Origin of the sequence: Peribacillus sp. R9-11 (assembly GCF_031345095.1) — a bacterium.
Lineage (GTDB): Bacteria > Bacillota > Bacilli > Bacillales > DSM-1321 > Peribacillus > Peribacillus butanolivorans.
Genome location: NZ_CP133763.1, coordinates 32,501 through 90,171, shown reverse-complemented (window position 1 = coordinate 90,171; position 57,671 = coordinate 32,501). Strand labels below are relative to the sequence as shown.

The window sequence follows — 57,671 nt, the reverse complement described above, 5'->3', positions numbered from 1 at the left end:
ATTCGGGTCTAGTAACCATTTTGCACCAGCATCACATTTGGTGATCTTCGGAACAGGGCAACCCATATTTATATCAATGATGTCGGCATTTGTATTTTTATCTACAAACTGTGCAGCTTCTACCAATGATTTCTTTTCACCACCAAAGATTTGCAAGCTTAGCGGCTTCTCTCTTTCATCTATATAAAGCATATTCATCGTTCTTGCATTTTGAAGAACGATTCCCTTATCACTGACCATCTCCGCGCAGACTAATCCAGCACCAAATTCTTTGACCGTCAAACGGAATGCTGAGTTACATACTCCAGCCATCGGTGCAAGCACTACTGGATTCTTCATTTCAATATCGCCTATTTTTAACACGGTGTGGCCTCCTATAACATTCTTTCATTTATCCTCAGGCGGTCTAAGCTCCTCAATGGAAACACGGAGCACATCCGCCACTTCTATTAAAAACGACTCTGAAGGATTGCGGTTCCCTCTTTCGACTTCTCCTAGTAAAGAAACAGAAACGCCAATTTCTTTCGCAAACCCTTCTTGGGTAAATCCCTTTAACTTTCGAAAAGCGCGAATACGCCTTCCCCATTTTTCGCCTTCCATAATCGAACTCCTTCTTTATCCGGAATCTGTTCAAGCAGGCCGCTCAAAGGTGTATACATTTGCGGAAGTTTAATATCAGGGTCCACTTCCATTAAAGGCACGAGCACGAATGCTCTTTCTTGCATCCGAGGATGTGGGACTGAAAGAATCTCTGTCTCAATATTTTCATGATTATATAACAAAATGTCAAGGTCTAAAGTACGGGGTCCCCATCTAACTTCCCTTTTTCTTCCTAATCCTTGTTCAATCTGCATACAAGTTCGCAGTAACTCCTCTGGCTTTAAATCCGTTTTCACTTTAAAAACAGCGTTTAAAAAACAATCCTGATCAGCGTATCCGACTGGGTCTGTTTCGTATAAAGACGAGCAGGCAACCAACTCGATGTGTGCGTTTTCAGCCAATAATTGGAAAGCGCTTTGGATGGTGACTAGGCGATCTCCTAGATTCGATCCAATTGAAAGGTACGAAATATTTACCACCGTCAGCGCCCTCTTACAATTTCTACAGCAACCGATTCATAGTGCCCTGCTATAGGTGGATCTGGTTTATAGACTTTCACGGTGCACTTCTCAATTGAAGAAAACTTATTAAGTAATTCTGAGGCAATCTCTTCGGCAACGGCTTCCACTAACTTAAACGGCTTCCCTTCAACAACGCCTTTACAAACTTCATATAACTCTCCATAATTTATTGAGTCCTCTAGTTCATCACTCTTCCCCGCCTTGGCTAAATCGGCCTCTACAATCAAATCCACTTTAAACCGCTGCCCAAGCTTCGTTTCTTCCGGAAACACACCATGATAACCATAAAACTCCATTTTATTCACAAAAATTTTATCCATTGAAACCACCTTTTCCTAAAAGAGCATCCATCATCTTAGCGGCGCGTGCCATTTCCTTAACGTCATGAACACGTACCATTTGACAGCCTTGTTGAATTCCATTACAGATTGTGGCAGCCGTACCTTCCACTCGCTCACTAGGCGGCAAATCGAGAACATGTCCAATCATGGACTTTCTTGATGTCGCAAGAAGCACAGGGTAACCTAATGATACCAGCTTATCAAGATTCCTCATCATTTCCAAATTTAACTTTAAGTCTTTCGCAAACCCTATGCCGGGGTCGAGAATGATATTTTCATCCTGAACTCCCGCTTTCTTTACAATCGTGATGCTTTCAAACAAATCTTGAAGGACATCCCGGACAAAATGACGATAATCCATTTTGTCCCGGTTATGCATTAAAATAATCGGCACCTGATACTTTGCTGCAACACTTGCCATCATGGTATCAGCCTTTGCCCCCCAAATATCATTTAATATATGCGCTCCTGCTTTTACTGCTTCCTCTGCAACCCTAGACTTATATGTATCGATTGAGATTGGAACTTGAATATTACGGGAGATAGCCTCAATGATAGGGGCTACTCTCTCTATCTCTTCCTCATCCGAAATCCGCTCATAATTAGGACGGGTGGACTCTCCGCCAATGTCCAAAACATCAGCTCCGTCCTTAACCATCTGTTCAGCATGCTTCAAAGCAGCATCTACCCGGTTATATTTCCCGCCATCCGAAAAGGAATCTGGCGTAACATTTAAAATCCCCATAATTAAGGTCTTCTTGCTGTAATCCAATTCAAATGAACCACATGTAATCTTTAAAGTATCAGATAATGACATCCCGTTCTCCTTCACCAAAAAAATCTATATATACGAGTTTACCTATTTACATAGGTAAAGTGCAAGCACCTTAGAGAATAGAAAAAATCTGTTAGTCTTTACTACAAAAAAGAAAAGCAAAGCCCCTATAGGAACTTTGCTTCTCGTTTAATGGTTAATCTTACTCAAAGTTATATAACGGTGTACTTAAGTAACGTTCACCATTACTTGGTATGATAGCAAGTACCTTTTTGCCTTTTCCAAGTTTATCAGCTACTTTAATAGCCGCAGCGATGGCACCACCAGAAGAAATTCCACCAAGGATCCCTTCTTCTTTGGCTGCACGACGTGCGTAATCAAACGATTCCTCTGTATCAACTTGTATGATTTCATCGTAAAGATCAGTATTTAAAATACTTGGGATGAAGCCTGCGCCGATTCCTTGAATTTTATGTGGCCCTGGTTTCCCGCCAGATAATACAGGAGAATCTGCAGGCTCAACAGCGTAGATTTTAATGTCAGGGTATTTTTCACGCAGCACTTCTCCCGCACCTGTAATTGTTCCGCCAGTACCGATTCCTGCAATAAATGCATCCAGACCATCGTCACCAAAAGCTTCTACAATTTCAGGACCAGTAGTGTTACGGTGCACTTCAGGATTTGCTTTGTTTTCGAATTGCTGTGGAATAAAGTATCCTTTTTCTTTAGATAGCTCCGTTGCCTTAGCAATTGCGCCTTTCATTCCTTCTGGTCCAGGTGTAAGAACTAACTCTGCTCCATAAGCACGAAGCAAGTTACGACGTTCCAAGCTCATTGTTTCTGGCATAACAAGGATAGATTTATATCCTTTTGCTGCAGCTACCATTGCAAGCCCTATTCCAGTGTTTCCGCTTGTAGGTTCAATGATCGTATCACCTTGTTTAAGGTCTCCGCTTTTTTCTGCCGCTTCAATCATCGCAAGAGCGATTCGGTCTTTTACACTACTGCCCGGGTTAAAATACTCAAGTTTCAAATAAATATCTGCACTGTTTTCATTTTGAAGCTTGTTTAATTTTACAATAGGTGTTTGTCCAATCAAATCTATTACAGAATTAGCTATACGTGCCATGTTCTCCACTCCTTATCATCCCAATACCGAGTATGTTTATTGGTTTTATTAATTTAAAGTTACCAGTTTTAATAGTTCATTGTCAATGATTATCTACTATATTCTAAATTTTCTTTCACAACTATTGACCTATTTCTGTTCTTTCAATCCATAAAACCATTCTACATCTAATTCGTCCCAAAAAATCTTTCCGGAAACCGGTGACTGAATCTGTTCAAGAGCTATTTGGCGGTGAATTTGGTCTTTAACTTCATCATACGTATATTGATTGCCCTCTATTTTTTCATGCAAATAGAGAACAGCCCACCCTTCATCTGTTTCTACAGGACCACTCCACTTATTTACCTTTAATTTCTCTGCAGCTGTAATGTATTCCTTAGAAACTTGCTCGTTATCTTGCGATATATATCCCAAGTCGCCCCCTTGATTGGCAGTAAATTCATCAAGGGACTTTTCCATTGCTAAAACAGCAAACGAAACGCCTTTCTCCAACTCATTAATGATTTGATCTGCTTGCTTTTTTGTAGACGAGGTAATATGAGAAATATGATACGTAGTAGGGATTCGGTATATATCCTTATTGTTATCATAATATTTCTGCATCGCCGTTTCGGAAACCGAAACGTCCTTGGTAAGCAATTTCTCAAGCAGGAGACTCGATTGAATTTCCTGCCTCAATTGATCTGTACTTTTATTAAGAGTCTGACCGGCGGTTCCATACATCGTTTTCATCATTTTAAGTTCCCGATCAACCTCTTCATCCGAAGTTTTCACTTTGTATTTTTCTGCAGCTTGTTTCACTACCTCTTTATCGACCATTTCCTCAAGAACATCTTCCCCGTATCTCTTTTCGAGTTCATTAATCCATGCTTCCCGGGAAATATCTGTAGATCCAATCTTTGCAACCGTTTCTTCCCCAATAACGGATTTTGAGATGATTAATGGTTTTATAACAAAGATAACGATAGTCAATAGGTTCAACAAGGCAAGGCCGGCAATAATTGCCCGAAGCTTTTGTTTAGGCAAAACCCTTTTCCCCCGTCAATTATTTTTTGGTTTCTGCTTCTAATTCCTCAAGGTCTTCTTTCGAGAACTGGTAGGTCTCATTACAAAAATGGCATTGTGCCTCTGCATGTCCCTCTGTCTCAATAATATCCCGAATCTCATTTTGTCCAAGACTAATCAATGCATTGGCAATTCTCTCCCTTGAACATTGACAGGAGAACTCGACATCCATTTTTTCTAAGATTTTCACATTACCCTCACCTAAAATCTCCGTTAGGATTTCCTCTGGAGTCAGGCCATTTTGAATCATTTTAGAGACAGGAGTTATCGTGCTTAGTCGACTCTCGATTTTAGAAATCGTGTCATCGGATGTACCAGGCATTAGTTGAATGATAAATCCACCTGCTGCAAGTATCGAATTATCCGGATTCACCAGAACCCCAACCCCCACTGAAGAAGGCACCTGTTCGGAAGTTACAAAATAATAAGTGAAATCTTCTCCTAATTCTCCCGATACAAGCGGTACTTGTCCTGAAAAGTGATCACGCAGACCAATATCTTTCACAACTGTCAACAATCCATCAGTACCAACCGCTCTACTGACATCTAACTTTCCTTGTTTATTCAGGTCAAAGTGGGTTTGAGGATTTGTCACATATCCCCGCACTTCGCCCTTAGCGTTACTGTCGACAAGAATTGATCCAATTGGACCTCCGCCTTCGATTTTAATCGTCAGCTTTTCTTCACCTTTTAACATGCCGCCCATCATCACGCCTGCCGTCATTGCACGCCCAAGGGCTGCGGAAGCAGTAGGCCATGTATAATGGCGTCGCTGAGCTTCTCCTACGGTATCCGTTGTTGAAACAGCATATGCCCGAACCTGTCCTTCATAGCCTAACGCCTTTATTAGATAATCCTTCATTTGTTGTGCTCCTTCCATGCTGTGATTCCTTCTTTATTTCTTCACTTGCTCACGATTACGTTTATAAATCAGCTGCAATCCTTTTAAGGTCAAAAATGGTTCAACAACGTCAATCACAGTAGACTCATTAGCAATTAAGGTCGCTAGTCCGCCAGTAGCTATTACCATTGGCTCTAGATTACTTTGTGCTTTAATTCGATTTACGATTCCTTCTACCTGCCCGACATACCCATACAAAATGCCTGCCTGCATAGCGGATACTGTATTTTTCCCAATAACCCCATCAGGACGATTAATTTCTATTCTTGGAAGCTTGGCTGCTTTTGAATAAAGTGCTTCTGTAGAAATGTTAATACCCGGGGCAATGGCTCCACCCATGTATTGTTTATCCTCATTTATATAGCAATATGTCGTTGCCGTGCCAAAATCCACGATAATGAGAGGGCTTCCATATTCCTGAATGCCTGCAACAGCATTAACAATTCGGTCTGCTCCCACCTCACGGGGATTTTCGTATTTAATATTCAATCCAGTTTTTATTCCAGGTCCCACTATAAGCGGTTTTATACCAAAGTATTTTTTACACATGCGTTCAAGTGCAAACATAATTGGCGGTACAACTGAAGAAATGATGATGCCATCGAATTGATCAAACGAAAGACCTTCATGTTGTAGCAAAGACTTTATGACCATTCCATACTCATCTTCTGTCTTATTACGGCTCGTCTCAATTCGCCAATGATATTTTAAAATATCTTCATCGTATACGCCCAATACAGTATTCGTATTCCCAACATCCAATACAAAAATCATCGTAATCATCACTCCGGTAAATTATTCTCCCACATCATACCACACTGTTATTTCCCACGCTATTAGTCAAACTTTTCGAGAGGTAAAAAAATCCAATCAGATTTTTCTTAGCCCCACATATTTATTTAAGGGTTAAGAAAAGGGTATTTCCGAGGCGGAAATACCCTTTTGAATTAGTCAACTTAAGACTTTTTATTGTCATCTTCGTTCGGGAAGGAAAGCGGCTGATCTTGAGGTGTTCCTTCTTTGATTGGAGGAGTATTCAATCCTTCCTCCGTTACTTCAAGGTCCTCAGGTCCTCTCTTATCCAATGGATCTAAAAGAGCTTCTTTTTCTTCCTTCTTCGTATTGATGTTTACCTTGACATTCTCATCAGTAGTTAAATTCCCATTTAGAGCGGTATAATCCCGTTCTGGCAATTTACCGTTATGGAATAAACCTTTGATTTGTTCAGCATCAAGTGTTTCTACTTCAAGCAAGGTTTTGGCAACCAAATCAAGTTTTTCACGATTTTCAGTAAGAATTTTCTTACATCTTTCGTATGCTTCTCTAATGATACGTTGAATTTCAAGATCAATTTCATATGCTATTGCATCTGAATAATTTTGATCATTATTGAAATCGCGGCCTAAGAAGACCTGACCTTGTGAATTACCGAATTGAAGAGGTCCAAGCTTACTCATACCATATTCCATAACCATGCTACGGGCTATGCCTGTTGCACGTTGGAAGTCATTATGAGCTCCGGTACTCACTTCACCGAATGTAACTTCTTCGGAAACCCGGCCACCTAAAAGGCCAACAATCTTATCTTTTAGTTCAGGCTCCGTCATGAAGAAACGATCTTCTTTCGGAAGCATTACTGCATATCCACCAGCTTGACCACGAGGGACAATCGTAACTTTATGAACCACTTCGGCATCATCAAGAACCAATCCGATAATAGTATGGCCTGCTTCATGCCATGCTACAATATTCCGTTCTTTTTTAGAAATAACACGGTTTTTCTTAGCAGGTCCGGCAATAACGCGATCCGAGGCTTCATCCAAATCGGACATGTCGATCTTCTTCTTATCTTGACGTGCTGCTACAAGAGCTGCTTCATTTAGTAAGTTTTCAAGATCGGCACCAGAAAATCCAGGTGTACGCTGAGCTATTGCTTTTAAATCAACAGTCTCCGCTAAAGGCTTGTTACGTGCATGGACCTTCAGTACTTCTTCACGGCCTTTAACATCCGGGCGGCCAACCGTAATTTGACGGTCAAAACGTCCAGGGCGCAATAGTGCCGGATCTAATACATCAGCTCGGTTTGTCGCGGCGATAATAATGATACCTTCATTTCCACCGAAACCGTCCATTTCTACAAGTAATTGGTTTAGCGTTTGTTCACGTTCATCGTGTCCGCCACCAAGACCAGCGCCACGTTGACGTCCTACTGCATCAATTTCATCAATAAAGATGATACATGGTGCATTTTTCTTAGCATTTTCAAACAAATCACGAACACGTGATGCACCGACCCCTACAAACATTTCAACAAAATCAGAACCACTGATTGAGAAGAAAGGAGTACCGGCTTCACCAGCTACTGCCCGGGCAAGTAAAGTTTTACCTGTACCAGGAGGTCCCACTAAAAGTACTCCTTTTGGAATACGGGCACCGAGCTCGGCATATTTGCGAGGATCTTTTAAAAATTCAACGACCTCTACAAGTTCCTGCTTTTCTTCGTCCGCTCCAGCAACATCATTGAAGCGTACTTTTTTCTTATCATCATTATACAATTTCGCCTTACTTTTCCCGAAGTTCATGACGCGACCACCGCCGCCACCTTGAGCTTGGTTAAGTAAAAAGAAGAAGAGGATAAAAATGATTACAAATGGAATAATGGAAGTGAAAAATGTCACCCAGCCACTTGTCTTTTCTGGAGGTTCAACAGTGATGATGTCTTTACCTAACTTAGTTACGGCATCATTAATTCGACTCTGCGAATATTCACTGAAAGGCACGTACGTCACAAAGTATTTGTTTTCCTCATAACCTTTGAGCTTCCCTGTGATTTCAAACACACTGCTTTCGGGCTGCATCGTTAGTGATGTAACGTCCCCACTCTCCAAATGCTTATAGAATTCATCTTGGGTCATTTTCTGTGTTGGTTCATTGTTATTATTAAAGATGCTTACAATCCCAATGATGACCAAAAAGATCAGTAAATAAAATATGGTATTACGGAAGATCCGATTCATCCCTTACCTCCTCCCACGGGTAAACAAACTATAGTAAATACTATCATATAAAATTAATGAATTACAATAATTTAACACCGCTGTTTTTATCTGGTCTTCTCTTTCAAACAGGTACTATTAATTCGAGTAAATTTCAGGCTTTAATATGCCAATATACGGGAGATTACGATATTTTTCTGCAAAATCAAGACCGTATCCGACAACAAATGCGTCTGGTACGATAAATCCAAAATAGTCCGGAGTAATATCTGCTTTCCTGCCTGTTGGTTTATCTAATAAGGTAACGATTTTAATTGATTTTGCTTTTCTATAACGGAAAAGTTCAGCAAGGTAGCTCAGGGTCAAACCGCTGTCGATAATGTCTTCAATAATTAAAATATCACGGCCTTCTACTGATGTATCAAGATCTTTAATGATTTTCACTTCACCAGAAGATACAGTGGAGTTGCCGTAGCTTGAAACATCCATGAAGTCCATTTCAAGGTGTGTATCCACACGTTTTAGTAAATCTGACATAAATGGCATGGCGCCTTTTAGCACACCGATAGCCAACGGAAACTTACCTTGGTAATCAGCTTCAAGCTGTGCTCCAAGTTCCCTGATTTTTTTTTGAAGTTCTTCCTCAGTTATTAAAACTTTTTCAATGTCATTTTGCATGGTCATTGTAATTAATTGCCCCCCATGAAGAATTAAGCTTTTTTATATTCTAAGTAGATTAAAGATGTTTCATCAGAAATTATATCCGGTTCAACATTCGATTTTTTCAAGCCAGGAAGCCAAATAACCGTTCCTGCCTGATCGACGATAACCGGCCATACATTTCTTTCTAGCAACGGGATTTTTTCATTAATAAAAATCTCCTTCAACTTTTTACTTCCACCCAATCCCTTAACTGCCATCCGTTCGCCTTCATTCCTAGTTCGGACTGTAAGCGGAAACTGAACCGCGGATTCGGGAAGAATAAAAGAATAGTTTCCTCTAAGAACGGGAATTTCTTCTTTTATATAGTGCGCTTTAATCTTATATCCATTCGGAAGAATAGTCTCACCGGGAATTTGTAATTTAAGGGAATATTTTTGGCTTTCTTGCCGAAAAAATCTAAAGGTACAAGTTTTATATGATTTTTCCGCAATAAGGCCCTCCGGAAGATGCAATTCTGCAGATGGTTGAGGATTTAAAAACAAAGCTAAAAGTTGGTCAATATGTAATGCTGAAAGCGATGAAGGTCTCTCCAAATAAAGATAGTTTAATATTAGTTGAATCGCTCTTCTTTGTAAAGGTTTAGGCATCGCCAGAACCCTATCAATCTGAATTACTGCATAATCTTTTTCCTGTTGAGCCCAAACCTCAGGCATTTTGCTTGAGACAAGGTTTAGAAAAAACTCTTCATCTTCATAAAGTTCTTCACTAAAGCGTTGAAAATGATCGTGAACCTTTCTATTTTCTTTCTTTAAAAATGGAAGAACTTCATGCCTAAAACGGTTTCTTACATAGTCATCTTTTTCGTTGCTCGGGTCATACCTTGGCTCAAGTTTATGAATACCCGCATATTCAATTATTTCGTCTTTGGTAAGTTCAAGAAAGGGCCTTATTAGATAACCGGTATGAAAAGGTCTCTTTAGAGGAATACCCGCTCTGGCCTTACCTGTCGCCCCTCTTGTTAAACGCATGAGCACCGTTTCAATTTGATCATCTCCATGATGCCCTAAAACAAGAGTGGAGGTTTGGTGTTTAGCCATCATTTCTTCATAGAAAGCAAAACGTAACTTTCTTGAAGTTAATTGGGAGCTTTCTCCTGTCTGTTCTATATAGGCTGGTACGTCGATCCTTCTACCTTCAAAAACGATGCCCCACTGTTCACATATTTGTTCGACATACTTATAATCTTCGTAGGATTCCTCGCCACGGAACATATGGTCAACACTCGCTACAGTTAACTCGTAATGAAAAAGAGGTTGAACTTGCTTTAGAAAATGGAGAAGAACCAATGAGTCAGGACCCCCAGAAACACCTACAAGCAACTTCGACTTTTCCTGAATTAATTCGTTTCTATAAATGGTCTTAAGAACTTTTTCCTTTAACATACAATCTTCCTTCTTTTATGGACAGGTATTATTTTATACGATTCAAACATGAAATGGTTTCAAATATTCCATGTTGGTAACGTATTTAACTATATCATAACAACTGTTCATATATGTAAAGAACATAGAGTATCGATATTATGGCAACCAGCAAAAAGGTTTCAAAAAAACCTCCCTTCATTTTTTTAGAATGACTCTGAGACCTTCTTGCTTGTCTCGTTGTAGCTTGTCTCGTTGTAGCTTGCCTTGTCGCAGCTTGACTCGAGGGCTTTTTCTTTAAATGATTTTGATTACTTAGCATAGTAACTAGGTCCTCCCGCATTTGTAATGCTGAATCATACTTCCCGAGTAGTGCTTTATCTAGCATCTTTCTATATGGGTGTAATTCCTTTTTCTGCTTAATCAAGTCGATAAGCTGCCGATACCCCTCCCCTTTCTTGTGAAAACGTGCAGGATAGGCAGAATTGATGATTATCATCGCTACCGCGAACAAATCATATTGTGGATCAGCCTTTCTTGACCCAAGTCCCCAATAACCTCTGTCGAAGAACTCGGTGAACTCTTTAACAGATCTACCAATCAAGGTTGTCCCACCAACATCTACACATCGGACTTTGTAGGCTGGAGAGGTCACTATTAAATTCTCAGGTTTTAAATCACCGAATACCCAGCCATTTGTATGCAAAGCTGACAAACTAGTTAATAACTGAAGCATTAAGACACCAATCCACGATGATCCTTTTTTTTCAATAAAACGCAAAAAATCGTGCCCATGGATATATTCCATAACATAAAAAGGTAGCTGCTTTCCTGTTTCCATAAAGTCGTCCGCTTCCAAAAAGGAAGGTCCAAGGGTAGACCCCTGGACCTTGGAAAAGGATTTTAGGATATTCATCTCTGAAATAATAGACGTCCCATTATCACTGAGCTTAAGCGCATAATGACGATTTTCACTTTCCACCAAATAGACAATCCCGTTAGCGCCACACCCCAATTCCTTGATAATTTTGTACCGGTTTTTATTCCACTTTCCAGTGATTAAGCTGCCAGGAAGGAGTTTACATTGATTCCTCAAAGTATTGTTCATCATCATGTGATAACAATCCCCTCAATGAACGTTTTTTATTAAAATAAGATAAAGCTTCACGAATTGCTGGCCCTGTTGGAGTGAGCCCACCTGTACTAAGCTTAGGGAAAGTTGCCGTCAAAGCTTCAAGGTTCGGGGTCCAATCAAGCAACTTTTCCACATCATTTCTTTTCCCAGGAAATACGAATACGGAAAATCGGCTGTCACCCATTCTTGCATTCATACTTAGGGAAAGATCTAATAAGGATTCTTTTACAGTTGGCAGCTTATGTTTCATACTCGCACTTGTATCGACAAGAATTAGCACTTCAAGCTTGCTAGTTTCCCCAAGCTCATCAACCACCTCCATCACTTCTCCTCGTTTATCCGGAGGGAGATCTTCCATTGTTCTTGAATCACCTAATATTTGTTGAAGTTCACGATTAATAACTCCCTGTATGGTTTGAGTCATTGCCTTTTGGGTAACCATTTGGACGGTTTGTGACAACTGCTGTGCATAGACAATTTGGCTTACACCACCCCCGGAACCAGCAATCTTCTCAATTTCTTTAAGTCCCTTTTCATCTATCACATCATTTTCCATGACACCTATGACATTGATGGTTATGCCTTGCTCCCGTGCTAAAGCAGCCATAGCAGCCGGCTCCTCACCATGATTTGAACAGCCGTCGGTAATAAGCAAAACCTGTCTTAATGTTCCTGCTTTCATGTTTGGCTCTCCCTTCCATTCAATCTATTACCATAATTGACTAAAAGGGGATAATTTATACACCAAAAACACACACTACCAAGTCACATTTCTTATACACTTTGGCAGGGGATCCATGGAGTTAACCAACTATTTCTTTACATAGCTGCCAACATAACACCTCGTTTGTAGACGACCTCCTTATCTTAATTTATGGAAAGATTTCTCGTTACTGAGCCTTTTTCCGTTTTGGTGAAACGGGGATGGATGCCCATTTCGGTGTATTATGTTTAATTTTTGAGGTTACCACTGTCATATCATCATCTATGATCCCTTTTGTTCGAATGACCTCTTCTAATATTAAATCAGATATTTCCTGTGGGTCATCTGTCTCCATTTCCTTGATTTTTCGTTTAAGCCAGAACTCGATATTTTCCACATGAGAGGGACCATCGAATACCCCATCACTCATCATTATTAAAATATCCCCTGCCTTTAGCTCCTCGGATACGACATCAACATCGAAATCCTGGATGATACCCATCGGCAGGTTACTTGATTCAATTTTAATGATTTTATCCCCCCTTTTAATGAAACTTGGTATCGAACATATTTTTAAAAACTTAGCCTTTGCATCCTGAAGGTCAATCATTGCCAGATCAAGAGTTGAAAATATTTCATCGGTCGTGCGAAGGGATAATACGGAGTTTACGGATTTAATGGCTATTTTTTCTTCTATTCCCGATTGTAAAAATTTTTGTAGCAGCTTCAAAGTCTCGGTGCTTTCAAAATGGGCCCTTTCCCCATTACCCATCCCATCACTAATGGCTATTGCAAATTTGCCGCAACCAATTTCCATGGTCGTATAACTATCTCCTGAAACAAGCCCTCCCCCCTTGGCAGCATGAGCCACACCCGTTTCGACCGTGAATTTTTTTGCTGACCTAAATATCACCTCACATTGCCCGTTTGGATAAGTTGCACACTCTTCGGAATGTACAACAATCGTTTCTCCTAAAATGTCTGAAAGCATAGGTGCAATCAACTTCTCACATTCCCCTCTGCCTTGGCAGTATGGGACACTCATCTCTATATCAACACCTCCCTGTTCAAGGCTGTATATTTCCACATAACCGATATGCAGGCCAAAATCCTGAATGGCCTCCATAATGGATTCCTCGTGTAAATGATGATTCTTCCTTTCCCTTTGAATTTCTTTCGCGAAATCATCCATCACTGCAGAAACTCCACGTAGTTGGTCCGCCACTAGCTTCCTGCTTTCTTTCACCTGCCTTTTTAATTTTTGGTTTGCTTCAAAGTAAGTAAGTTCCTGAGAAATTGCCCCAATGACCTGCGGCCCACGACTACAGTATTTCCCCCATTCTTTTGAAGTTTTTTGGGGGAGCTGTCCATTATTTTCACTTAATTGAAGCATAATTTCCTGCATACCGTCATAGGTTGTATTAAAGTTTTTAGCCCAGCATTGTTCCTTTTTAAAGCAGATTTGGCACGTTTTTTCAGTTACATTACTTAAAAAATAATCGAACTCTTTCTCATCTTCCTCCAATCTTCCTCGTTCATCTATTTGGGAAAAGCTATTTGAGAGCGCCTCAAATACATGAGAGAATTGTTCCACTCTTTGGGCGGTAACGTCCCTCACTTTCCGGGCATACTGTTGCTGTTCATCCGAGTTCTCTACGGTCCCGGGTATATGCTTTGCTATTTTATTGATTATGGAAGATGGTGTTAAAATAAATAACACCACAGCTATAAGTGATTCATAGAGGGTAACCATAATATTATTAGTTCCCTCTCCGTATAGACCAATTAGTAACGTAGCAATTAACAGGCCTGCCGCAACCCCTATCTTCCTACCCTCCTTCAACAAACCACCGAGCAGGCCTGAAAAAGCGAGGAGGCTCATTTGATAAAGGCTGGCTATACTCGCTAAGCTGAATATTAATCCGGTAACGACACCTACAGTGGAGCCTATGGCGGCCCCTCCCGCCAGCCCGAATAGGAGGACAAGGTACCGTGAAAATATATGATCGAGTGACAAGTCATATATCATCCACCCAATTGTTCCGGTCATCACCGACGCGAGTAGAATGATAATGCTGACGATCTCTTCTGTCTTTAAAGATTGTGACTTTGTCCGTATTGATAGCAGCGGGATGGACTGTATGAAAATTAAAGTTAAAATCATGGCGAGCCCCGCCTCTACTCCTATCATCATCAGGTCGTACAGCTGAATCGTTCGAAACACAAGATATTGCTCGGCCAGGTTTACCAGGAAGAGTGAAGCAAAGACGTACATCGACATCGTCTTAAATTGCCCTTCTACGGCCGGCTTCTTGATTTTATGAAATAAGAGAAGCAGGAACGCCGATGTAAAGATGACTAAACTATTAGAATAGTGAACGGTGAGCCCCCCAGCGATTAAGCCAAACAGTGCGAGTGGAGCTCGGTCACGTCTCATGAGAAAAACGGCTGCGAAAAACGGAAGCCCAAATGGTGCTAACTGCGAAAGAATTAATGCTCGTCCTAATAAAAAACCGATAATGGCTAAAGAGATACCTTTCTTTATAAAGATATCATCTGTTTTCGTTTGCAGCTGTTGGATCCAATTGATGGCTCCCTCCTTTGCTTCTTTTAACTGAACATCCCCAAGAGGTTCCATCATAGGTCTTTCTACTTTTTCCATTTCAACACCCCATTCATATTAGTGATTTTTATTATATAGAGGGCTTAACCATTTTTTTGTCAGAATTTTAAAAGCGCAAATGAAAAACGTTCGACGAAATTCTCCTTGAACAATCATTTGTATACAGGTTTTTATACCTTTTTTTAAAATACAGAAACAGGCGTTCTTTTTTTTAAAAGGAAAAGCAAAGTTTTTAGGTTATTTTTGTGGAAAATAACACGAATATATCTTTAAAAAATGGAAACCGACAATCTTTCTTTTTTTTGTTGACAATCTTTCCTCACGAATGTAAGATATAACTTGTGCTTCAGTAGCACTTACCATTATGGCGGCGTAGCTCAGCTGGCTAGAGCGTACGGTTCATACCCGTGAGGTCGGGGGTTCGATCCCCTCTGCCGCTATCTTTTAATATTAATTTTGGCCCGTTGGTCAAGCGGTTAAGACACCGCCCTTTCACGGCGGTAACACGGGTTCGAATCCCGTACGGGTCATCACATATAAAAAAAGCGCCTCAGCACACTCAATCGAGAAAGTGTACATGAGGTGCTTTTTTTATTGGTATTGATGGCGAATCTAATAAGAGAAACACCTTTATATATATAAAAGAAGACAAGCCAGCAAGCTTGCCTTTATCTACACTATGAATAATTTCACAGGAAAAGTTGCTAATCTATTATTTTCAGCAGCAGTTTTATCCGCGTCTTCCTCCTCGACCTCCCCGTTTTGTTTCGGTGCTACGTTTAAGGGTTGTTAGGCGGTCTTCGCTATCTTTTAAGAATTTAGCCATTTTTTGCTCAAAGTTTTCCTTGGGTTGGAAACTACTACCTTTTGAGCGGAAGTCTTTGGAACGGCTGTCGTTCCCTCTTCCTTGGCGCGGACGTGGTGTGTATGCAGGTTTTTGCTCGCCTTCAGGACGGTCTATTGCTTTTTTAATGGACAAGCCAATTTTGCCATCTTTCACATTGATGACTTTCACTTCAACTGTATCGCCCACTTTTAAGTGATCGTTAATATCTTTGACATAGTTATCTGCTACTTCACTGATATGGACAAGACCTGTTGAACCTTGAGGGAGCTCTACAAATGCACCAAAATTAGTTATGCCTGTTACTTTACCTTGTAACTTGCTGCCTACTTCGATTGACATAAAAAAAATGTTCCTCCTTAGAAATGTTAAAAATCTCTTCACACTATATTATAACGAAAGTAAAAAAACAGTGTCAATATTAGTCACTATCTTCCTTTGCTTTTGGAAGATTAAAAATGATTTCACCATTGTCCGATAAGAAATAATCTCGTCTTGCTATTTTAGCAATATAGTCATCATCATTGAGTTTTACAATTTCTTCTTTAAGAAGGGTTTCACCTTTTTCCAATTTAGCTAACTTTACTTCTAATTTTTCTTTCTGCTGTACTTTTTCATCTAGTGCAACATTTTGCGTAATGAGGGTGGAAACAGCCAAAATCAAAAAGATAGCGGCGAAAACTGAATACAGTGTTAATCTACGCATAAGACCACGCTTCTTTTTTTCAACAGTTTGTACTTTTTTCTCTTGTAGAGCGACGTAGGGATTTTCTATTTTTGCCACTTTCCTCTTCCGAAGGCTACTCATGTTTTATCACTCCTCATTTCTTTTTAGTTCTCCATCTAATTACCATGCTAACTATAGAATTCTTTATTTTCAATAAAATCCCTTTTCCTTTATTATAAAACTTCCCGACGTTTTTTGTAACAAAAACCGGCAATAAATTCCATATCCTTGTTAGTATCCATTTTAAAGGTTTCCAGAAAACATTTAAAATAAAGAGAATTATTTTCCCTATCCATTTTAAAAGGACTAAAACAAATCTGCCCATACCTATGATGATGGAAATTGCAGTAACTATTACCCATTTTATCGGAAGAAATATCAGCATTTGAACCGATTTAGTTAAAAATCTGACCACCTTTATTACCAGTAAAATCAAAAACTCTAAAAAGCGTTGATAGACTCCTTTAAAAAGTGCTTGATATGCTGAAAAACCGCATAATAAGGCCAAAAATAAATATAGGCGAAACTCTCCTTCATTCACTAAAAACAAAACATAAAAAATAAGGAGACCCTGAATAATCCAGAAAAGAAAATCATGGAGGAAGACAATCCACCTCTTCCTTACTGAACGCTTCAGGAACCGGTTATACGTATCGAGGGCAGCTCCAAAACAACTGCCCATGCCTATCATCGCAAGCAACGTATAAAATTGGATCGTTAAGGTCATTTGAACAGCTTGCCAAAGAAGCCTTTAGCTTTCTCCCCGGATTGCTCATCTAAATATACAAGGTCAAAAATCTTCCCCTTGATTGAAACAATCCCTTTATCTACGTCTAAATTCTTCATTTGCAAGTTCTGACCACGTATAGATAAGAAGCCCATTGACGTTTCAAGCAAAAATTCTTCATTATCAAAGCTTTCCACTTGTTTTACTCCGGTAATATCCAATAAACGGCGGCCTTTCATCGTTACATCATGCTCTTGGATTGTTCCCTTTGTGTAACCAGCATTCGGATCAATATATTGGCTCATTTTTCATCCCTCACAGTACCACTGATTTTGTACAAGTGTATGTCCGTAAGAGGGAAATTAGAACAAAGCCTGTCCTTACTCCTCTGCTAGCTTTTCTTCTTTTACGATTGTATACATATCGGCAGCAGCTTCTTTTTTCGTCGTTTCTTGAATTTTGTCAACGCGTACCGTGACTAGCTTTTGACCAAAACGTACGGTTAATTCATCACCATCTTTTACATTCGAGCTTGCTTTAGCCTGTTGGCCGTTAATTGTAATTCTCCCTTTATCCGCTACTTCTTTAGCAAGAGTGCGGCGCTTAATCAACCTTGATACTTTTAAGAATTTATCTAATCTCATCGACATTCAATTCTCTCCTTTAATTAAAGTCCTTTAGCTTTTGCCTCATCCCAATATGAATCCAGTTCTTCTAATGTATAATCAGCAAACTTCTTGTCTTCCCTTTGAATACGCTCTTCGATATATGTAAAACGCTGGTGAAACTTCTGGTTTGCTTTATAGACAGCTTCTTCTGCTTGTATGTCATAATAGCGCGAAATGTTGACAATCGCAAAAAAGAGGTCTCCCAATTCGGATTTGATCCGGTCGATATCCGGATTCGGGTTCAGTATCTCATCTTCAAGTTCCTGCACTTCTTCTTTAACCTTTTTCCACGCTTCGGAAACCTCATCCCAGTCAAATCCGACCTTCGCAGCCCTTTTTTGATACTCCTCAGCACGAAGTAAGTTTGGCAGCGATTTTTCTATACCATCTAGAATGGATTGTGGAACATTTTTCTCGCTTCCTTTTTCTTCTTCCTTGATTTTCTGCCAGTTCACTAAAACATCTTCTTCACCGGTCACTTCTATATCTCCAAACACATGAGGGTGGCGTCGAACCATTTTTGCTGTAATTCCTTCGATCACATCATCTATTGTGAACATGCCCTCATCCTCTCCGATTTGCGCATGAAGCATCACTTGAAGGAGTACGTCCCCTAGTTCACCAATCATGCCCTCATCGTCCTCGGCATCAATGGAATCAATAAGTTCGTATGCCTCTTCTATTAGATATTTCTTCAAGCTTTGATGAGTTTGTTTCTTATCCCAAGGACATCCGTCAGGTCCCCTCAGTTCCGCGATGATCTGTCGCAACTTAGAAAATTCACGATACTGTAATGCATCTTCTTTAACGGGTGGCACATAGACACTCGTTAAGTTACTTAACTCCATTTGGCGGTCCAGTTCATAAAGTGCACATTTTGTTACTTTTTCCTGGCTACTGCCTGCCGCTGTAACGATATATACCTCGTAGTCATCTGGAAGCTTTTCCATCAAAGTCAACTTCACATTGGAAGCACTGAACGCGTCATACACCTGCCCGATTATCATATGCTGTCTAATATGCAGGTCATCTGGTGAAAGAGCAGTTCCATCTAGAAGCTGAAATCCTTCAATTGGGTCAATTTGAACGGCCTGAAATAACGGGTCAAGAAAACTTTGTCCTCCCTCAAGCTTAATAGCAATGCCTCTAGCTGGACCTTTCTCTAGCAAGAGTTGGACTGTTTTTTCTGCAACCATTGGATGCCCTGGAACCGCGTACAGAACAGAACTATTTACAGCTTCTTGTAATAATGCTTCTGAAATTTCTTCGTATACCTCTTCAAATTGATCGTGTTTTTCATATACCTTGTCAAAAGCAGTGAACTTAATTCCTTCAATTGTTAAATCTCTGATCACCGGATGATCTATCGTCCGGACGAAGCATTCTTTTGTCTTTGTTAATTTTTTATAAATCCCAAATGGAAGCTGGTCTAAATCGCCTGCCCCGAGTCCTATTATAGTAATCTCATTCATGATTTCATTTACTCCTATTCGTTATGATAAATCGTTTAAGCTTTGACCCTACAGGTATAAAGGAGAGTTCTTCCTGACTAAATAAACCTGCCCGAATGACTGCCATAACAAAAACAACTGCACCAATTCCCACACCAATCAATGCCTGAATTGTAGCTAACAGTCGGCTTTCATCTGGCAACACCACCTGAAATACGGTGTTGAATAACAGAACTGATGTACCCATGTAGACCGTACTCTTTAAAATTATAAACAGCTGCTTCTTTTCAATTAAAGGTTTTTTTATATGTACTTTCAATACTATATAAAACAATACAGTCATAATTATAAAGGCAAGTACTGTTGCTGAGGCTGCCCCTGCAATTTTGTAACGGGGCACAAGAACAAGGTTCAACGTCCATTTGCTGCACACCCCTACAATCGTAATGATCACCGGGGCAATCGAATACCCTAAACTTTGAATAACTGCCGCTTTCGCCATAATGAGCGATGTAAATAATATCGATAAGGAGAAAATTGCTAAAGTAATTGTCCCCTTATCGTCAGTAAACAGCATATAATTGACCGGTTTCATTGTTACTACCAACCCGATAGCGGCCGCCATTCCAATAGTCGCACTTACACGCAGTGCTAATTTTATCTTATTAAGCAATTCCTGTTTATTTCTCCTCTGAACGAATCCAGCAATAACTGGTACAAGTGCCAATGCAAAAGAGTTCGCCACGACTGTCCCTAGCTGTAGTAAGGGCTGTCCACGGTCATAAACCCCTTTCCATTCTTTTGCTTCTATTTCTCCCATCCCCGTTTCCCTTAATAGAGAATACAGGTGCAGTGAATCAACGAACTGAAACAAGATTAGAATAAGGCCCGTGATGCAAAAAGCCAAACCTTGGAAGATCAAAGCTTTGGAAATCCTGATGAAAATTGACGGTTTGATTTTCATTTGGGAAAAAAGCTTCCATTCTTCTCTTAAGAAAACGAAAACAAAAAGCAGTACCAGTCCTGTTATGCCACCCGTAATCGAACCAAAGACTGCTCCCTTACCGACATCATAATCAGAGTAATCCCAATACACCAATAGAGTAGACAACACCAGTATTGTTAAAACCCGGATACATTGTTCAGCGACCTGCGAACTTGCTGTAGGAATCATGTCGTTTATTCCTTGGAAGTAGCCCCTTAAAACAGAAGAAAACGGCATTAATAAATAGGAAAAAGCAATGATTCTCAGCAGACCTGATAGTTGAGGATCTTTCATCATCCCGGCAATCCATTCTGCCCCTAGGAACAGTGCAATAAACATGATAATCCCTAACGAACATAAGACGACAAACGAGGTCAATAAAATATCTTTAACCGCAAAACTATTTTTAGAAGACTCCCGTTCTGCAATTAGTTTAGATATGACAACCGGGAAGCCTAGTGTAGAGAGCGTTAAAGCAACCCCATAAAACGGATATACCTGCTGATAGATATAAAACCCGATATCTCCAGCTATGTTTTGATAAGGAATGCGATAGGCCGCACTCAAAATCTTTACGATAATCGCGGCTGCACTTAGGATTAACGCACCCCTGAAAAGTTCTTTTGAAGTTTTGTAAGGCTTTGCAGCCATTTTTTTTCCCCTTTTCACTCATATGTGGTAGTAATTATAGCATAATTGAGTGGTTGTTTTTCATAGGTTATCCATACTGTTAATGATTTTCCAATTTCCACAAAGAGGCTTGGGCCTCCCCGCTTTAAATGTTCCTCTATATTTTTTTGTCTTTATTAAAAGACAAAAAGGACAGCGATTGCTGCCCTTTTTACATCCAAAAATATAATGGCATGTCCTAACCTATTGTTCCATTTGTCTAGCTAGGAAACTTGCTGCTGTTTCAACCGATTTCTGTTCCACTTCACCTAATGTTCCTTCTTTAGAGAAAATCAAGACGGCACCAATCGGGTCACCACTCGCAATGATCGGAGCTGCTGTATATGATTGAATCTCTTCATCATTCGAATCCACGAAGGAAATCTGTCCATTTGGAGATTCCAGAACGGGATTTCTTTCTTCCATAATTTTTTCTACTAGTTCACTAACACTTTTATTTAAGTATTCTTTTTTAGATCCACCTGCCACTGCAATGTAAGTATCCCGGTCACAGATCATAACTGGGTTTCCAAGGCTATCATAAAGTGCTTCTGCATATTCTCTTGCAAAATCGCCTAATTCACTAATAGGAGAGTATTTCTTTAAGATGACTTCTCCATCTCTGTCCACAAAAATCTCTAATGGATCACCTTCACGAATGCGGAGAGTCCTTCGAATTTCTTTCGGGATGACAACTCTTCCTAAATCATCAATTCGGCGAACGATACCAGTTGCTTTCATCTAATGTTGCCTCACTTTCCTCTAATTGATTTGATAAATCCTCTTTTCGTAGCAAAATCAACACCAGCTATTGTACTTAGTATTTTTCTAATGGTAAGTTCTATGCACTTTGAAAAAATTTTTCTTTTTGATACACCTTTTTACCATAACATCTTAAAAACAGACAACTTCAAAAAGACAATCATTTTCTTTAATTTTTTGTTGCTTGAATTTCTTTTTTTACATGTTGTAAGCCTTTAGCCATCTCAAAGAGGATGTCTAACCACTTGCTTTGTTCTACACCTTTAATGTGTAAAACAAGCTTCATTCGATTGCCATCCATACCAAAGCCAACCATACGGCCGTACTTTGATCCTAGCTCAAATACCTTTTGTCCATCTACGCCGCTACTTACTTTTTCCCTGAGAAGAATGCTGATTTCCTGCTTCAATTGCTTAATGCTTTCAATTCCAGCTTTTTCAGCATACACCTTCATTTCAGCAATTAGAAATAAATAGGCGACTTCATCAGGATATTCACCGAATCGATCGAGCATTTCATCTTGTAATTCTTCCACTTCTTCTAGAGAAGTAATGCCTCTGAATCTTTTATACATTTCGATTTTCTGATGTCCATCCGCTATGTAGGCATCAGGGATATACGCATCTACTTCAACGTCAATTTCAAGTGAAGACTTTTCTTCAACTGGTTGATCATTACGTTTCGCCTCTACAGCTTCTTTCAGCATTTGAGAGTACAAATCAAAACCGACTGAATCGATGAAGCCATGTTGTTGAGCACCTAGTATATTCCCAGCTCCCCTGATGGATAAATCACGCATCGCAATTTTGAACCCTGATCCCAATTCTGTAAATTCCTTAATGGATTGGAGACGTTTTTCTGCTACTTCCGTCAAAACTTTATCTTTTCTGTAAGTAAAGAATGCATATGCTACCCGATTGGATCGCCCAACACGACCACGCAGCTGATAAAGTTGGGAAAGTCCCATTCTATCTGCTTCATTCACAATAAGTGTATTGACATTTGGAATATCCACACCGGTCTCTATAATAGTTGTACTTACTAAAACATCGTATTCGCCTTCTAAAAATCCAAACATAACAGCTTCTAGTTCCTGCTCAGACATTTGCCCATGTGCATATGTGACGCGGGCATCTGGCACCAACATGGAAATTTCTTCTGCTTTTCTTGCTATATCTTCTACCCGATTATAGAGAAAATAAACCTGACCATCCCTTGCCAATTCTCGCTCAATTGCTTCTGTTACCAGCGAGCCATTATACTCCATTACATACGTTTGGATTGGGAAACGGTTCTCTGGAGGTGTTTCGATGACAGACAAATCCCGCACGCCAAGCATGGACATATGGAGAGTCCTTGGAATTGGCGTCGCTGTCAAAGTCAATACATCGACATTGGTTTTTAAGCGTTTGATTTTTTCCTTATGCGTTACGCCAAACCGCTGCTCTTCATCAATAATAAGCAAGCCTAAGTCTCGATACACAATATCTTTGGATAAAATTCTGTGCGTACCCACAACGATATCCACCGTTCCAGCTTTTAATCCCTTTATCGTTTCCGTTTGCTGCTTTTTCGTCCGAAAACGACTCATAAGCCCAATCGAAATAGGATAGTCCTGAAAACGCTCTCTCAATGTTTCAAAATGCTGTTGGGCAAGGATAGTGGTTGGAACGAGAAAAGCAACCTGCTTGCCATCCATAATAGCTTTAAAAGCAGCGCGAATAGCTACCTCTGTCTTCCCATAACCAACATCACCACATAATAAACGATCCATTGGCCTTTCACGTTCCATATCTTTTTTAATCTCTACAATAGAACGCAGTTGATCTTCTGTTTCGTTATAGGCGAATGATGTTTCAAATTCCCTCTGCATATCCCCATCAGGTGAAAAGGCATAACCCTTTGCCGCTTCCCTTTCTGCATACAGCTTGATTAAATCATCCGCAATATTCTCAACAGATGATTGAACCTTGCTTTTAACACGTTTCCATTCCGTCCCGCCTAATTTGTAAAGCTTCGGCTCCTTGCCTTCGGAACCGACATATTTTTGGACAAGATCAATTTGGTCAACTGGTACATACAGCTTGTCATCCGCCTGATACCGGATATGTAGATAATCCTTATGAACTCCATTGATGGTTAGCGTTTCAATCCCCAAATATTTCCCGATACCATGGTTAACATGAACGACATGGTCACCGATTTTCAGTTCGGAATAACTCTTTATTCGTTCCGCATTCGATAGTTTCTGCCTGCGAATTGATTTTTTAGATTTCTTATTAAATAATTCCGTTTCCGTAATAATACTAAATTTTTGCATAGGTAATTCAAAGCCACTGTTAAGGCTGCCGCGTAAAATCTGTACTTTCCCCGGAAGAATACTGTTCGCATCAAAAAGCTCTGCCGCTTCAATATCATAATCCTCTAAAACCGAATGCAGCTTTTTCACCCGTTCATCATCCTGGCCTAGTATAACGACTGTATACTTTCCTTTTTTCCAACGTTCCAGTTCAGTTTTAAACACGTTCATCTGTCCGTGGAAATTTTGCATTTGTTTACTGGCAAAATTCAGGATATTCTGAGGATTTGTATGCGGTACATGCCTTAAAAATAATGAAAGATACACAAACGGCCTGTTTGATTTCATAATTAATTCATGCATGGGATGAGCCAATTTAATATCATGGATAATCTGCCCTTGACTTAAAAGGTCGGTATACCATCCTGCCTCTTCCTTTTCCAAAGAATCATTGATTTCCTGGATTCTACTGATTTCATCTAAGAAAACTAAGCCATTTACAGGTAAATAGTCTATTAAACTAGCTGGTTCCTCATAAGCTAAACTTAAGTATTTAAAGATTTGGTCGGGCTTATTCCCCATTTTCAGCTGTTCAAGTTCAGAGCTGATCGTTTGAACCAATTGTTCCTTTGTTTTTTCATCTTTAAGCTTTTTCAAACTTTTACTTAATCCGCTTTCGAGTTTCGATATAATTCTTTCAATGTGCCTTTCTTCTAGCAAGGCCTCACTAACCGGACCGATTGTCACTTTTTGGAGCTTCTCAATTGATCGCTGATCTTCCGTAGAAAAGGTTCTAATGGAATCTATTTCTGTATCAAATAACTCAATTCGCATTGGATTAGGTTCCGTAATCGGATATATATCGATGATACCGCCCCGAATGCTGAATTCTCCTGGAGAGGCAACCATTTCCGCCCGGTTATAGCCCATTGCAATAAATTTATTAAGCGTTGGGTCAAGTTCAATTTCTTCACCTAGTTTAAATGTAAGCTGATGCCTCTTCCAAATATCCTTTGGAGGAAGCACACGGCGAACCCCAGGAATAGGCGCAATGACAATCCCTTTCTTTCCCTCCGTCCAAAAATTCAATGCCTCTACACGTTGGGCTCTTAATTCAGGACTGGCTACACTCAAATCAGCAGCAATTAACTCATTGGCGGGATAAATATATAGTTCATCCTCTGGGATAAAACTGGATAAATCCTCATGGAATTTTTGTGCTTGCAATAAATTATGGGTTACTAATAAAATCGGCCTCTTCGTCTTTTCATATACGGCCGCCAGCAGAAGTGATCTCGAAGAACCTGTTAGACCAGATACTATTTGTTCCTTAAGTCCCTCATCAATGCCGGCTATTAACGAATGAACATCATCTTGTTTGGAGAATAAGTTTTGCAATCCATTCACAATCTGTCCCTCCTCTCTTAACGTGCGAAAACCGTTTCAAGTCCTTGTATTTTTAACCCGGCATATTCAGCCAAGGTCTCTCTTTATTAACTGGTTCATTCTCTATCTTCATATCTTTAAAACAAAACAAACGGAAAAATGCTTTGGATTTTGTCCAAAGCCCTCTCCCGCTAATGAATAATATAATCGCTTTCATATAATTCAGGGTTTCTTTGCAGCGATTCATGACAATCTTCACATATCGCCCTCACATGCATATCTCCCTCAGAATCATAAACGATCATCTCTTGACGCTCTTCATCAGTAAGTTGATTAAAACCTAACTGCTCCGTACTCAGTGCGTGTGCCTCGATAGAACCCAGCTTAGTTCCACAATGTCGGCAACGATAATGGAGAGCCATTTGGTAACCCCCTATTTTGTAATAGTGTTAGTATGTACAAAAGTAAGGGGGATTTATTCAGCGAAAGATTTTATTCTTTACTTATATCTACTCTTAGCTTATTGGTTATATTCGTTCATGACCTGTATAAATGGTTTTTCCAACCAAGCTTCACAAGAAGCGGCGCTTTTTACAATCGTAGCCCCTACATGATTCCATTCTTCTTGGGAGAAACGCCCCAATACATAGTCAGGTACTGGAACATGGCCGATTGGGCGACCGATACCTATTCTAATTCGGTTAAAATCTTGTGTACCCAAGTGAGAAATTGTAGATTTTATTCCATTATGACCGCCTGCACTTCCTTTTTGACGAAGACGGATTCTTCCTGGCGGTAAATCGAGGTCATCATATATAATAACCACATCCGCTATTTCCACCTTAAAGAAATGCATAACAGCCGAAATCGATTCACCTGATAAATTCATGTAGGTTAGCGGCTTAAGTAATAAAACCTTTTCTCCCCGTACCATTCCTACACCATAGATTCCCTTATGCTTGGCTTGATCGAGTGAGATCGACCACTTTTTAGATAACTCATCTATTACTTCAAAACCGACGTTATGCCGTGTTTTTTCATATTGTTTACCTGGGTTCCCTAACCCTACAATAATTTTCATGATTCACACTCCGTCATTACCGATATTTAGGGAGTTACGTGTGGACGAAAATTCTAAGATCAGAATGACCCTAGAAAAATAGTACCTCAATTTCAAGCTTACCTGCAAGCGACCGGAGAACTAATTAGAAATAAACTCTATTTAAAGAAATCAATTCCCAATAGTTTTACCAGATGTAAACGGACGCATACAGAAGTAGAAAAGACGTAACTCATTAAGAGCTACGCCTATTATACCATGACTTACTTGTTTAATCCCGGCATCATGACTCTGGTGAAGCCTTAGTCTCCCTGCCTTCTTCATTTTCAGGAATACCGCCATCTTGCTGTTCACCTGTACTAATTTCCTCTTCCTGACGAGGCGCCAATACGGAGGCAACGACTTCTTCACCATCGTTGTTAATTGTAACTTGCTGATTTGTTTGAATGTCAGATATGTAGATTGTATCGCCGACCTGAAGCTCAGTAACATCAACATTAATGGATTCGGGAATATCATTAGGCTTAGCCGTAACCGTTACTTCATGAAGAGACTGCTGTAGAACACCACCGTCTTTCACCCCTTTACAGACACCGGTAAGGTTGATGCGTACTTGTGCCTGTAATTGAGCAGACATATCTACAATTAAAAAGTCAGCATGATAAATGAAATTCTTTATCGGATCCTTTTGATAATCAGAGAGCATGACTTTAAATTCAGTTCCATTCAAGTCAAGAGAAATAATACCATTTCGTCCTATTTCTTTCATTGTTTTTTGAAGTTCAATATTATTGACTGAGATGGCCGTATTGCCGTTTTGATTACCATATACAATAGCAGGGATTTCTCCGCTTTCTCTCAAGTTCCTTAAATTAGAGTGTTTTAAATCCGTACGTTCTTTTGCAGCTAATAAATTACTCATACATCCTCCGCCTTCCTAAAATATTAATTACAGGTTCACTATAATTAACAGTTCCCTAAATAGCGGTGTATTAAACATGAAAGGAATGACAGAAAGCTCTAATATGAACTTAAACGAATGATAAACAAAGAAAAGTATCGAATGGAATTCTTTTTTCCTCACTCATTCAATTACAGACTTTATGCATGAATCGCCTTTTTTTCTACCTGCTCCTCAACTTGCATGACTCTATTAAGAATTTGGCCAGCCAAGGATGAGTAAAGAATATTGTCCTTTTTCCGTGGTCTCGGTAGATTAATTTCCTTATTCATAACCACTTTGCCCTCTTCAATTAATATGACCCGGTCAGCCAGCGTAACCGCTTCTTCCACATCATGTGTAACGAGTAAGGCAGTAAAGTCTCTTTTTCTCCATAATTCTTCAATTAACCTTTGCATCTCGATTCTTGTCAAAGCGTCCAGCGCCCCTAATGGTTCATCCAATAGAAGAATGTCAGGTTCGTTCACCAATGCCCTAGCTAAGGCAACCCTTTGTCTCTGCCCTCCCGATAGAACCGATGGCCATTCATATGCTCGGTCTGCCAGCCCCACCTGCTCTAGTAGCTCTATAGCTTTTGGCTTCCAATCCCCTTTTAAACCAACACCAACATTTTGAAGAATTTTTTTCCAAGGGAAAAGCCTCCCATCCTGAAACATCGTGCGGGATGATCGATTCAGTCCGTTTAATGACTCGCCATCCACCAGTATCTTCCCTTCCGTTGGTTCATCCAGGCCTGCCGCAAGACGTAGTAAGGTACTTTTCCCGCATCCACTCTTGCCGACAATAGCTACGAATTCCCCTTTTTTAAAAGTAAGGTTTATTCCCTTTAAAACTTCAAAACCTCCAAAATCCTTCCTAATATTCTGCAGCTCCAATGAACTTCCACTTTTCATATAAAAGGCCTCCTCATTGGTATGATGGATGCCATTTCAAGCATCTTTTTTCTATTACCTTGGCAAAAACATCTGATATTTTCCCTAATAAAGCATATAAGAGAATACTGAGTACAACGATATCCATTCTCATGAATTCCCTGGCATTCATAGCCATATACCCAATTCCAGAATTGGCGGATATCGTTTCCGCGACTATTAATGTGACCCACATAATTCCAAGCGAAAAGCGGATGCCCACTAAAATGGATGGAAAAGCTGCAGGGAGAATCACGTTCCAGAATAAAGAAAAACCGCTTAACCCATAAACCTTCGCCGCTTCAATTAAACCTTTATCGACCGACTTCACACCATGAAACGTATTTAAATAGATCGGGAATAGAACTCCTAAGGCCACTAGGAATATTTTCGCTTCTTCCTCAATACCAAACCAAAGGATTACGAGCGGAATCAAGGCTAAATGTGGGATGTTTCGCAACATCTGAAGAGAAGTATCGAATAATGTTTCAGCAATGGTTGAAAGCCCATTTAACATACCAAGTACAAAACCAATAATCCCACCAATCAAAAAGCCGATTAAGGCACGCTGGGCACTGATGCCGATATAGTCTATAAGTTCTCCTGTTTTCAATAAAGCAATGCCTGCTTTAAGAACTTCAGTCGGAGCAGGTAATATCCGCTCCGACAGAATGCCCCACAATGACAGCAACTGCCAAGCTACCAGTAGAAAAACAGGTACAAGCCACGTTATGAAAGGGAACTTATTGAACTTTTTGTTTAACTTTTTCTTCATTTTTATTTTCACTTCCTTTTGTAGGGTAGTGGTTGTTGGCTAATATTTCTCCAAATGGACTCGTAGCTTTTGACACGGGACCTTGCAGCTGTTCAACAGGGAGTATAGGGAATAACAGTTCCGCCACTCGATATGCTTCTTCTAAATGAGGATAGCCAGATAAAACAAAGGATTCTACCCCAATTTCCTCATATTCTTTCATTCGTGCAGCAACGTTCTCTGCGCTTCCGACTAATGCTGTACCGGCGCCACCACGCACAAGACCTACACCTGCCCATAGGTTAGGGCTGATTTCAAGGGAATCCCTACTGCCGTTATGAAGTTGGGACATCCTCTTCTGACCAACTGAATCAAACCGCTCGAAAATCTTTTGTGAATTTTCGATCATTTCATCATCTACATATTTAATGAGTTCATCTGCTGCCTGCCAAGCCTCTTCTTCTGTTTCCCTTACAATGACATGCATACGGATACCAAATCGAACTTCGCGGCCGTACTCTGCTGCCTTTTTACGAACTTTTTCAATTTTTTCAGCCACTTGTGCTGGTGGTTCACCCCAAGTTAAATACACATCAATATGCTTTCCTGAAATATCAATGGCCGGGTCAGATGAACCTCCAAAGTATAGTGGAGGGTAAGGTTTTTGTACCGGAGGCAACAGAATATTCCCACCTTCAACCTTCAAGTGCTCCCCTTCAAAATTCACCTGTTCTTCAGACATTTCCGCTCTCCAAATATCCAAAAATTCATCTGTTAACCTATAACGATCCGTATGGTTCAGAAATACACCATCACCAGCCAATTCGACAGGATCTCCTCCAGTTACTACATTGATTAGAAGGCGACCACCCGACAGCCGGTCAAAGGACGCAGCCATCCGGGCTGCCAAGGTCGGTGACATTAAACCCGGACGAATGGCTACTAAAAATTTCATTCTTTCCGTTGCAGATATTAATGAAGATCCCACTACCCAGGCATCTTCACAAGACCGTCCAGTTGGAAGTAATGCTCCTTCAAACCCAAGATGGTCAACTGCCTGAGCAATTTGCTTCAAATAAGGAAGTGTAATAGGTCTCCCACCCTTAGTTGACCCTAAATAACGACTTTCTCCATGTGATGGAATAAACCAAAATACTTTCATTTTTATTTCCCCCTTAATTTTTTTTAACATCTATTGATGCATCGAAAACATTTACTTCGGTTGGAATTAATTTAAGATTGTAAAATGTATCAGCAATTTTTTGTTGGTCGTTCAGAGCCGTTTTTGAAATTTCCTCTAGTCCATATTCTTTTCTTTTTAATGTTTTATCTAATGCCTCAACACTCATCCCAATCTCTGGAGCTAAGAACTCTGCAACATCCTTTGGGTTTTCTTCAATCCACTTATCTACTTTTTTCAATTCCTCTTTAATAATTTTCAAGACTTCTTTATTCTCTGCGAATGTATCCGTTGCCAAAAAGAATTCTCGATTCGCCACTAATCCTTCTCCATCCTGAATCGTTTTTGTTTCAAGTTCTAGTTCCGCTGCAGATAGAAATGGGTCCCATATTACCCAAGCATCAATCTGATTTCCTTCAAAAGCAGCCCTCGCATCAGCCGGTGGCAAGTAGACGGGCTGAATATCGTCAAGAGTAAGATCCGCCTCCTCTAATGCTTTAACTAATAAATAATGAACATTGGACCCTTTATTCAAGCCTACTTTCTTGCCTTTTAAATCTTCCACACTCTTTATAGGCGAATCCTTTTGCACGACTATGGCTTCTCCTGAGGGGTTTGCTGGCTGATTAGCCACATAGACAAGTGGGGCCTTAGCAGCCTGTGCAAATATCGGTGGTGCCTCTCCTGTGTGCCCAAAATCAAGACTTCCAACATTCAAAGCCTCAAGCAGCTGAGGCCCAGCAGGAAATTCAGTCCACTTAACGGTATAACCCACTTCTTTTAAACGTGTTTCCAGCTCTCCTTTTGATTTTAAAATATTTAATGTCCCGAATTTTTGATAGCCGATTCTGATAGTCTTATCACTTTCTTTTGCGTTAGCACTCTTTGTACTGCTTTTTTCCTGCCCACATGCTCCTAATACCAGCATAATGATGCTAAGAATACTCAGTATCCACACATTGCGTTTTTTTTCCATACTATACACCCCTCATAAAACTGATTTGTATAAAATAAAAAGCTCCTTTTCTTCACCAAAAGTACAATAGGTCAAAAAGATGCCTAATGTGAGATGGTAAGTGAAAAGGAGCCTTCGGTAGCCCGATCGGCCATTTAATTTGTGAGCTTTTTTCTTACTCAGAACCAGAAAGAGAGTTTTTTCTTTAGATTCATAAAATATAAATTGAATATGTATACATATTAATATCAGTATTCGCACCTGTCAACTAAGAATTAATTTATTTTCGGAATAATTCAAATATTTTATATAAAAAAACATGGCGGACACTAGGCCCACCATGTTTTCTTTATTTTTTATCAATCAAATAATGTGCTAACAGATTGTTCTTCATGAACACGAATAATTGCTTCCGCAATCAAAGGAGCTACAGAAAGCCCAACAATTTTATCGATTTTCTTGTCTTCAGATAGAACAATCGAATTTGTTACGACCAGTTCCTTGATAGTTGAATTTTGAATCCGTTCGATAGCAGGGCCCGACAGGACTGGGTGTGTACAACAAGCATAGACTGCTTTCGCACCATTCTCTACAAGTGCATTAGCTGCAAGTGTAATAGTACCTGCTGTATCGATGATGTCATCAATCAGGATTGCCGTTTTACCTTCAATATTACCGATGATGTTCATGACTTCAGCCACATTCGGTCTTGGACGACGCTTATCGATAATAGCAATCGGTGCTTTTAAGCGATCTGCCATTTTACGGGCACGCGTTACTCCACCGTGATCCGGAGAAACGATGACAATGTCACTTAGATCTTTTTCTTTGAAGAAATCAGCTAAAATTGGAACTGCAACAAGGTGATCAATTAGAATATCAAAGAAACCTTGGATTTGTGGCGCGTGTAGATCCAATGTGATGACACGATGGGCACCAGCTGTTTCTAAAAGATTCGCTACAAGTTTAGCTGTAATTGGTTCACGAGCACGTGCTTTACGGTCTTGTCGAGCATAACCGTAATAAGGCATTACTATATTGATTGTTTTAGCTGAAGCACGTTTTAGAGCATCGATCATAATTAAAAGTTCCATTAAATTTTCATTGACTGGTTGGCTTGTTGATTGGATTACGTAAACGTCACAACCACGAATACTTTCTTCAATATTAATCTGAACTTCACCGTCACTGAAACTTGTTACGCTACATTTTCCAAGTTCAACACCGATTGCAGCAGCAATTTCTTGAGCTAAATCAAAGTTTGAATTTAAAGAGAATACTTTTAAATTAGGATCTAAATACTGATTTGACATGATGACCTCCGTGGGTTAATTATTAAATTTTAACTTTTTCACATAATCTTCTTTGTTTACTTGACGAGCACGAGCAACAGATAAAGCTTCCTGCGGTACATCTTGAGTGATGGTTGACCCAGCAGCTACATATGCCCCTTTTCCTATCGTTACAGGTGCAACAAGATTAGAATTACAGCCTATAAAAACATCGTCTTCAATCTTCGTCAAATGTTTATTTGTACCGTCATAATTCACGGTAATAGATCCGCAGCCAATATTAACATTCTCTCCAACCTCTGCATCCCCAATATAACTCAAATGAGAGGCTTTGCTTCCTTTACCAAAAACGGTTTTTTTAATTTCGACAAAATTACCGATTTTAACAGAATCCTGAATATCGGATTGAGGTCGAACATGTGCAAAAGGACCGATTTTAACTAAACTTCCAATACTGCTTTCGTGTACAACCGATTGGTGAATTTCAGTTCCATCACCAATTTCACAATCACTAATCTCCGAATTAGGACCAATCAGGCAATCCTGCCCGATAATACTTTTCCCTTTAATCAATGACCCAGGATAAATAACCGTATCCTGCCCAATTTTCACATCAGCTTCAATAAACGTTGTAAGTGGATCGATAATCGTTACACCATTTCTCATATGTGATTCATTGATACGACTCCGTAGAGTTTGCTCAGCCTGCGATAAAGCCACTCGGTCGTTTACACCCAATGTCTCATCAAAATCACTTGATTGAAAGGCTGTCACCGATTCGCCTTCTTCTTTTAAAATTTCAATAACATCCGGCAAATAATATTCACCTTGGACATTATCATTTGAAACTTTTTTCAGCGCGCTAAATAATGCCTGATTATCGAAACAATATGTACCGGTATTTATTTCCTTAACATATCTTTCTTCATCTGATGCATCCTTATGCTCGACGATCTTTTCAACCAGGCCGTTCTCACTGCGAAGAACTCTTCCATAGCCATCCGGATTATCCGCATATGCTGTCAGAATCGTTGCTTTCGCCTTACTTTGCTCATGCAATGTTATAAGCGCTTCCATCGTCTCTGCTTTGATTAACGGTGTATCTCCGCAAATAACAAGGGTAATTCCACTCTTATCGGATAAAACGTCTCCCGCTTGCATTACAGCATGTGCCGTGCCTAATTGCTGCTCTTGTAATGCATACTTGCAAGAATCACCAAGCTGTTCTTGAACTTTTTCAGCTCCATGGCCGATAACTGTTACAATATCTTCTATCTGAAGTTGATTGACTTGATCGATAACATGTTGTACCATTGGTTTTCCGCAAACAGGGTGTAAAACCTTGTAAAGCTTAGATTTCATCCTAGTACCTTGCCCAGCGGCCAAAATTATTGCATAGCGATTACTCATAACAGGCCTCCATTTTCACCTTTTTATCCACTAAAAATATTATCTCAAATAGTGATTCATTTCAAGGTAACAATTAAAAGTACATATTATTGTCAACAGCTAATTCAAGAAAAAGTTCAATTTTCTACCTACTCGCAAACTTTATTTTTGATGTTTTAGTATTTATTAAATCCTTTACATATTAATTATTTGCCTACAAAAATGAGATTTTTTCATTATCCCCTTAATGGCTAGAAGTACACAAATGATATCTCCTCACCCTTTTTAATACGTTCCACTCCTTATGTTAAAGCATTGCTACAATTGCATTTTGCCCTATGTAAACATCATTTAGAAGCACAACCACTGTTGTAAACTTCCATTCCGAATCCGAGTTACCTAGTCATTTCACATTCAGACTTTCACAGGTTACGTTAACATTTTTACAAAATAGTTAAAATGCCTTTTAACTAAAAATAATAAAAAATTTGTGTGTCCAAAAATGTTTAAAAAATAAAAAGAGGGGGTATTTAAATTTTTGAAGATATTAACATAAATAATACAAAATAAGACAATAGTGGAACAAAAAGCGATTAAAGTTGTTAAGTAAAAAAACTATTCTGTTTTGAAACAATAAAAAAGAGCACTACTTATGAAGTAGGCTCTAGATGCACGAATTTTAAATTTAAAGTTCAAAATTAAGAGTGATTAAGAAGCTCCAGCTCCCGCTTCCTCTAATTCAGTTTCAAGTTCTCCTAATCGATGATATTCTGTCAAGACAGCTTCTTGAATTTTCCCGCGTGTAGAGGAATTGATTGGATGTGCGATATCTCGGAATTCTCCATCTGGAGTTCGTTTACTTGGCATTGCTACAAATAAACCATTGTTTCCGTCGATTACACGAATATCATGAACCACAAATTCATTATCCAGTGTAATTGATGCGATAGCTCTCATACGACCATCCGTATTCACACGGCGTAATCTTACGTCAGTTACTTCCATTTAAGCTCACCATCCCTTTTTGTTGTTGTTAAAACTTAAAGTACATATTCAACAAAAAAACGTGAACTCCTTCTATTATCTGTAAGTTTTTTAGAAAATTCAGCCTAGTTTTCAAAAAAAATAAAAATCCCCCTTATATTTCAGGGAAAATGCCCATGACGAATTCCCCCTAAAAGAAGACAAAATAAAAAACGCCCGTTTATTTAACGAGCGCAACCACTTCTATTTCCACTAGTGCATCTTTAGGAAGACGTGCAACCTCTACACAAGAGCGTGCAGGCTTATGACTTGAAAAATATTCCCCGTATACCTCATTAATTGAACTGAAATCGTTCATACTTTTAATAAATACTGTAGCTTTAATGACTGTTTCTAAAGAGGCGCCTGCTTCTTTCAATACAGCCTGAAGATTTTTAAACACTTGATGTGTTTGTTCTTTAACATCTCCTGTTACCATTTCACCAGAAGCAGTAAGAGGAATTTGACCTGAACTGAAAAATAACTTATCTACGATCACGCCTTGTGAATATGGACCAATTGCAGCTGGTGCTTCATTCGTATGTATCGTTTTCATGAAAAATTCCCCCTAATTCTTTTTCGTAAGATAATTGCCACGACTGACATTTATTTTCTTATCTCTTTCAACTACCTGCGTCAATTTAATTAATGAAACATAGTCCTCTACGAGACATTCTTCTGTATGTTCGGATTCCACTAGCACGGCAATTCCGGCAACGGTAGCCTTAAATTCATCCAGCAAGCTGACCATACCATTAATCGTACCTCCAGCTTTCATGAAATCATCAACAATCAATACATTCGAACCCTCTACCAGACTTCTTTTTGAGAGCACCATTGTCTGAATTCTCTTTGATGAGCCAGAAACATAGTTAATACTCACTGTAGAACCTTCTGTTACTTTATTATTTCTTCTTACTATGACAACAGGAACATTCAAATAATTTGCCACTGCGTATGCTAATGATATCCCTTTGGTTGCCATTGTCATGATGACTGAGACATTTTTTTTAGCATACATGGAAGCGATTATTCTGCCAACCTTATTCACCGTTTGCGGATGTCCTAATATGTCGGTCATATACAGATAGCCGCCCGGAAGTAGCCTTTCAGGACTAGCGATTGTATCGCATAGTTCATCTATAAAGGCATTGGCTTCATCTTCCTTGATGGAAACAATATATTTCACTCCACCCGCGGCACCTGGCACGGTCGTTAAAGACCCTATACCGCGTTGTTCAAAGGTATCTTTAATGATTGTTAAATCCTCACTTATCGAAGATTTGGCAGAACTATACCTTTCAGCAAAGTAGGTCAGCGAAACAAGTTCCCCTGGATGTTCTAATAAATAATTTGTCATATCGACTAGCCTCTCGCTGCGACGAAATTTCATTGAAACACCCCCTTTGTAAATTCCGAATATTATATTGCAACTATACCATTAATGTACGTATCTATTCAAGGTCGTTTCGATCACCTAACAAGCGCACTGCATAGACTTGATCACAAAATCCGCGAAGACCATTATAAATTCTTTGCATGCGGGAATCATGTTCCACCAAACCAAAAACGGTCGGACCGCTTCCGCTCATTAAGACAGAATCTGCTCCAAATGTCTTCATTTGATCTTTAATATTCGCAACCTCGGGATATAACTGCAACGTCACTTGCTCAAGTACATTCCCCAAACCTTGGCAAACATCTTGATAGCTGCTTTCCTTAATGGCTGAAATCATACTAGGGACATCAGGATGTTCCATTTTTGCAATTTGCAGCCTTTTGTAAATATCAGCAGTCGATACACCGATTGTCGGTTTAGCTAAAATAACCCAGCATTTTGGCGGTGCAGGAAGATGCGTGATTTTTTCCCCACGGCCCCTAGCCAACGCCGTACCCCCATACACACAAAATGACACATCAGAGCCAATCTCAGCTCCAATTTCCGCAAGCTCATCCATAGAAAGACCAAGCTTCCACAGTCTATTCAAACCTCTTAATGTAGCAGCGGCATCACTGCTTCCACCTGCAAGTCCTGCTGCTACAGGTATATTTTTCTCTATAGTAATAGAAACACCTTTATTAATTCCAAAACGTTCCTTTAGGATAAATGCAGCTTGATAAGCTAAATTCCGATGATCATCCGGAACAAATCGATTATGGGATAGAATCTGAATGTGATTTCCCTTTATTTCTTTTAGTTCAATTCTATCGGCAAGGTCGACTGTCGTCATGATCATTTCTACCTCATGATACCCATCAGGCCGTTTGAAAAGCACATCCAAAGCCAAATTAATCTTAGCCGGGGCTTTTTCCATAAGCTTCAATATGTCCACCTACTTTAACGTTCTTAAAAGTTCTTGTCCTATTTTATCATATTTGTTTATATTCTAAAGGTTTTTTCATCGTAATTTCAATGTATTGAAGTGGAGATTGAACTATAGAGGGGAATAGTCACCTATAGACACTTGGAAGAAGGGATCGCTCCTACTCCACAAAAAGTGTGAATATGCAGCCGATTTGTATTGATCCATGCATAAAAAAACCAGACTCCATATCTACAATGTAAGCATAAATGAATATGACTATACATTGTAGAAAGAGTCTGGCCTTGTTTATAAGGACAGCATGATTCCATTTAGTGTTTGTCTTACTCTTTATCCACCAATTGACGTTGTGCTTTTTCGACAGCTAGTTTTACCATGTTTCCTGCGTCCCGAGCTCGAATTCCTCCCCAGCCCTCTTTCTGGACAACATCGTAAAATCCAAGTTCTTTTGCCAATTCCTCTTTAAAACCTTCTGACATAATCCCTTTTTTTCTACTCAAGCGAAACAACCCCTTTCACATGCTGTCACATGCCTAGTGTTTGCATCATACGCTATTTCATAACACCCTTTTTCATCCTAAACTAGTTAGTATTAGATATTTAACACAAAACAAAAAGCAGCAAACATAATTGTTCGCTGCCTCCTCTAAGTTACATCTCTTGTTGTTTGTTTAAAAATGTTAGTTCCACGGTTTCCGTTAAAACATCCGCATAGCTGTAAGATACTCTTTCAAACGCATTTTCATCTTGGTCGAGCTCAATTACAAAAACAGCCGGATAAGTTTCCGCCAAAGTTCCAAAACGTTCTACAGTCTTTCTTCTTCCACCGTTTGCTTTTAAAAGCAATCTTTTACCTAGGTTTGAATCAAGTGCAGTTTTAATATCAGCTAGAGTTTTTGGCATTTTCGGTCCACCTCACTAAGTTTAGTATATCACAAATTGTAAATATACGCAAACAAAATAATAAATTATATCAGCACTTAAAAATGTAGTCAATATATTTTTACCTGAAATTCGGCAAAATCGCGAACATTTTTATTATATCCTGGTAAATGAGAAAATATGTAAACGAACTATTCATTATAAAATATGCCGAATTTTCGTAAATAAATCCACTTCTAGGCTCTTTTCATCTAGAAAAAGCAGATTATTTGTTATGATATCCGAATTCTAACATGATAAAAGCGAGCTGCATTCTTTCAAAATGCAGCTCGTTTATTCTTCCTGAAATGGCTTAAAGGGAAGCCCTGTCCGCAGCACCCCTTTTGTTTCAACTCCACCTAAACCTTTCTCTCCCGTTAACGTATTCCGAAGAACATCCCATACATGGATATGTTCTATAAAAGGCGTAAAGCTTACCTTCCCGACAATATATACTGGATCAAGAGCATGTATATTAACACGTGAAGGTGAGCTTGCGAAATTGGCCCCAGCTTGGATAAGGGATTCAAAATGGGATTGACAAGCTCCTGCAAATATAATCAATTGATCCAAATGAGATACCTTCTTCCTCGCCTCTCGTACGGTCTGTACAAAGTCCCTTGAGTGACGATAGGCATTGATATCGCTCATTGGTCCTTTTGATTTAGAATAGGCATCATGACCAGTGACAACAAGGATATCCGGCCTGTAATGGTCCAATAACCCCCCTATTCGCTGGGCCATTTCCTTTTCGTTGCAATAGACACCGTTAACTGGAATACCGAATTTCTGATATAAATCCAGGCATTTCCTAAGGTAGGAAGCATCACCGTCCACATGAAGCACCCTACCTGGTATCTGAAAATATTCGCCACTATAGCGGTACCCATTACTGGATAGATAGCCGCTTTTTTGTTGCTGCAGCTCTAAGTCCTGTGTTAATAAGCGGTAAGATTGTTCCTGAAGTACCTCATTGGACCTTTGTCGGACATTTCTCTCATTATCATTTATTATCATTAAGTCTTGAAAAGGTGCATCTGCAATCAATCGGATATCTTCCCCATAAAGAATCGCTTCACGTCTTCCATCAATATCACGGATATCGATTACTCGAAACAACACGTCGCATTTATAAGAAACCCGACCAACAATATCGTTTATTTGAATATTCATGGCCTCACCCCATGAGAAGACTTATTTTCAGCCCGCCCTAGATTATTTTCATTCTTAAGTTATGCGAACCATTCTTGAAAGGTGAAAGTAAAGGAGACTACATATATCTATTGGAAGAAGAAGTCTATTCCCCTAAGGCTATGCTTAGATAAAAAAAAGCCGGAAGCTGGGAGTAGACCCGTTCCGACTAAAACTTTTCTAACATTTACCTTATTTGAAATTCGGTAATAACGCATCACTCAAGCGGCCAAATTCCTTAATGCTTAGTGTTTCACCACGTCTTGTTGGATCCACGTCTGAGGCTTCGAGAGCGTCAAGGATAAGTTCTTTTTTCGATTTCCCATCTGGTAGTTGACTTGTTAAGTTATTTAAAATCGTTTTCCGACGTTGCGCGAAACTAGCACGGGTAACAATAAATAAGAAATCCTCATCTTGTACTTCAACAATCGGCTTAACCCGCTTAGTCAGACGTATTACCGCTGAATCGACATTAGGTTGCGGCATGAAAACCGTTTTCGGCACAATCATCACTGTTTCTGCTTCGGTATAATATTGGATGGCGATGGATAAAGAACCATATTCCTTTGTCCCAGGTTTAGCAGCAATTCGATCAGCCACTTCTTTTTGCAACATACACACAATGCCTCTTATGGGAAGGTTCTCAGACAAAAGCTTTAAAATAATAGGTGTTGTGACATAGTAAGGTAGATTTGCAACAACCATCAAGTCTGAGATATCAGCGAATTCCTCTTCAATGACCTTTTTTACATCCGCTTTTAGAATATCCTCATGAATGATGTTCACATTGTTATAAGGTGACAGTGTATCCGATAAAATCGGCAGCAAACGCTGATCAATCTCAAAAGCCGTGACTTTTTTGCTACTTTTCGCTAGTTGTTCCGTCAAGGCGCCTATTCCCGGCCCAATTTCAATGGCGCCGCTTTCCTCGGTCAACTCAGCATGATCGACAATACGTTTCAAAATATTCGTATCAATTAAGAAGTTTTGGCCTAAGCTCTTTTTAAAAGAGAATCCGTGCTTCTTTAGTATTTCTTTCGTTCTGACAGGGGTTGCAATATCCTTATTCATGTTTTTCCTCCTGATTTATCTGTACAATTGCTTCATAAAAAGCCTCAGTTGATATTTGGAACATTTTTAATCTCTTATATAACTGTTTCCCATTTGTAAAACCAATCTTCAAGATAGAGCCAAGTCTTTCCCTTCGCTCTTTGGCACCTGATCCTCCGATTAAACCTGCATCTATTAAATCCTGCTGTGAAATCTCTTCTGAAGCCTCTTCATCCATTAATTGAGCGTCTTTCAAGGCATTACGAATTGCTTCAGGGGAAGCGTGCTCCACACCTATCCCTCTCCCAGACTTAGGAAGTGCTTCTTTTTTCGTTAAAAAGGCGTGTTTACAGCCTTTTACTTGTTCTGAAATTATATTCCTGATTTTTTGTCCAGGAAAGTCCGGATCTGTAAAAATGATAACTCCTCGTGTCTCTTGTGCAAGCTTTACCTGCTCAATGCAGGATTCATTCACCGCAGAACCATTCGTTTCTATTGTATCAGCATTAACAGCCCTTTTTATCGCTACCGTATCATCTTTACCTTCTACAACAATTATTTCTTTGATTTTTTTCATGTTTTCCTCCATACAGAAAAGCGCAAGCACTTTGATTAGCTCTTTAAAACGGACTTTACTCAGATAGACAATTACCTTTTGAGTCATCGTTTTTCCCATGAGTTAGAATCTAGAACTAGACACCATTGCTAAATAAAAATAATTTTACCGCTTATTGTGGAAACCCTATGACTTATTGAATCGTCTATCTTATTAAAACAGTTTTACACTGGGGTTTTCAACAAATGGAAAATAAAACGTCAAAAAACAGGAGACAATTTATCTCCTGCGAGAGAAACCTTATTAGTTCAATACGCGAATCTTTACTTTCTTTACACCCCAGCGATATGCATCATTTTTTGAGGAAAAGAAGACATCTATCCTATTTCCCTTTATCGCTCCGCCTTTGTCAGCAGCTACTGCATAGCCATAACCTTCTACATATACTTTCGAACCCATTGGAATTACACTTGGATCGACCGCAATAATTTTGGCATCAGGATTACTCTTAAGGTCCACACCCGTTGAAGTAACACCTGAACAGCCCTTACAACTTGCTGTATAAGCCGTTGATGAAACATAAATCTCTTTTCCACTTGTAGAATTAACATTACTCGCTCCGCGTGATGCCTGAGCAACCGTCGTTTTTGTTCCGACCGTTATAACCTTATCCTGCTTTTTATTTACGACTTTTTCTGAAAGTAATTTTCTTTTGACCTCTTTGCCATTCTCCTTAATAACTTCATATTCCTTAGAAATGAGTCCGTCTTTTCCTTCTTTGACGATATTCTCTTTCCCTTTCGATAAGGAGTCATCTTTTTTAGTTATGACAGCAAAGTCCACTGGTTCTTCCACTACATCGGTGACTTTTTCAATTCGAATAACGTTTACCGTATTCTTAGCTTCAACTTTTTCGACTAATCCCGGCTCAACTCGATCCAAATCATTGAGCTTTACACCTTGTTGCTTTAAAAAGTCAGCGACAGTAGTCGAAGTTGACCATACCTGCTTTTCGTTTCCACCTACCACTAATTTTAGTGAAAAAGCCTTATCGATGGCAACTTCCATATTCGCTTCCATCTTCGTGTTTTTTGAAGGTGTGATTTTATCCTTCTCATTCACTTCAAGGTCTTGTTCCTTTAAAAATTCTTCCACCGTATCGGCTGTTGACCAAACCTCCTCAGTCTCTTCATCTTGTACCAAAGTAATTTTTTGAGCAGGCTTCCAGACAACTTCTAGATTATCCTCTACCTTACTGTCTCCTGAAGGGTGGACATAGTCCGCAGCTTGTACGGTAATCTCTAAATCTTTTAACATATCATTTACAGTAGCTGCGTGTGTCCGCACTACCTCTTTTTTTCCGTCCAGCATTATTGTAACAGTATGCTTTGTTCCTTGATGGATTAGTATTCCCAGTGCCGTAGAAACAAGAATCGCACTGCATATTGCAATTACCATTCTCTTCTTTCCTAGCTTGGGAATAAGGTTTTTCATAGTTTTTAATAGAATGAAAAACTCCTCCTTCCTCCCGGTGATTATATAGACATAGTTATCAAGCTGTCAACCCATTCACTTCTCATTCAGGAAATTACTACCTATTATGCATATTCTCTATTGAAAAGGAAAGGGCGAATTCTCGACATAATATGCCTATGATAGGAGTGAGATTTGTAGAAACCTTAAAAAATGCGATTTTAGTTAGCAGACCCCGGGAGATAGTGTCAAAAATGCTGTCAGTTAATGCCGAATAATTTCTTAGCATTATCCGTCGTCGCTTGAGAAACTTCCTCTACTGAAAGTTGTTTAATTTCAGCGATTTGTTCAGCGACAAGCTTCACATAGGACGGTTCATTACGCTTTCCTCTATAAGGGTGTGGTGCTAAATAGGGGCAGTCTGTTTCGATTAGTAGACGATCTAAAGGTACTGCAGCTGCCACCTCTTTTGGCTTTTTCGCATTTTTAAAGGTTACAGGACCTCCCAATGAAATATAGAAGTTCATATCAATACATTCCATTGCCGTTTCAGCACTACCACTAAAGCAATGCATGATGCCTCCTACTTCTGATGCCTCTTCTTCCTTTAATATGTTCACGATATCCGCGGTCGCTTCCCGATTATGGATGATAATGGGTAGACCTACCTTTTTAGCCAATCGGATTTGCTTCCTGAACACCTCCATTTGGATAGCTTTCGGTGATTTATCCCAATGATAGTCAAGTCCCATCTCTCCTATAGCCACAACCTTAGGATGAGAGGATAGATCCTCAATCCATTTTAAGTCTTCTTCTGTCATATCTATCGCATCTACAGGATGCCAACCGACTGCAGCATACATAAAATCATAAGTTTCTATTAATTCCATCGCTCTAGTTATAGTTGGTCGGTCAAACCCGACGACAACCATATTATTCACTCCTGCTTCCTGTGCTCTTTCGATGACGTCTTCGAGGTCCTCGTTGAATTGCTCCGCATTTACATGCACATGTGTATCAAATAACATACTTTTCTTCCTTTCTAGCACTATTTTATAAAAAAATGAGAGTTTTATGTTTCACATTTAGGTAACAAAAATATTACAAATATTCCCTTTATGTATCAACACCAAATATATGACTAAAAACATAGACCCTATAATAGTTATGTTTTCCAAAAGTATAAAGAAAAAACATAAAAGTGTTTCATATGAAACACTTTTATGTTTTGAGTTTATTTTACCTTCGAACCATTTGGAATGGAGGCATCTATTGTAGCAACAGAGAGAACACCATCCTGGCTACCAGCCAAAATCATCCCCTGAGAAAGCTCGCCACGAAGCTTCACAGGTTTCAAATTCGTTACACAAATCACTTTTTTCCCTACTAAATCTTCAGGTTTATAGTGTTGAGCAATACCTGAGACAACCTGCCGCTTTTCATATCCTAAATCAAGCTGCAATTTAAGAAGCTTATCTGTTTTCTTTACTGGCACTACTTCTATGACCTGAGCTACACGAAGCTCTACTTTTGTAAAGTCATCAATAGTAATTTCATCAACCTCTGGAATAGTCTCTTCTACTTTTTCTGCAACCTTAGGTGTTCCACCCTGCATTTGTTCTTTAATATATAAAACTTCCTCTTCCATGTCTAAACGAGGGAAGATTGGATCTCCCTTTAGCACTTTTGTTTCAGAAGGAATCTGACCGAAGTCCGCTAAGCTATCCCACGACTTTAAAATTTCATCCTGGATGTTAAGCTGAGCAAAGATTTTTTCCGGTGTTTGTGTCAAAAATGGTTTCAGAAGGATAGCCGTCCTGCGTAAAGATTCTGCCAAATGCACCATAACACTCGCAAGCTCTTCTTTTGTTGCTTCATCTTTTGCAAGCATCCATGGCTGAGTTTCATCGATGAACTTATTTGTTCTGCTGACAAGCTGCCAAATAGATGTTAAAGCAACTGAAAATTCCATGTTCTCCATGGCTTCCTCATACTTGCCCACAGTATCTTGATTCATTTCTAACAGTGCCTTTTCAAACTCATTATTCGAACCTTTGTAACTTGGAATTACACCGTCAAAATACTTATTGACCATTGCTACTGTTCGATTTAATAAGTTCCCTAAATCATTCGCCAGATCAAAATTGATTCTTTCTACAAATCCTTCCGGCGTAAATACTCCATCTGAACCAAATGGAACTTCGCGTAGAAGGTAATAGCGTAATGAATCCAAGCCATATCGATCAATTAATGTAACAGGGTTGACTACATTTCCCTTTGATTTCGACATCTTACCGTCTTTCATGAGCAGCCATCCGTGGGCAAAAACTTTCTTAGGAAGCGGTATGTCCAGAGCCATTAACATAATAGGCCAGTAAATCGTATGGAAACGAACAATTTCCTTTCCGACTAGATGCACATCCGCCGGCCAATAATTCAGGTATTTAGAATCATTATCCGTTCCATACCCTAAAGCTGTAATATAATTAGTCAACGCATCAATCCAGACATAAATAACATGCTTTGGATTTCCTGGTACTTTAATACCCCAATCGAACGTTGTACGGGAAACAGCCAAATCTTCCAATCCTGGTTTAATGAAGTTATTAATCATTTCATTTTTACGGGATTCCGGTTGTATGAACTCTGGGTTTTCCTCATAAAACTTTAGCAACCGATCTGCATACTTACTCATCTTGAAGAAATAAGACTCTTCTTTTACCTTTTCAACAGGTCTTCCGCAATCTGGACAGTTTCCATTGCTTTCTTCAACCTGACGTTCCGTGAAGAAAGATTCGCAAGGTGTACAGTATAATCCTTCATATTCGTCCAAGTATATATCGCCCTGATCAAGTAACTTCTTGAAGATTTTGGCTACCACATCTTTATGACGATCTTCGGTTGTCCTAATGAAATCATCATAAGAGATATCAAGCTTTTGCCAAAGCTCTTTAATTCCTGATACGATATTATCTACATATTGCTGCGGAGTAATTCCCTCTTCCGCCGCTTTACGCTGGATTTTTTGACCGTGTTCATCTGTTCCTGTTAAGTACATCACATCAAAGCCACGCATCCTTTTATAACGAGCCATAGCATCCCCTGCCACTGTCGTATACGCATGCCCTATATGTAAATTACCACTAGGATAATATATGGGTGTTGTAATATAAAATGTTTTTAATTTATCCTGCACTTTATTCCCTCCTCAACTTTTAAAAAACTGGCTTTAGGACTTGGCCAAGCCAATGAGACTACTTTAAAACTATTATCTCTATTTTAACTCTATATACTATTCTACGCGACAAGAATCATTAATCAAATTATCTTGATAATAGAATAAAAAATATTATAAGTAGATACCCCAGTTAAACCTTCGATATCAGGACACACGCCCCCATATTATGTAAGCATTACCTCTTACCTCAACAAAATATACCTAATATTTATTTTTTGTGCAACAAATCACATAATTTAAAGTCTTTTCCAAGAAAATTATCCTTAATTCAGAACTTATACTTTGAAACTAAATTGGATTTAATCATATAATAGAGAAGCGTGTTCTTCATGCGTAGTTTGTCGAATCATGCTGAAGTAAGTAGTTCCTTGTTACTGATTTAATCTTCGCATAAAACGAAATTGCTGGATTTTTCTCTTTCCCAGCCTTTTTGCTTCCTTGGGAAGAAAAGCTATACTCTCTTCTTACAAAAAAATGAAAATAAATCATTGACGAATTTGGGAATGGCTGGTATTATAAATTTATAAAAAAATTTGTCGAATATTGGCGAAAAAAATAGAAAATGGGTACTAGATTGTAAACTGAGAGGAGAATTTTCAAAAATGAAATCTACAGGAATCGTTCGTAAAGTTGATGAGTTAGGCCGGGTGGTTATTCCAATCGAGCTTCGCCGTACATTGGGAATCGCTGAGAAAGACGCTCTTGAAATCTATGTTGATGACGAGCGCATCATCTTGAAAAAATACAAACCAAACATGACTTGCCAAGTTACTGGTGAAGTTTCTGATAATAATCTTACACTTGCAAACGGTAAATTAATTCTTAGTCGTGAAGGCGCTGAATTACTTATCCAAGAAATTCAACAAAACTTTTCAACTTCTAAATAAATGATATAAATAAAAAAACTTCCGATCTTCGGAAGTTTTTTTTATTGCTTACTTAAACATATTATTGTTCATCAATGTGGTACGCCTGGTATACGTCGCGTTTTTGTATATTACGGTCTTTTGCGACCTGCTTGATAGCATCCTTGGAGGTAACCTGTTTGGTTTCTATATAATAATTGACATGACCAACAATGTCAAAGGCCATCCACCATGCTTCTTCAGGCTCTTCCTCCAACCATTGCGCCCCTTCTATTATCAAACAGAACTCACCGCGTATCTCGGATTCCACTGCCCACGCCAATGCCTCACTTACCGTCCCACGAATGAACTCTTCAAACTTCTTCGTTAATTCACGGCATAATACAATACGGCGGTCTCCTAGAATTTCATGCATATGTTTTAATGTTTCTTTTAAACGATGTGGCGATTCATAGACAATCCATGTCGCTTCCATTTTTTTCAACTTCTCTAGCTCTTGCTTTTTTTCTTTTGCTCCCCGCTGTAAAAAGCCATAAAAGTAAAAAGGCTGTGGCACAAGACCCGAAGCAATCAACGCAGTTAATGCAGCATTAGCACCCGGCAATGGGATGACCTTAAACTGCTCAGCAATCGCATCTTTAACCAGTTCATATCCAGGGTCAGAAATTGTCGGCAGACCAGCATCACTGACTAAGGCTATTACTTCTCCTGAACGAAGCCTCTCAAGCATCTGCTTCCCGCTATATTCCTTATTATGTTCATGGTAACTAACGATAGGGGTCGAAATTTCAAAGTAATTACATAGTTTCTTCGTGTTTCGCGTGTCCTCAGCAGCAATAACATCCGCTTCCTTTAAAATTCTCAAAGCCCGGAAGCTCATATCCTCAAGATTTCCGATCGGTGTAGGAACTAGATATAGGGCCGGCTCCAATCCTTCTTTTTCAAAACTCTTTTGCTGCCACATAGGTTACTTATCCTCCTTTGCCATCCACTTTTGTTTTTGTTTTCTTGTTAATTGCTTAAACTGGTATTCTGCCTGCATGGCTAATGTCTGAGATTCAAACGTTTCATGATAAATCAGTTCAACCGGGGTACGTCCCCGTGTATACTTCGCCCCCTTGCCTTGATTATGCGTGTCGACCCTACGATCTAAGTTATTTGTATACCCTGCATAATAGCTGCCATCCTTGCATTTCAACACATAAAAATAATGCCTATTCTTCTCCATATAAAATCCTTCTGATTTCCGGATTATATTCATTTTGTTCATTATACACAACAAGAGGTGGGAGAATCTTTAAATCAGGGCTTCCGTCCTTTATCCCTTCAATAAGAATCGTATTTGCTTCTTTTGTGCTTTTTGGATAAACAAATTGTAGTCGCTTTGGTTCAATCCTGTACACTCTCATTAAATGTAAAATATCCATTAAACGGCCAGGCCTATGAACGAATGCTGCTTTGCCACCCTGACGTAATAACTGACTTGAGACACGCATTACGTCCTCAAGGTTACACATAATTTCATGCCGAGCAATTGCAAAATGCTCATTCTTATTTATTTCCTCGATCGATGGAGTAGGAAAATAGGGTGGATTACATGTTACCACGTCATATTTACTATACCCTATCTGTTTTGGAATCTCTTTTATATCTCCATGAATCATCTCAATCTGGGAGGATACGTCATTATAATCTACGCTTCTCTGAGCCATGTCATATAACCGCTCTTGAATCTCGATACCTTTAATTGTTCCTTTCGTTCTTGTGCTCAACAGCAATGGTATAACCCCATTTCCTGAGCAAAGATCGACGAGTTTTCCTTTTTGAATCGGCACGTTTACGAACCTTGATAATAAAACGGCATCTAATGAGAAAGAAAACACCGATGGGCTTTGGATGATTCTTAAATTCTCAGCCAATAGATAATCGAGGCGTTCATCTCCTTTAAGTTCTACCAATGCTGTTACCCTCCTATATATGTATAGAAAAAGCATGTTTAGGGCCCATGCTTTAACATATCTATCGTACAAAAAGGGTCTGACTCATAGTAAGCGTCAGACCCCGAATCACTATATATTGTAAACGGTCTATCTATCACGTAAAAGAGATGGAACATTCTTTTATATTATTCCATTTTCACTTCTTGTTTAAAAAAGATAAACAGAACAGGCAATCTCCTTCTTTTCGTAAACTCCCAAAATGCAGATTACAAATATGGAAGCCTTCTTGATAGATACGGGCTAGATTGTCATAGCCTTCCCCGATATCCATAACCTTTTCCGCACTCGCAGTACGATTTTTTACTTTTTGTTTAACCTTTACAGAAGCAGGTGCACTCTCGACTTCCACAAGGCCTAATCGATGACGTAAGTGCTCGTTTTCCAACTTGAGCGACTGATTTTCCTCGAGAATTTCCGCTAGATTTTGCTTCAATTCACCAAGCTGTTTATATAATTGGCCTATCTGCGTTTCCATATTGGTCACCGACTCAAAAATATCTTTCTTATCCACGCTCTCCCACCACCTTAATAATCTGTGGCTTGAATAGAAACGGCTCCCTCTTTTAGAATCTCATCTAAAGTATACTCTAATACTCTTTCCTGCTCGATTAGTTCAATCTGAAGTACGCGTTCTAGAATATTAAGCCCCACTACCTTGCCTTTGCCACCAGGCGTATTAATCATTTCACCTAAATCAGGAAGCATTTCCTTCGCACTTTCATACTCATCATTTTCATATTTCAGACAGCACATCAATCGACCGCATAATCCTGAGATTTTTGTAGGGTTCAATGATAAATTTTGATCCTTCGCCATTTTGATTGAAACAGGTTCAAAATCACCAAGAAACGTTGAGCAACATAGCATTCTGCCACATGGCCCGATTCCTCCAAGCATTTTTGCCTCATCCCTGACCCCAATTTGGCGCAGTTCAATCCGTGTTCTGAATATGGCAGCTAAATCTTTGACTAAATCTCGGAAATCCACGCGACCATCCGCTGTAAAATAAAATACAACTTTATTTCTGTCGAACGTATATGACACATCTACAAGCTTCATATCCAGCTTATGCTCATCGACCTTTTGACAACATATAGAATAAGCCTCTTCTGCAGCTGCCTTGTTTTCGTCAACAATTAACTTATCTTTTGCATCGGCAACCCGAAGTACCTTTTTCAATGGCAGGACAACATCATTTTCATCTACTTTTTTACGGGCTGTAACAACTTTACCGAATTCAACACCGCGGACAGTCTCCACTATTACAAAATCGTCCTTAGGAATAGCGAATTCACCCGGATCAAAGTAGTATATTTTGCCCGCTTTTTTAAAACGGACACCTACAACATCATACAAATCATGATCCCTCCTGCAAATTCAGCACAAGCTGTTCCATTAACAGCTGTGGATTTGTGTTGGACATCAGCTTCCTTTTTGCTTCCAAAATATACCCCATATGTTCAGCGAGGCGTCTCGGAGAAAGATGAAGAGCGTGAGTTTCAAATTCCTTCAGTTTACTTTGAAATACAACTAGGTCCTTCTTGTCCAACTGAATGTATAATAAATCCTTATATATAAGAAGTAACAAATCAAGACCTCTATCAACCTGTTCTCTTTCTTTAAAGTGTGAAAACCAATCCGTCTGAAGGTATAACAAAGCCTTCAAGGAATTCTGTTTTAACACTTCATATAATTTTACCACTATTTTTTGAGCTTGTACAAACCATTCATCATGGCTAAGTTCGATTCCAGCTTCCACATTCTGTGTTAAATGTGAGATAACCGAGGCAAGCTGCGGATCTAAATCCTGTTCTATCAGCTTCCGCTTTACATTTTCCGGGGATAACGGCTTAAACGAAATCACTTGGCATCTTGATAATATCGTTGGAAGAATTCTCTGAAGCTGTTCGGTCATCAGAATGGCCACAGTATCAGCTGAAGGCTCTTCTAAAAATTTCAATAGGCTGTTTGCTGCCCCGACTGACATTTTATCCGCATCGGCAATCATATAAACTTTCCGATCTGCCTCTACACTTTTCTTCGAGAATTCTTCTTGAAGACTCTTAATTTGTTCCTTTTTGATCGACAGCCCATCCCGCTCAATCAAATGAACATCAGGGTGATTCCCACTTGAAATTCGTTTGCAATTCCGACATTGCTCGCATGGCTTGTAACCTGCTGTCAGGGCCTCACAAAGTAAGCTTTTAGCGAAGGTTTTACTTATATCCTGCTTACCTGACCCTTTTTCCCCTTCAAATATATACGCATGAGCCACTCTGTTTTTCGTTATGCTGTTTTGTAGCATCGTCATAACCTGTGGCTGAATTTGACTCATGTCTTGCCATGTTTTATCCAACACTATCAACTCACTTAAGTATATAAATTAATCAGAAGTCCTTTAATTTCACCAATCATTTCTAATATTTCGAGCGAGCTCTTCTCTTTATTCAGAATTTCCTCGCTTAATTCAACTAATCTCGCATCGATCGTTTCCACGGTTTTCAATGGTTGGCTTTGACCGTATTGGTTCCAGGTCGTAGACTGCTTCAATTCTAGACCATATTCAACAGCTTCTCGGACAAACCGCTTCACTAACGCTTTATATTTCGCCAATTCTCTAAAGGTACGTGACCGAACCAATCGCTGGCCCGCCCCTTCAATATCACCTATTAAACGGTTTAATGTTTGGATTTGCATCTTTTGATCCTGTGTTTGGACCATTTGTTGAAACCTTCCATTGCCCGTTTGAGTATGTTTGGTATCCTGCCGCGCTTTATCCAACTTAATTGGGATATCATGGTTGATTTTCACAATGAACCTCCATACAACTAACCGTTAAAATTGTAAAAAGTTTTCAACCGGCAGAACAAATATGGTTGCACCGCCTACTTGAATTTCCACTGGATAAGGTACATAGGATTCGGCATTCCCACCCATCGGTGAAACCGGTGACACTAACTGGGATCGTGATTGACAATTCTGTTTGATAATCTGAATGGCTTGGTCAACACGTGCATCCTCTGTACCAATCATAAAGGTTGTATTTCCTGATTTTAAAAACCCGCCCGTACTGGCAAGCTTGGTTGTCCCGAAATTATTTTCTACTAATTCATTCAGCAGCCGATGACTATCCTTGTCTTGAACGACAGCAATGATCATTTTCATTCTCATCATCCTCCGGTTACTCTGAATTTTCCTAACTCTATTATCTCTATTATAGCAATTAGTCTTTGCTTGGAATAGTGTTCGGTTGAATAATATGGAAATTCAAGTAGTTACTGTTCTGTTTTTTCCAAAAACGTCAGTAAGCGGGCTTTCGTTTCCTCAAAAACATCCTCAATTGTCCGGCCCGCATCCACGATAATGAACCGATCTTTCCATCTATTTATTATTAACTGATACCCCTCACATACTTTTTTATGAAAATCTATGGCTTCCAGGTCTAGTCGGTTCACTTCCCGGTCCCCATTAGACTGAATACGTCTCAACCCTTCTTCTGGATCGATATCAAAAAAGAACGTAGCATCCGGCATCATATCTCCAATTGCGAATTTATTGATATTGTATACTTCTTCTATATCTAAGCCTCTTGCATACCCTTGATAGGCCAGAGAACTATCTATAAAACGGTCACACAGAACGATACCTCCTCGCTCTAGCTCCGGAATAACTATCTCAACTAAATGCTGACGCCTTGCAGCTGCATATAATAAAGCCTCTGTTCTTGGGTCCATAGCTGTATTGGCTTTATTCAGGATAACCTCCCTAATTTGCTCGGAAATGGGAACGCCTCCTGGTTCTCGTGTTAATAGGACTTGGTAACCTTCTTCTTGAAGAGCCTTACCGAGCATTTGGATAATTGTTGTTTTCCCAGCTCCCTCAGGTCCTTCCATTGTTATAAAAATACCACGGTTCATCGGTGTACCTCCAAGGTTCTTTGTTTGTAGTATATCATTTTAACCAACCTGCCCGCTTTCATAAACGATTAGCTCTCCGTTTGAAAGGGAGGTACCGCCATGAAATCTTGATCCCAGGTCAAGCAGTCTTTTTAAGTCGAATATATGCTTCGAGGTAATCATTTCCCCGGACATAATTAAAGGGATCCCCGGCGGATAAGGGATGACCATCTCAGCAGATACCTCTCCAACAGCTTGACTTAATACTACGTGTCTCGATTTCCTTTGACCCATTACAGAATATGGCAGTGCAAGGCCTGTCATTGAATTCTCAGCTTGCCAGCTCACTGCTTGATTGGCCTCCCGTCTTCCAGTTTTTTCTTCAGTTACATTTTTTATTTTTTGAACAATTTTATGAAAAGGAAAATAGTCATTTTTCTTTAATAACGGCAAAATCATTAACAAATTATAGGGATCAGCTAATTCTGAATAAATACCTTCTGCTTCACACAACTGCTGTAACTCAAACCCACTTAAACCCTTTGTTGATTGAATGACTACTTTTAAAGGGTCTGCTGACGTTCCCGGTGGTGCTTCTAACACCCGTACCGATTGGATACTAGCTAATTCCCTTCTGAAATCCGATATCCTTTTAATAAGGCAGTTTTGATCTTCTAATGTAAATGAGGCTAAATAAGACCTGGCTAAGTCTAGAGATCCCATAATCGGATAAGATGGACTGCTTGATTGGAGCATTTGCAAATAGAATGACACCTGATCTATATCTAATAAGGTTGTATTAATATGGAGATAGGAACCCATCGTCATTGCTGGCAGTGTTTTATGAGCCGAGTGAACAACGGCGTCCGCCCCAGCTAAAATTGCTGTTCTAGGAAAGGGACCTCCTAACTGAAAGTGAGCACCATGTGCCTCGTCTACCAGCACTGGAATTCCTCTTTGGTGTGCCAGCTTCACCATTTCAGAAAGATCTTCACCAAGACCATAATAATTTGGATATGTTACAATGATAGCTTTTACATCTGAATGAACTTCCAGGGCCTCTTCAAGTAGTTCCATTCTGACACCACCTGCAACCCCCCATTCCTCATAAAAAATCGGTTGTAAAAAAATCGGTTGTACATTCGCTAACATCAGTCCATGTAAAATTGATTTATGACAGTTCCTTTGGACAAGCACCTTATCTCCTTCCCGGCAGGTGGCAAGGATCATCGCAAGGTTCCCAACAGTTGAGCCATTGACTAGAAAATAACTCTTCTGAACACCATATAAATCAGCGAGTAATTCCTCAGATCTCAAAATAGCACCTTCAGGAGCATGTAAGTCATCTAAACCGCTTAGTTCCGTAGCATCTATTCCCAGTAAGGAGTTATATACTGCTTGGCCTTTATTACTAAACACCCGTCCATTTTTATGCCCTGGGACATGCAGAGATATCGGATTCTTTTTATTAAATGCACTCATTGCATCGAACAATGGCGTCTGTAATTGATTCATTTCTCTCTCTTCCCTCAAATCATAGTATTTTTTCATTTTATCAAAAAAGTTCGATTTAATCTCTTATTGAGACGAGCGGGATAGCAATTATGTAGGACTACGCTCCGTATATTTGTAATTCTGAAACAAGCACCTGCTGTCTGCAACTATTCTTCTAAAGCAAAAAAAGAGTTAGAGAATAAGAAACATTCCATTTCTTTATTCTCTAACTCTTCAACTTTCTATAAACTACTATTGCTTAAGAACAAATTTCAGGATTGGTGATTTTTCTTAATTGTTTCAAGTAATATTTATACCTAGGATCGTTTGTATCCGTCCCAATCATATCCCTTTCGCATTCCTCACAAATAAAAGTCGTATATAAGTGTATCCCCATACCTTTTATCTGTTCACAAACCACGCACGATTCCCCTGCCGTTGTTTTGGTTGTTGTTGTCCCCAACATCTCCACCTCCATACCTGCATTCTCCCCAAAAACCATTGTTCGCATACATAACTTTAGATAGTTTAAGAGAACCGGGGCTGCTTTTAACAATGTATGATGAAGGTTTTCAATACGTGTATGTCTCTATAAAAGTTTCCATAATTGATAAACACTTTATTATTAATGACTTTTTTTTCATTAAACAAAAAAGATCAGCCAGGATGGCTGATCTTTTCAAAATGGCTTGGCGGCGTCCTACTCTCACAGGGGGAAACCCCCAACTACCATCGGCGCTGAAGAGCTTAACTGCCGTGTTCGGAATGGGAACGGGTGTGACCTCTTCGCTATCGCCACCAAACAATAAAGGAACGTTGTTCCTTCAAAACTAGATAATAAGAAGGTATTTCATTTTTTAAAGCGTGGTTAAGTCCTCGATCTATTAGTATCAGTCAGCTCCACATGTCGCCACGCTTCCACCTCTGACCTATCAACCTGATCATCTTTCAGGGATCTTACTAGCTTGCGCTATGGGAAATCTCATCTCGAGGGGGGCTTCATGCTTAGATGCTTTCAGCACTTATCCCGTCCGCACGTAGCTACCCAGCTATGCCTTTGGCAAGACAACTGGTACACCAGCGGTGCGTCCATCCCGGTCCTCTCGTACTAAGGACAGCTCCTCTCAAATTTCCTGCGCCCGCGACGGATAGGGACCGAACTGTCTCACGACGTTCTGAACCCAGCTCGCGTACCGCTTTAATGGGCGAACAGCCCAACCCTTGGGACCGACTACAGCCCCAGGATGCGATGAGCCGACATCGAGGTGCCAAACCTCCCCGTCGATGTGGACTCTTGGGGGAGATAAGCCTGTTATCCCCGGGGTAGCTTTTATCCGTTGAGCGATGGCCCTTCCATGCGGAACCACCGGATCACTAAGCCCGACTTTCGTCCCTGCTCGACTTGTAGGTCTCGCAGTCAAGCTCCCTTGTGCCTTTACACTCTACGAATGATTTCCAACCATTCTGAGGGAACCTTTGGGCGCCTCCGTTACTCTTTAGGAGGCGACCGCCCCAGTCAAACTGCCCACCTGACACTGTCTCCCACCCCGATAAGGGGCGCGGGTTAGAATTTCAATACAGCCAGGGTAGTATCCCACCAACGCCTCCACCGAAGCTAGCGCTCCGGCTTCTCAGGCTCCTACCTATCCTGTACAAGCTGTACCAAAATTCAATATCAGGCTGCAGTAAAGCTCCACGGGGTCTTTCCGTCCTGTCGCGGGTAACCTGCATCTTCACAGGTACTATAATTTCACCGAGTCTCTCGTTGAGACAGTGCCCAGATCGTTACACCTTTCGTGCGGGTCGGAACTTACCCGACAAGGAATTTCGCTACCTTAGGACCGTTATAGTTACGGCCGCCGTTTACTGGGGCTTCGGTTCAAAGCTTCGCTTGCGCTAACCTCTCCCCTTAACCTTCCAGCACCGGGCAGGTGTCAGCCCCTATACTTCGCCTTGCGGCTTCGCAGAGACCTGTGTTTTTGCTAAACAGTCGCCTGGGCCTATTCACTGCGGCTTTTCCGGGCTATTCACCCTAAAAAGCACCCCTTCTCCCGAAGTTACGGGGTCATTTTGCCGAGTTCCTTAACGAGAGTTCTCTCGCACACCTTAGGATTCTCTCCTCGCCTACCTGTGTCGGTTTGCGGTACGGGCACCTTACATCTCACTAGAGGCTTTTCTTGGCAGCGTGGAATCAGGAACTTCGGTACTATATTTCCCTCGCCATCACAGCTCCGCCTTAATGGAAACGGGATTTGCCTCGTTTCCGGCCTAACTGCTTGGACGCGCATATCCAACAGCGCGCTTACCCTATCCTTCTGCGTCCCCCCATCGTTCAAACGATGTATAGGTGGTACAGGAATATCAACCTGTTGTCCATCGCCTACGCCTTTCGGCCTCGGCTTAGGTCCCGACTAACCCTGAGCGGACGAGCCTTCCTCAGGAAACCTTAGGCATTCGGTGGAAGGGATTCTCACCCTTCTTTCGCTACTCATACCGGCATTCTCACTTCTAAGCGCTCCACCAGTCCTTCCGGTCTGACTTCAACGCCCTTAGAACGCTCTCCTACCATCGACACCATACGGTGTCAATCCACAGCTTCGGTGATACGTTTAGCCCCGGTACATTTTCGGCGCGGAGTCACTCGACCAGTGAGCTATTACGCACTCTTTAAATGATGGCTGCTTCTGAGCCAACATCCTGGTTGTCTAAGCAACTCCACATCCTTTTCCACTTAACGTATACTTTGGGACCTTAGCTGGTGGTCTGGGCTGTTTCCCTTTCGACTACGGATCTTATCACTCGCAGTCTGACTCCCAAGAATAAGTATTTGGCATTCGGAGTTTGACTGAATTCGGTAACCCGTTGGGGGCCCCTAGTCCAATCAGTGCTCTACCTCCAATACTCTCATCTTGAGGCTAGCCCTAAAGCTATTTCGGAGAGAACCAGCTATCTCCAGGTTCGATTGGAATTTCTCCGCTACCCACACCTCATCCCCGCACTTTTCAACGTGCGTGGGTTCGGGCCTCCATTCAGTGTTACCTGAACTTCACCCTGGACATGGGTAGATCACCTGGTTTCGGGTCTACGACCTCATACTCATTCGCCCTATTCAGACTCGCTTTCGCTGCGGCTCCGTCTTATCAACTTAACCTCGCATGAAATCGTAACTCGCCGGTTCATTCTACAAAAGGCACGCCATTACCCATTAACGGGCTTTGACTACTTGTAGGCACACGGTTTCAGGATCTATTTCACTCCCCTTCCGGGGTGCTTTTCACCTTTCCCTCACGGTACTGGTTCACTATCGGTCACTAGGTAGTATTTAGCCTTGGGAGATGGTCCTCCCTGCTTCCGACGGGATTTCTCGTGTCCCGCCGTACTCAGGATCCACTCAGGAGGGAACGAAGTTTCAACTACAGGGTTTTTACCTTCTTTGACGGACCTTTCCAGATCACTTCATTTACCCCGTTCCTTTGTAACTCCATGTTGAGTGTCCTACAACCCCAAGAGGCAAGCCTCTTGGTTTGGGCTAATTCCGTTTCGCTCGCCGCTACTCAGGAAATCGCATTTGCTTTCTCTTCCTCCGGGTACTTAGATGTTTCAGTTCCCCGGGTCTGCCTTCAGTACCCTATGTATTCAGGTAAAGATACTGTTCCATTACGAACAGTGGGTTTCCCCATTCGGAAATCTCCGGATCAAAGCTTACTTACAGCTCCCCGAAGCATATCGGTGTTAGTCCCGTCCTT

57 protein-coding genes, 2 tRNA genes and 2 rRNA genes (2 of these 61 running past the window's edge) are annotated in these 57,671 nt (G+C 40.1%); 3 read left to right on the top strand and 58 right to left on the bottom strand.

From position 1 onward, the window contains the following. The 15 genes from dusB to spoIIE form a co-directional block, all read right to left on the bottom strand. Window positions 1–363, bottom strand: the beginning of a protein-coding gene (gene dusB, locus RE409_RS00465) for a tRNA dihydrouridine synthase DusB (protein WP_053348971.1). Its footprint begins 636 nt before the window's first position; 363 of the gene's 999 nt are visible here — the first part of the coding sequence; it begins with the start codon at window positions 361–363; the stop codon falls past the left edge of the window. 24 nt (window positions 364–387) lie between these two features. Continuing rightward, the gene (locus tag RE409_RS00460) at window positions 388–600 is read right to left on the bottom strand and encodes a helix-turn-helix domain-containing protein (protein WP_098177753.1); all 213 of its coding nucleotides are present in this window, start codon (window positions 598–600) and stop codon (window positions 388–390) included. Beyond that, window positions 552–1,079 (bottom strand): 2-amino-4-hydroxy-6-hydroxymethyldihydropteridine diphosphokinase, encoded by a 528-nt coding sequence (gene folK, locus RE409_RS00455; RefSeq protein ID WP_201187828.1) that lies wholly within the window; start codon window positions 1,077–1,079, stop codon window positions 552–554. Before folK ends, RE409_RS00460 begins: the two co-directional genes overlap by 49 nt. A 2-nt stretch (window positions 1,080–1,081) precedes the next feature. Continuing rightward, complete coding sequence (folB, locus tag RE409_RS00450; RefSeq protein WP_201187826.1) at window positions 1,082–1,441, bottom strand: dihydroneopterin aldolase; 360 nt, start codon at window positions 1,439–1,441, stop codon at window positions 1,082–1,084. Continuing rightward, window positions 1,434–2,279, bottom strand: a complete 846-nt coding sequence (gene folP, locus RE409_RS00445; protein ID WP_309558364.1) for a dihydropteroate synthase — start codon at window positions 2,277–2,279, stop codon at window positions 1,434–1,436. Before folP ends, folB begins: the two co-directional genes overlap by 8 nt. 160 nt (window positions 2,280–2,439) lie before the next feature. Next, window positions 2,440–3,366 carry a cysteine synthase A gene (gene cysK / locus RE409_RS00440; protein WP_053348976.1) on the bottom strand — a complete coding sequence of 309 codons (927 nt, stop codon included), beginning with the start codon at window positions 3,364–3,366 and terminating at the stop codon, window positions 2,440–2,442. 129 nt (window positions 3,367–3,495) lie between these two features. Beyond that, window positions 3,496–4,392, bottom strand: a complete 897-nt coding sequence (locus tag RE409_RS00435; RefSeq protein ID WP_053348977.1) for a peptidyl-prolyl cis-trans isomerase — start codon at window positions 4,390–4,392, stop codon at window positions 3,496–3,498. 19 nt (window positions 4,393–4,411) lie between these two features. After that, window positions 4,412–5,293: an Hsp33 family molecular chaperone HslO gene (hslO, locus tag RE409_RS00430; protein WP_057217165.1), complete on the bottom strand. Its 882-nt coding sequence runs from the start codon at window positions 5,291–5,293 to the stop codon at window positions 4,412–4,414. Window positions 5,294–5,326: 33 nt separating this feature from the next. Next, the gene (locus tag RE409_RS00425) at window positions 5,327–6,106 is read right to left on the bottom strand and encodes a type III pantothenate kinase (protein WP_309558363.1); all 780 of its coding nucleotides are present in this window, start codon (window positions 6,104–6,106) and stop codon (window positions 5,327–5,329) included. Window positions 6,107–6,288: 182 nt separating this feature from the next. Continuing rightward, window positions 6,289–8,349, bottom strand: coding sequence for an ATP-dependent zinc metalloprotease FtsH (gene ftsH, locus RE409_RS00420; RefSeq protein ID WP_082612830.1), 2,061 nt, complete (start codon window positions 8,347–8,349; stop codon window positions 6,289–6,291). Window positions 8,350–8,466: 117 nt separating this feature from the next. Beyond that, a complete protein-coding gene (gene hpt / locus RE409_RS00415) occupies window positions 8,467–9,006 on the bottom strand; it encodes a hypoxanthine phosphoribosyltransferase (RefSeq protein ID WP_053349019.1) in 540 nt (179 codons plus the stop codon). Window positions 9,007–9,038: 32 nt separating this feature from the next. After that, entirely contained in the window at window positions 9,039–10,433 is a 1,395-nt protein-coding gene (tilS, locus tag RE409_RS00410) for a tRNA lysidine(34) synthetase TilS (protein WP_201187818.1), read from the bottom strand. A gap of 94 nt (window positions 10,434–10,527) precedes the next feature. Continuing rightward, complete coding sequence (locus tag RE409_RS00405; protein WP_397444148.1) at window positions 10,528–11,526, bottom strand: protein kinase domain-containing protein; 999 nt, start codon at window positions 11,524–11,526, stop codon at window positions 10,528–10,530. Continuing rightward, window positions 11,492–12,229, bottom strand: coding sequence for a VWA domain-containing protein (locus RE409_RS00400; RefSeq protein ID WP_053348980.1), 738 nt, complete (start codon window positions 12,227–12,229; stop codon window positions 11,492–11,494). The genes RE409_RS00405 and RE409_RS00400 overlap by 35 nt, the downstream gene beginning before the upstream one ends. A 208-nt stretch (window positions 12,230–12,437) precedes the next feature. Then, window positions 12,438–14,912, bottom strand: coding sequence for a stage II sporulation protein E (spoIIE, locus tag RE409_RS00395; RefSeq protein WP_201187816.1), 2,475 nt, complete (start codon window positions 14,910–14,912; stop codon window positions 12,438–12,440). Between the two features lie 327 nt (window positions 14,913–15,239). Between spoIIE and RE409_RS00390 the strand changes: the two genes are divergently transcribed. After that, window positions 15,240–15,313, top strand: a tRNA-Met gene (locus RE409_RS00390). 18 nt (window positions 15,314–15,331) lie between these two features. After that, window positions 15,332–15,403: transfer RNA gene (locus RE409_RS00385), tRNA-Glu, on the top strand. A gap of 200 nt (window positions 15,404–15,603) precedes the next feature. Here RE409_RS00385 and RE409_RS00380 read toward each other — a convergent pair. The 30 genes from RE409_RS00380 to metG all read right to left on the bottom strand — a co-directional run bounded on the left by RE409_RS00380 (window position 15,604) and on the right by metG (window position 45,627). Continuing rightward, window positions 15,604–16,059: a S1 domain-containing RNA-binding protein gene (locus tag RE409_RS00380; RefSeq protein ID WP_201222463.1), complete on the bottom strand. Its 456-nt coding sequence runs from the start codon at window positions 16,057–16,059 to the stop codon at window positions 15,604–15,606. Window positions 16,060–16,138: 79 nt separating this feature from the next. Then, window positions 16,139–16,501, bottom strand: a complete 363-nt coding sequence (locus RE409_RS00375) for an FtsB family cell division protein (RefSeq protein WP_309446321.1) — start codon at window positions 16,499–16,501, stop codon at window positions 16,139–16,141. Between the two features lie 37 nt (window positions 16,502–16,538). Continuing rightward, complete coding sequence (yabQ, locus tag RE409_RS00370; RefSeq protein WP_053348984.1) at window positions 16,539–17,171, bottom strand: spore cortex biosynthesis protein YabQ; 633 nt, start codon at window positions 17,169–17,171, stop codon at window positions 16,539–16,541. Next, window positions 17,168–17,476 (bottom strand): sporulation protein YabP, encoded by a 309-nt coding sequence (yabP, locus tag RE409_RS00365; protein WP_053348985.1) that lies wholly within the window; start codon window positions 17,474–17,476, stop codon window positions 17,168–17,170. The genes yabQ and yabP overlap by 4 nt, the downstream gene beginning before the upstream one ends. A 75-nt stretch (window positions 17,477–17,551) precedes the next feature. Beyond that, window positions 17,552–17,815 (bottom strand): RNA-binding S4 domain-containing protein, encoded by a 264-nt coding sequence (locus RE409_RS00360; RefSeq protein WP_034316386.1) that lies wholly within the window; start codon window positions 17,813–17,815, stop codon window positions 17,552–17,554. Window positions 17,816–17,838: 23 nt separating this feature from the next. Beyond that, window positions 17,839–19,311 carry a bifunctional methyltransferase/pyrophosphohydrolase YabN gene (mazG, locus tag RE409_RS00355; protein ID WP_201222465.1) on the bottom strand — a complete coding sequence of 491 codons (1,473 nt, stop codon included), beginning with the start codon at window positions 19,309–19,311 and terminating at the stop codon, window positions 17,839–17,841. A gap of 4 nt (window positions 19,312–19,315) precedes the next feature. Beyond that, on the bottom strand, window positions 19,316–20,926 hold the full coding sequence (locus tag RE409_RS00350; RefSeq protein ID WP_201222467.1) for a putative polysaccharide biosynthesis protein: 1,611 nt from the start codon (window positions 20,924–20,926) through the stop codon (window positions 19,316–19,318). Window positions 20,927–21,148: 222 nt separating this feature from the next. After that, window positions 21,149–21,685, bottom strand: coding sequence for a stage V sporulation protein T (gene spoVT, locus RE409_RS00345; RefSeq protein WP_053348988.1), 537 nt, complete (start codon window positions 21,683–21,685; stop codon window positions 21,149–21,151). A gap of 190 nt (window positions 21,686–21,875) precedes the next feature. After that, window positions 21,876–25,412, bottom strand: a complete 3,537-nt coding sequence (gene mfd, locus RE409_RS00340; protein ID WP_201222469.1) for a transcription-repair coupling factor — start codon at window positions 25,410–25,412, stop codon at window positions 21,876–21,878. A gap of 170 nt (window positions 25,413–25,582) precedes the next feature. Next, on the bottom strand, window positions 25,583–25,813 hold the full coding sequence (locus RE409_RS00335; protein ID WP_056525473.1) for an anti-sigma-F factor Fin: 231 nt from the start codon (window positions 25,811–25,813) through the stop codon (window positions 25,583–25,585). 98 nt (window positions 25,814–25,911) lie between these two features. Next, a complete protein-coding gene (gene pth, locus RE409_RS00330; RefSeq protein WP_309558361.1) occupies window positions 25,912–26,472 on the bottom strand; it encodes an aminoacyl-tRNA hydrolase in 561 nt (186 codons plus the stop codon). Between the two features lie 262 nt (window positions 26,473–26,734). Next, entirely contained in the window at window positions 26,735–27,373 is a 639-nt protein-coding gene (locus RE409_RS00325) for a 50S ribosomal protein L25/general stress protein Ctc (protein WP_201222471.1), read from the bottom strand. Between the two features lie 179 nt (window positions 27,374–27,552). Continuing rightward, window positions 27,553–28,305: an ATP-binding cassette domain-containing protein gene (locus tag RE409_RS00320; protein WP_201187800.1), complete on the bottom strand. Its 753-nt coding sequence runs from the start codon at window positions 28,303–28,305 to the stop codon at window positions 27,553–27,555. A gap of 13 nt (window positions 28,306–28,318) precedes the next feature. After that, window positions 28,319–29,098: an aliphatic sulfonate ABC transporter permease SsuC gene (gene ssuC / locus RE409_RS00315; RefSeq protein ID WP_201187798.1), complete on the bottom strand. Its 780-nt coding sequence runs from the start codon at window positions 29,096–29,098 to the stop codon at window positions 28,319–28,321. Next, entirely contained in the window at window positions 29,067–30,239 is a 1,173-nt protein-coding gene (gene ssuD / locus RE409_RS00310; protein ID WP_201222473.1) for an FMNH2-dependent alkanesulfonate monooxygenase, read from the bottom strand. The genes ssuC and ssuD overlap by 32 nt, the downstream gene beginning before the upstream one ends. 13 nt (window positions 30,240–30,252) lie before the next feature. Beyond that, window positions 30,253–31,233, bottom strand: coding sequence for a sulfonate ABC transporter substrate-binding protein (locus RE409_RS00305; RefSeq protein ID WP_201187793.1), 981 nt, complete (start codon window positions 31,231–31,233; stop codon window positions 30,253–30,255). 338 nt (window positions 31,234–31,571) lie between these two features. Continuing rightward, on the bottom strand, window positions 31,572–32,525 hold the full coding sequence (locus RE409_RS00300; RefSeq protein ID WP_053348997.1) for a ribose-phosphate diphosphokinase: 954 nt from the start codon (window positions 32,523–32,525) through the stop codon (window positions 31,572–31,574). 15 nt (window positions 32,526–32,540) lie between these two features. Next, entirely contained in the window at window positions 32,541–33,914 is a 1,374-nt protein-coding gene (glmU, locus tag RE409_RS00295; RefSeq protein ID WP_201187791.1) for a bifunctional UDP-N-acetylglucosamine diphosphorylase/glucosamine-1-phosphate N-acetyltransferase GlmU, read from the bottom strand. 687 nt (window positions 33,915–34,601) lie between these two features. Then, the gene (gene spoVG / locus RE409_RS00290; RefSeq protein ID WP_034316332.1) at window positions 34,602–34,898 is read right to left on the bottom strand and encodes a septation regulator SpoVG; all 297 of its coding nucleotides are present in this window, start codon (window positions 34,896–34,898) and stop codon (window positions 34,602–34,604) included. A gap of 199 nt (window positions 34,899–35,097) precedes the next feature. After that, window positions 35,098–35,472, bottom strand: coding sequence for a RidA family protein (locus RE409_RS00285; protein WP_053348999.1), 375 nt, complete (start codon window positions 35,470–35,472; stop codon window positions 35,098–35,100). A gap of 12 nt (window positions 35,473–35,484) precedes the next feature. Continuing rightward, window positions 35,485–36,309, bottom strand: a complete 825-nt coding sequence (gene purR / locus RE409_RS00280) for a pur operon repressor (RefSeq protein WP_053349000.1) — start codon at window positions 36,307–36,309, stop codon at window positions 35,485–35,487. 61 nt (window positions 36,310–36,370) lie between these two features. Further along, the gene (gene ispE / locus RE409_RS00275; RefSeq protein ID WP_053349001.1) at window positions 36,371–37,240 is read right to left on the bottom strand and encodes a 4-(cytidine 5'-diphospho)-2-C-methyl-D-erythritol kinase; all 870 of its coding nucleotides are present in this window, start codon (window positions 37,238–37,240) and stop codon (window positions 36,371–36,373) included. A gap of 323 nt (window positions 37,241–37,563) precedes the next feature. Beyond that, window positions 37,564–37,740: a small, acid-soluble spore protein, alpha/beta type gene (locus tag RE409_RS00270; RefSeq protein ID WP_053349002.1), complete on the bottom strand. Its 177-nt coding sequence runs from the start codon at window positions 37,738–37,740 to the stop codon at window positions 37,564–37,566. Window positions 37,741–37,891: 151 nt separating this feature from the next. Further along, window positions 37,892–38,143, bottom strand: coding sequence for a biofilm formation stimulator Veg (gene veg / locus RE409_RS00265; RefSeq protein ID WP_034316343.1), 252 nt, complete (start codon window positions 38,141–38,143; stop codon window positions 37,892–37,894). Between the two features lie 312 nt (window positions 38,144–38,455). Beyond that, window positions 38,456–39,334, bottom strand: a complete 879-nt coding sequence (gene yabG / locus RE409_RS00260; protein WP_201187789.1) for a sporulation peptidase YabG — start codon at window positions 39,332–39,334, stop codon at window positions 38,456–38,458. 210 nt (window positions 39,335–39,544) lie between these two features. Continuing rightward, window positions 39,545–40,423 carry a 16S rRNA (adenine(1518)-N(6)/adenine(1519)-N(6))-dimethyltransferase RsmA gene (gene rsmA, locus RE409_RS00255; RefSeq protein ID WP_201187786.1) on the bottom strand — a complete coding sequence of 293 codons (879 nt, stop codon included), beginning with the start codon at window positions 40,421–40,423 and terminating at the stop codon, window positions 39,545–39,547. Continuing rightward, window positions 40,416–40,979, bottom strand: coding sequence for a ribonuclease M5 (gene rnmV / locus RE409_RS00250; RefSeq protein ID WP_201188168.1), 564 nt, complete (start codon window positions 40,977–40,979; stop codon window positions 40,416–40,418). Before rnmV ends, rsmA begins: the two co-directional genes overlap by 8 nt. Before the next feature lie 282 nt (window positions 40,980–41,261). Beyond that, window positions 41,262–42,416, bottom strand: a complete 1,155-nt coding sequence (locus tag RE409_RS00245; RefSeq protein WP_242485348.1) for a resuscitation-promoting factor — start codon at window positions 42,414–42,416, stop codon at window positions 41,262–41,264. Window positions 42,417–42,691: 275 nt separating this feature from the next. Continuing rightward, window positions 42,692–43,459, bottom strand: coding sequence for a TatD family hydrolase (locus RE409_RS00240; RefSeq protein ID WP_201222474.1), 768 nt, complete (start codon window positions 43,457–43,459; stop codon window positions 42,692–42,694). A gap of 206 nt (window positions 43,460–43,665) precedes the next feature. Continuing rightward, complete coding sequence (gene metG / locus RE409_RS00235; protein ID WP_201222475.1) at window positions 43,666–45,627, bottom strand: methionine--tRNA ligase; 1,962 nt, start codon at window positions 45,625–45,627, stop codon at window positions 43,666–43,668. A 644-nt stretch (window positions 45,628–46,271) separates the two neighbouring features. Between metG and RE409_RS00230 the strand changes: the two genes are divergently transcribed. Continuing rightward, on the top strand, window positions 46,272–46,556 hold the full coding sequence (locus RE409_RS00230; protein WP_056525508.1) for a transition state genes transcriptional regulator AbrB: 285 nt from the start codon (window positions 46,272–46,274) through the stop codon (window positions 46,554–46,556). A 61-nt stretch (window positions 46,557–46,617) separates the two neighbouring features. Here the strand turns inward: RE409_RS00230 and rsmI are convergent, their stop codons facing one another. From rsmI to RE409_RS00165, 13 genes are all read right to left on the bottom strand, one after another. After that, on the bottom strand, window positions 46,618–47,499 hold the full coding sequence (gene rsmI / locus RE409_RS00225) for a 16S rRNA (cytidine(1402)-2'-O)-methyltransferase (RefSeq protein ID WP_309558360.1): 882 nt from the start codon (window positions 47,497–47,499) through the stop codon (window positions 46,618–46,620). A 3-nt stretch (window positions 47,500–47,502) separates the two neighbouring features. Then, complete coding sequence (locus RE409_RS00220; RefSeq protein WP_056525514.1) at window positions 47,503–47,763, bottom strand: GIY-YIG nuclease family protein; 261 nt, start codon at window positions 47,761–47,763, stop codon at window positions 47,503–47,505. Then, window positions 47,750–48,493 carry a tRNA1(Val) (adenine(37)-N6)-methyltransferase gene (locus RE409_RS00215; RefSeq protein ID WP_053349011.1) on the bottom strand — a complete coding sequence of 248 codons (744 nt, stop codon included), beginning with the start codon at window positions 48,491–48,493 and terminating at the stop codon, window positions 47,750–47,752. The genes RE409_RS00220 and RE409_RS00215 overlap by 14 nt, the downstream gene beginning before the upstream one ends. 178 nt (window positions 48,494–48,671) lie before the next feature. Next, window positions 48,672–49,010: a DNA replication initiation control protein YabA gene (yabA, locus tag RE409_RS00210; RefSeq protein WP_207196469.1), complete on the bottom strand. Its 339-nt coding sequence runs from the start codon at window positions 49,008–49,010 to the stop codon at window positions 48,672–48,674. 50 nt (window positions 49,011–49,060) lie between these two features. Next, entirely contained in the window at window positions 49,061–49,891 is an 831-nt protein-coding gene (locus tag RE409_RS00205) for a PSP1 domain-containing protein (RefSeq protein ID WP_309558359.1), read from the bottom strand. Window position 49,892: 1 nt separating this feature from the next. Further along, complete coding sequence (gene holB, locus RE409_RS00200; protein ID WP_053349022.1) at window positions 49,893–50,891, bottom strand: DNA polymerase III subunit delta'; 999 nt, start codon at window positions 50,889–50,891, stop codon at window positions 49,893–49,895. A gap of 14 nt (window positions 50,892–50,905) precedes the next feature. After that, window positions 50,906–51,346, bottom strand: a complete 441-nt coding sequence (locus tag RE409_RS00195; protein ID WP_201187778.1) for a YaaR family protein — start codon at window positions 51,344–51,346, stop codon at window positions 50,906–50,908. A 24-nt stretch (window positions 51,347–51,370) separates the two neighbouring features. Continuing rightward, a complete protein-coding gene (locus RE409_RS00190) occupies window positions 51,371–51,700 on the bottom strand; it encodes a cyclic-di-AMP receptor (RefSeq protein WP_053349015.1) in 330 nt (109 codons plus the stop codon). 110 nt (window positions 51,701–51,810) lie between these two features. Next, complete coding sequence (tmk, locus tag RE409_RS00185) at window positions 51,811–52,452, bottom strand: dTMP kinase (RefSeq protein WP_098177770.1); 642 nt, start codon at window positions 52,450–52,452, stop codon at window positions 51,811–51,813. Window positions 52,453–52,491: 39 nt separating this feature from the next. Next, complete coding sequence (locus RE409_RS00180; protein ID WP_309558358.1) at window positions 52,492–53,946, bottom strand: aminotransferase class I/II-fold pyridoxal phosphate-dependent enzyme; 1,455 nt, start codon at window positions 53,944–53,946, stop codon at window positions 52,492–52,494. A 238-nt stretch (window positions 53,947–54,184) separates the two neighbouring features. After that, entirely contained in the window at window positions 54,185–54,403 is a 219-nt protein-coding gene (locus tag RE409_RS00175; protein WP_082527567.1) for a sigma factor G inhibitor Gin, read from the bottom strand. 209 nt (window positions 54,404–54,612) lie between these two features. Then, window positions 54,613–54,728: ribosomal RNA gene (rrf, locus tag RE409_RS00170) — 5S ribosomal RNA — on the bottom strand. 61 nt (window positions 54,729–54,789) lie between these two features. Then, window positions 54,790–57,671, bottom strand: a 23S ribosomal RNA gene (locus RE409_RS00165) (it continues 51 nt past the right edge of the window).

Excerpts from the sequence above, each read along its gene's own strand:
- RE409_RS00460 (WP_098177753.1), bottom strand. The coding sequence starts at position 600 with ATGGAAGGCGAAAAATGGGGAAGGCGTATTCGCGCTTTTCGAAAGTTA.
- folB (WP_201187826.1), bottom strand. The coding sequence starts at position 1,441 with ATGGATAAAATTTTTGTGAATAAAATGGAGTTTTATGGTTATCATGGT.
- folP (WP_309558364.1), bottom strand. The coding sequence starts at position 2,279 with ATGTCATTATCTGATACTTTAAAGATTACATGTGGTTCATTTGAATTG.
- cysK (WP_053348976.1), bottom strand. The coding sequence starts at position 3,366 with ATGGCACGTATAGCTAATTCTGTAATAGATTTGATTGGACAAACACCT.
- hslO (WP_057217165.1), bottom strand. The coding sequence starts at position 5,293 with ATGAAGGATTATCTAATAAAGGCGTTAGGCTATGAAGGACAGGTTCGG.
- RE409_RS00425 (WP_309558363.1), bottom strand. The coding sequence starts at position 6,106 with ATGATTTTTGTATTGGATGTTGGGAATACGAATACTGTATTGGGCGTA.
- ftsH (WP_082612830.1), bottom strand. The coding sequence starts at position 8,349 with ATGAATCGGATCTTCCGTAATACCATATTTTATTTACTGATCTTTTTG.
- hpt (WP_053349019.1), bottom strand. The coding sequence starts at position 9,006 with ATGCAAAATGACATTGAAAAAGTTTTAATAACTGAGGAAGAACTTCAA.
- tilS (WP_201187818.1), bottom strand. The coding sequence starts at position 10,433 with ATGTTAAAGGAAAAAGTTCTTAAGACCATTTATAGAAACGAATTAATT.
- RE409_RS00405 (WP_397444148.1), bottom strand. The coding sequence starts at position 11,526 with ATGATGATGAACAATACTTTGAGGAATCAATGTAAACTCCTTCCTGGC.
- RE409_RS00400 (WP_053348980.1), bottom strand. The coding sequence starts at position 12,229 with ATGAAAGCAGGAACATTAAGACAGGTTTTGCTTATTACCGACGGCTGT.
- spoIIE (WP_201187816.1), bottom strand. The coding sequence starts at position 14,912 with ATGGAAAAAGTAGAAAGACCTATGATGGAACCTCTTGGGGATGTTCAG.
- RE409_RS00380 (WP_201222463.1), bottom strand. The coding sequence starts at position 16,059 with ATGTCAATCGAAGTAGGCAGCAAGTTACAAGGTAAAGTAACAGGCATA.
- yabQ (WP_053348984.1), bottom strand. The coding sequence starts at position 17,171 with ATGACCTTAACGATCCAATTTTATACGTTGCTTGCGATGATAGGCATG.
- yabP (WP_053348985.1), bottom strand. The coding sequence starts at position 17,476 with ATGAGCCAATATATTGATCCGAATGCTGGTTACACAAAGGGAACAATC.
- RE409_RS00360 (WP_034316386.1), bottom strand. The coding sequence starts at position 17,815 with ATGAGATTAGATAAATTCTTAAAAGTATCAAGGTTGATTAAGCGCCGC.
- mazG (WP_201222465.1), bottom strand. The coding sequence starts at position 19,311 with ATGAATGAGATTACTATAATAGGACTCGGGGCAGGCGATTTAGACCAG.
- RE409_RS00350 (WP_201222467.1), bottom strand. The coding sequence starts at position 20,926 with ATGGCTGCAAAGCCTTACAAAACTTCAAAAGAACTTTTCAGGGGTGCG.
- spoVT (WP_053348988.1), bottom strand. The coding sequence starts at position 21,685 with ATGAAAGCAACTGGTATCGTTCGCCGAATTGATGATTTAGGAAGAGTT.
- RE409_RS00335 (WP_056525473.1), bottom strand. The coding sequence starts at position 25,813 with ATGGCTCTCCATTATCGTTGCCGACATTGTGGAACTAAGCTGGGTTCT.
- pth (WP_309558361.1), bottom strand. The coding sequence starts at position 26,472 with ATGAAAATTATTGTAGGGTTAGGGAACCCAGGTAAACAATATGAAAAA.
- RE409_RS00325 (WP_201222471.1), bottom strand. The coding sequence starts at position 27,373 with ATGAGTAATTTATTAGCTGCAAAAGAACGTACGGATTTAAAACACTCT.
- RE409_RS00320 (WP_201187800.1), bottom strand. The coding sequence starts at position 28,305 with ATGAAAAGTGGAAGTTCATTGGAGCTGCAGAATATTAGGAAGGATTTT.
- ssuC (WP_201187798.1), bottom strand. The coding sequence starts at position 29,098 with ATGAAGAAAAAGTTAAACAAAAAGTTCAATAAGTTCCCTTTCATAACG.
- ssuD (WP_201222473.1), bottom strand. The coding sequence starts at position 30,239 with ATGAAAGTATTTTGGTTTATTCCATCACATGGAGAAAGTCGTTATTTA.
- RE409_RS00305 (WP_201187793.1), bottom strand. The coding sequence starts at position 31,233 with ATGGAAAAAAAACGCAATGTGTGGATACTGAGTATTCTTAGCATCATT.
- RE409_RS00300 (WP_053348997.1), bottom strand. The coding sequence starts at position 32,525 with ATGTCAAATCAGTATTTAGATCCTAATTTAAAAGTATTCTCTTTAAAT.
- glmU (WP_201187791.1), bottom strand. The coding sequence starts at position 33,914 with ATGAGTAATCGCTATGCAATAATTTTGGCCGCTGGGCAAGGTACTAGG.
- spoVG (WP_034316332.1), bottom strand. The coding sequence starts at position 34,898 with ATGGAAGTAACTGACGTAAGATTACGCCGTGTGAATACGGATGGTCGT.
- RE409_RS00285 (WP_053348999.1), bottom strand. The coding sequence starts at position 35,472 with ATGAAAACGATACATACGAATGAAGCACCAGCTGCAATTGGTCCATAT.
- purR (WP_053349000.1), bottom strand. The coding sequence starts at position 36,309 with ATGAAATTTCGTCGCAGCGAGAGGCTAGTCGATATGACAAATTATTTA.
- veg (WP_034316343.1), bottom strand. The coding sequence starts at position 38,143 with ATGCCAAAAACTCTAGCTGATATTAAAACTGCACTTGATTCAAACCTA.
- yabG (WP_201187789.1), bottom strand. The coding sequence starts at position 39,334 with ATGAATATTCAAATAAACGATATTGTTGGTCGGGTTTCTTATAAATGC.
- rsmA (WP_201187786.1), bottom strand. The coding sequence starts at position 40,423 with ATGAATAAGGATATTGCAACCCCTGTCAGAACGAAAGAAATACTAAAG.
- rnmV (WP_201188168.1), bottom strand. The coding sequence starts at position 40,979 with ATGAAAAAAATCAAAGAAATAATTGTTGTAGAAGGTAAAGATGATACG.
- RE409_RS00245 (WP_242485348.1), bottom strand. The coding sequence starts at position 42,416 with ATGGTAATTGCAATATGCAGTGCGATTCTTGTTTCTACGGCACTGGGA.
- RE409_RS00240 (WP_201222474.1), bottom strand. The coding sequence starts at position 43,459 with ATGTTATTTGATACACATGTGCATGTAAATGCGGAGCAATTCAACGAG.
- RE409_RS00230 (WP_056525508.1), top strand. The coding sequence starts at position 46,272 with ATGAAATCTACAGGAATCGTTCGTAAAGTTGATGAGTTAGGCCGGGTG.
- rsmI (WP_309558360.1), bottom strand. The coding sequence starts at position 47,499 with ATGTGGCAGCAAAAGAGTTTTGAAAAAGAAGGATTGGAGCCGGCCCTA.
- RE409_RS00220 (WP_056525514.1), bottom strand. The coding sequence starts at position 47,763 with ATGGAGAAGAATAGGCATTATTTTTATGTGTTGAAATGCAAGGATGGC.
- yabA (WP_207196469.1), bottom strand. The coding sequence starts at position 49,010 with ATGGAAACGCAGATAGGCCAATTATATAAACAGCTTGGTGAATTGAAG.
- RE409_RS00190 (WP_053349015.1), bottom strand. The coding sequence starts at position 51,700 with ATGAAAATGATCATTGCTGTCGTTCAAGACAAGGATAGTCATCGGCTG.
- tmk (WP_098177770.1), bottom strand. The coding sequence starts at position 52,452 with ATGAACCGTGGTATTTTTATAACAATGGAAGGACCTGAGGGAGCTGGG.
- RE409_RS00180 (WP_309558358.1), bottom strand. The coding sequence starts at position 53,946 with ATGAATCAATTACAGACGCCATTGTTCGATGCAATGAGTGCATTTAAT.
- RE409_RS00175 (WP_082527567.1), bottom strand. The coding sequence starts at position 54,403 with ATGGAGGTGGAGATGTTGGGGACAACAACAACCAAAACAACGGCAGGG.